Origin of the sequence: Mesorhizobium sp. WSM3626 (assembly GCF_000513935.1) — a bacterium.
GTDB classification, from domain to species: domain Bacteria; phylum Pseudomonadota; class Alphaproteobacteria; order Rhizobiales; family Rhizobiaceae; genus Mesorhizobium; species Mesorhizobium salmacidum.
Map to the genome: position 1 here is coordinate 1 of NZ_AZUY01000033.1, position 57,671 is coordinate 57,671.

46 protein-coding genes (1 of these 46 running past the window's edge) are annotated in these 57,671 nt (G+C 64.3%); 15 read left to right on the forward strand and 31 right to left on the reverse strand.

Going from position 1 to position 57,671, the window contains the following annotated elements; all coding sequences use genetic code 11:
* Window positions 1-1,354: 1,354 nt before the first annotated feature.
* Window positions 1,355-2,311 carry an IS481 family transposase gene (locus M653_RS0121005; RefSeq protein WP_027145109.1) on the reverse strand — a complete coding sequence of 319 codons (957 nt, stop codon included), beginning with the start codon at window positions 2,309-2,311 and terminating at the stop codon, window positions 1,355-1,357.
* Between the two features lie 691 nt (window positions 2,312-3,002).
* Between M653_RS0121005 and M653_RS0121015 the strand changes: the two genes are divergently transcribed.
* Window positions 3,003-3,329, forward strand: coding sequence for a low affinity iron permease family protein (locus M653_RS0121015; protein WP_027145111.1), 327 nt, complete (start codon window positions 3,003-3,005; stop codon window positions 3,327-3,329).
* Between the two features lie 138 nt (window positions 3,330-3,467).
* On the opposite strand, the gene recQ is transcribed toward M653_RS0121015, so the two are convergent.
* Complete coding sequence (recQ, locus tag M653_RS0121020) at window positions 3,468-5,303, reverse strand: DNA helicase RecQ (RefSeq protein ID WP_027145112.1); 1,836 nt, start codon at window positions 5,301-5,303, stop codon at window positions 3,468-3,470.
* Between the two features lie 232 nt (window positions 5,304-5,535).
* On the opposite strand from recQ, the gene M653_RS0121025 reads away from it, so the two are divergent.
* A complete protein-coding gene (locus M653_RS0121025) occupies window positions 5,536-6,957 on the forward strand; it encodes a coniferyl aldehyde dehydrogenase (RefSeq protein WP_027145113.1) in 1,422 nt (473 codons plus the stop codon).
* A gap of 246 nt (window positions 6,958-7,203) precedes the next feature.
* Here the strand turns inward: M653_RS0121025 and M653_RS0121030 are convergent, their stop codons facing one another.
* From M653_RS0121030 to uxaC, 8 genes are all read right to left on the reverse strand, one after another.
* Window positions 7,204-7,542 carry a cupin domain-containing protein gene (locus M653_RS0121030; RefSeq protein WP_027145114.1) on the reverse strand — a complete coding sequence of 113 codons (339 nt, stop codon included), beginning with the start codon at window positions 7,540-7,542 and terminating at the stop codon, window positions 7,204-7,206.
* A 10-nt stretch (window positions 7,543-7,552) separates the two neighbouring features.
* Entirely contained in the window at window positions 7,553-8,317 is a 765-nt protein-coding gene (kduD, locus tag M653_RS0121035; protein WP_027145115.1) for a 2-dehydro-3-deoxy-D-gluconate 5-dehydrogenase KduD, read from the reverse strand.
* Window positions 8,314-9,165, reverse strand: coding sequence for a 5-dehydro-4-deoxy-D-glucuronate isomerase (gene kduI / locus M653_RS0121040; protein WP_027145116.1), 852 nt, complete (start codon window positions 9,163-9,165; stop codon window positions 8,314-8,316). The genes kduD and kduI overlap by 4 nt, the downstream gene beginning before the upstream one ends.
* Window positions 9,166-9,187: 22 nt before the next feature.
* On the reverse strand, window positions 9,188-9,958 hold the full coding sequence (locus tag M653_RS0121045; protein ID WP_027145117.1) for a FadR/GntR family transcriptional regulator: 771 nt from the start codon (window positions 9,956-9,958) through the stop codon (window positions 9,188-9,190).
* Between the two features lie 11 nt (window positions 9,959-9,969).
* A complete protein-coding gene (locus tag M653_RS0121050) occupies window positions 9,970-11,250 on the reverse strand; it encodes a TRAP transporter large permease (protein ID WP_027145118.1) in 1,281 nt (426 codons plus the stop codon).
* Window positions 11,251-11,253: 3 nt separating this feature from the next.
* Window positions 11,254-11,778, reverse strand: a complete 525-nt coding sequence (locus tag M653_RS01000000133140; protein ID WP_032935732.1) for a TRAP transporter small permease — start codon at window positions 11,776-11,778, stop codon at window positions 11,254-11,256.
* Window positions 11,779-11,840: 62 nt separating this feature from the next.
* Window positions 11,841-12,818, reverse strand: coding sequence for a TRAP transporter substrate-binding protein (locus tag M653_RS0121060; protein ID WP_027145119.1), 978 nt, complete (start codon window positions 12,816-12,818; stop codon window positions 11,841-11,843).
* A 34-nt stretch (window positions 12,819-12,852) separates the two neighbouring features.
* On the reverse strand, window positions 12,853-14,265 hold the full coding sequence (gene uxaC, locus M653_RS0121065; RefSeq protein ID WP_032935727.1) for a glucuronate isomerase: 1,413 nt from the start codon (window positions 14,263-14,265) through the stop codon (window positions 12,853-12,855).
* A 203-nt stretch (window positions 14,266-14,468) separates the two neighbouring features.
* Here uxaC and M653_RS0121070 point away from each other — a divergent pair, with 203 nt between their 5' ends.
* Window positions 14,469-15,977, forward strand: a complete 1,509-nt coding sequence (locus tag M653_RS0121070; RefSeq protein WP_027145121.1) for a mannitol dehydrogenase family protein — start codon at window positions 14,469-14,471, stop codon at window positions 15,975-15,977.
* 145 nt (window positions 15,978-16,122) lie between these two features.
* Here M653_RS0121070 and M653_RS0121075 read toward each other — a convergent pair whose 3' ends face one another.
* The 8 genes from M653_RS0121075 to M653_RS0121110 all read right to left on the reverse strand — a co-directional run bounded on the left by M653_RS0121075 (window position 16,123) and on the right by M653_RS0121110 (window position 24,958).
* Window positions 16,123-16,530, reverse strand: a complete 408-nt coding sequence (locus tag M653_RS0121075; RefSeq protein WP_027145122.1) for a F0F1 ATP synthase subunit epsilon — start codon at window positions 16,528-16,530, stop codon at window positions 16,123-16,125.
* Window positions 16,531-16,632: 102 nt separating this feature from the next.
* Window positions 16,633-18,213 (reverse strand): F0F1 ATP synthase subunit beta, encoded by a 1,581-nt coding sequence (gene atpD / locus M653_RS0121080; RefSeq protein WP_027145123.1) that lies wholly within the window; start codon window positions 18,211-18,213, stop codon window positions 16,633-16,635.
* A 69-nt stretch (window positions 18,214-18,282) separates the two neighbouring features.
* Window positions 18,283-19,170, reverse strand: coding sequence for a F0F1 ATP synthase subunit gamma (locus M653_RS0121085; protein WP_027145124.1), 888 nt, complete (start codon window positions 19,168-19,170; stop codon window positions 18,283-18,285).
* Window positions 19,171-19,201: 31 nt separating this feature from the next.
* Complete coding sequence (gene atpA, locus M653_RS0121090; RefSeq protein ID WP_027145125.1) at window positions 19,202-20,731, reverse strand: F0F1 ATP synthase subunit alpha; 1,530 nt, start codon at window positions 20,729-20,731, stop codon at window positions 19,202-19,204.
* Complete coding sequence (locus tag M653_RS0121095; RefSeq protein ID WP_027145126.1) at window positions 20,731-21,291, reverse strand: F0F1 ATP synthase subunit delta; 561 nt, start codon at window positions 21,289-21,291, stop codon at window positions 20,731-20,733. The genes atpA and M653_RS0121095 overlap by 1 nt, the downstream gene beginning before the upstream one ends.
* A 246-nt stretch (window positions 21,292-21,537) precedes the next feature.
* Window positions 21,538-21,933, reverse strand: a complete 396-nt coding sequence (locus tag M653_RS0121100; RefSeq protein WP_027145127.1) for a DUF4345 family protein — start codon at window positions 21,931-21,933, stop codon at window positions 21,538-21,540.
* Between the two features lie 95 nt (window positions 21,934-22,028).
* Complete coding sequence (locus tag M653_RS0121105) at window positions 22,029-22,724, reverse strand: aspartate/glutamate racemase family protein (protein WP_027145128.1); 696 nt, start codon at window positions 22,722-22,724, stop codon at window positions 22,029-22,031.
* A gap of 50 nt (window positions 22,725-22,774) precedes the next feature.
* Window positions 22,775-24,958, reverse strand: a complete 2,184-nt coding sequence (locus M653_RS0121110; RefSeq protein ID WP_027145129.1) for a primosomal protein N' — start codon at window positions 24,956-24,958, stop codon at window positions 22,775-22,777.
* 91 nt (window positions 24,959-25,049) lie between these two features.
* Between M653_RS0121110 and fsa the strand changes: the two genes are divergently transcribed.
* Window positions 25,050-25,706, forward strand: a complete 657-nt coding sequence (fsa, locus tag M653_RS0121115) for a fructose-6-phosphate aldolase (RefSeq protein ID WP_027145130.1) — start codon at window positions 25,050-25,052, stop codon at window positions 25,704-25,706.
* Window positions 25,707-25,785: 79 nt separating this feature from the next.
* Here the strand turns inward: fsa and M653_RS0121120 are convergent, their stop codons facing one another.
* From M653_RS0121120 to leuS, 4 genes are all read right to left on the reverse strand, one after another.
* A complete protein-coding gene (locus tag M653_RS0121120) occupies window positions 25,786-28,332 on the reverse strand; it encodes a DNA translocase FtsK (protein WP_027145131.1) in 2,547 nt (848 codons plus the stop codon).
* 63 nt (window positions 28,333-28,395) lie between these two features.
* Window positions 28,396-28,527, reverse strand: a complete 132-nt coding sequence (locus M653_RS1000000138120) for a hypothetical protein (protein WP_280940112.1) — start codon at window positions 28,525-28,527, stop codon at window positions 28,396-28,398.
* Window positions 28,528-28,585: 58 nt separating this feature from the next.
* Window positions 28,586-29,164, reverse strand: a complete 579-nt coding sequence (gene lptE, locus M653_RS0121130) for an LPS assembly lipoprotein LptE (protein WP_027145132.1) — start codon at window positions 29,162-29,164, stop codon at window positions 28,586-28,588.
* Entirely contained in the window at window positions 29,151-31,775 is a 2,625-nt protein-coding gene (leuS, locus tag M653_RS0121135) for a leucine--tRNA ligase (protein WP_027145133.1), read from the reverse strand. Before leuS ends, lptE begins: the two co-directional genes overlap by 14 nt.
* A gap of 153 nt (window positions 31,776-31,928) precedes the next feature.
* On the opposite strand from leuS, the gene M653_RS0121140 reads away from it, so the two are divergent.
* Together M653_RS0121140 and M653_RS0121145 are read left to right on the forward strand one after the other, a co-directional pair.
* Entirely contained in the window at window positions 31,929-32,591 is a 663-nt protein-coding gene (locus tag M653_RS0121140) for a YggS family pyridoxal phosphate-dependent enzyme (protein WP_027145134.1), read from the forward strand.
* Window positions 32,592-32,691: 100 nt separating this feature from the next.
* On the forward strand, window positions 32,692-33,741 hold the full coding sequence (locus M653_RS0121145; protein ID WP_027145135.1) for an aldo/keto reductase: 1,050 nt from the start codon (window positions 32,692-32,694) through the stop codon (window positions 33,739-33,741).
* 59 nt (window positions 33,742-33,800) lie between these two features.
* Here the strand turns inward: M653_RS0121145 and M653_RS0121150 are convergent, their stop codons facing one another.
* Entirely contained in the window at window positions 33,801-34,706 is a 906-nt protein-coding gene (locus tag M653_RS0121150) for a LysR family transcriptional regulator (RefSeq protein ID WP_027145136.1), read from the reverse strand.
* 122 nt (window positions 34,707-34,828) lie between these two features.
* Here M653_RS0121150 and M653_RS0121155 point away from each other — a divergent pair, with 122 nt between their 5' ends.
* Complete coding sequence (locus tag M653_RS0121155; protein WP_027145137.1) at window positions 34,829-36,010, forward strand: MFS transporter; 1,182 nt, start codon at window positions 34,829-34,831, stop codon at window positions 36,008-36,010.
* Window positions 36,011-36,065: 55 nt separating this feature from the next.
* Entirely contained in the window at window positions 36,066-37,100 is a 1,035-nt protein-coding gene (locus tag M653_RS0121160) for an aldo/keto reductase (protein ID WP_027145138.1), read from the forward strand.
* A 235-nt stretch (window positions 37,101-37,335) separates the two neighbouring features.
* Here M653_RS0121160 and M653_RS0121165 read toward each other — a convergent pair whose 3' ends face one another.
* Window positions 37,336-37,608 (reverse strand): aspartate-semialdehyde dehydrogenase, encoded by a 273-nt coding sequence (locus M653_RS0121165; protein ID WP_027145139.1) that lies wholly within the window; start codon window positions 37,606-37,608, stop codon window positions 37,336-37,338.
* Window positions 37,609-37,914: 306 nt separating this feature from the next.
* Between M653_RS0121165 and acs the strand changes: the two genes are divergently transcribed.
* Together acs and M653_RS0121175 are read left to right on the forward strand one after the other, a co-directional pair.
* A complete protein-coding gene (gene acs / locus M653_RS0121170; RefSeq protein ID WP_027145140.1) occupies window positions 37,915-39,870 on the forward strand; it encodes an acetate--CoA ligase in 1,956 nt (651 codons plus the stop codon).
* Window positions 39,870-40,616, forward strand: a complete 747-nt coding sequence (locus M653_RS0121175; RefSeq protein WP_027145141.1) for an MOSC domain-containing protein — start codon at window positions 39,870-39,872, stop codon at window positions 40,614-40,616. The genes acs and M653_RS0121175 overlap by 1 nt, the downstream gene beginning before the upstream one ends.
* Before the next feature lie 15 nt (window positions 40,617-40,631).
* Here M653_RS0121175 and M653_RS0121180 read toward each other — a convergent pair whose 3' ends face one another.
* The 3 genes from M653_RS0121180 to M653_RS0121190 all read right to left on the reverse strand — a co-directional run bounded on the left by M653_RS0121180 (window position 40,632) and on the right by M653_RS0121190 (window position 44,857).
* Window positions 40,632-41,900: a cyclopropane-fatty-acyl-phospholipid synthase family protein gene (locus M653_RS0121180; RefSeq protein ID WP_027145142.1), complete on the reverse strand. Its 1,269-nt coding sequence runs from the start codon at window positions 41,898-41,900 to the stop codon at window positions 40,632-40,634.
* 362 nt (window positions 41,901-42,262) lie between these two features.
* Window positions 42,263-43,624 carry a pilus assembly protein gene (locus M653_RS0121185; RefSeq protein WP_027145143.1) on the reverse strand — a complete coding sequence of 454 codons (1,362 nt, stop codon included), beginning with the start codon at window positions 43,622-43,624 and terminating at the stop codon, window positions 42,263-42,265.
* Window positions 43,625-43,987: 363 nt separating this feature from the next.
* Window positions 43,988-44,857 carry a transglutaminase family protein gene (locus M653_RS0121190; RefSeq protein ID WP_027145144.1) on the reverse strand — a complete coding sequence of 290 codons (870 nt, stop codon included), beginning with the start codon at window positions 44,855-44,857 and terminating at the stop codon, window positions 43,988-43,990.
* Between the two features lie 172 nt (window positions 44,858-45,029).
* On the opposite strand from M653_RS0121190, the gene M653_RS0121195 reads away from it, so the two are divergent.
* Entirely contained in the window at window positions 45,030-45,695 is a 666-nt protein-coding gene (locus M653_RS0121195) for an HAD-IA family hydrolase (protein ID WP_027145145.1), read from the forward strand.
* A gap of 157 nt (window positions 45,696-45,852) precedes the next feature.
* Here the strand turns inward: M653_RS0121195 and M653_RS0121200 are convergent, their stop codons facing one another.
* Window positions 45,853-46,074 (reverse strand): DUF1674 domain-containing protein, encoded by a 222-nt coding sequence (locus M653_RS0121200; protein WP_027145146.1) that lies wholly within the window; start codon window positions 46,072-46,074, stop codon window positions 45,853-45,855.
* Between the two features lie 105 nt (window positions 46,075-46,179).
* Here M653_RS0121200 and htpX point away from each other — a divergent pair, with 105 nt between their 5' ends.
* The 3 genes from htpX to M653_RS0121215 all read left to right on the forward strand — a co-directional run bounded on the left by htpX (window position 46,180) and on the right by M653_RS0121215 (window position 50,453).
* Window positions 46,180-47,199: a zinc metalloprotease HtpX gene (htpX, locus tag M653_RS0121205; protein WP_027145147.1), complete on the forward strand. Its 1,020-nt coding sequence runs from the start codon at window positions 46,180-46,182 to the stop codon at window positions 47,197-47,199.
* A complete protein-coding gene (locus M653_RS0121210; RefSeq protein ID WP_027145148.1) occupies window positions 47,196-48,587 on the forward strand; it encodes an RsmB/NOP family class I SAM-dependent RNA methyltransferase in 1,392 nt (463 codons plus the stop codon). Before htpX ends, M653_RS0121210 begins: the two co-directional genes overlap by 4 nt.
* A 141-nt stretch (window positions 48,588-48,728) precedes the next feature.
* Window positions 48,729-50,453, forward strand: a complete 1,725-nt coding sequence (locus tag M653_RS0121215) for a heparinase II/III family protein (protein WP_027145149.1) — start codon at window positions 48,729-48,731, stop codon at window positions 50,451-50,453.
* 21 nt (window positions 50,454-50,474) lie between these two features.
* Here the strand turns inward: M653_RS0121215 and M653_RS0121220 are convergent, their stop codons facing one another.
* A complete protein-coding gene (locus M653_RS0121220) occupies window positions 50,475-50,783 on the reverse strand; it encodes an antibiotic biosynthesis monooxygenase (RefSeq protein WP_027145150.1) in 309 nt (102 codons plus the stop codon).
* Window positions 50,784-50,932: 149 nt separating this feature from the next.
* On the opposite strand from M653_RS0121220, the gene purH reads away from it, so the two are divergent.
* Window positions 50,933-52,549 carry a bifunctional phosphoribosylaminoimidazolecarboxamide formyltransferase/IMP cyclohydrolase gene (gene purH, locus M653_RS0121225; RefSeq protein WP_027145151.1) on the forward strand — a complete coding sequence of 539 codons (1,617 nt, stop codon included), beginning with the start codon at window positions 50,933-50,935 and terminating at the stop codon, window positions 52,547-52,549.
* A 48-nt stretch (window positions 52,550-52,597) separates the two neighbouring features.
* Here the strand turns inward: purH and M653_RS0121230 are convergent, their stop codons facing one another.
* Both M653_RS0121230 and M653_RS0121235 read right to left on the reverse strand, forming a co-directional pair.
* Window positions 52,598-53,974 (reverse strand): MFS transporter, encoded by a 1,377-nt coding sequence (locus M653_RS0121230; protein ID WP_027145152.1) that lies wholly within the window; start codon window positions 53,972-53,974, stop codon window positions 52,598-52,600.
* Window positions 53,975-54,059: 85 nt separating this feature from the next.
* Window positions 54,060-57,671: the 3' portion of an NAD-glutamate dehydrogenase gene (locus tag M653_RS0121235; protein WP_027145153.1), read on the reverse strand. Its footprint extends 1,176 nt past the window's final position; the window shows 3,612 of its 4,788 coding nt (coding positions 1,177-4,788); its start codon lies off the right edge, out of view; the stop codon is at window positions 54,060-54,062.

The following is a 57,671-nucleotide window of genomic DNA, read 5'->3' on the forward strand; positions in this document are numbered from 1 at the left end:
GGGCCAATTCCTCCTTTGCGGCGTCGCGTTCCCGCCGAGCAGTTGCAAGATCACTCGCCAGCGCGTTTGCTCTTTCGCGTTCCTGTGCGAGGGCCTCGCCAGCCTGCCTTNCAGCAACTTCAGCAAGCTGGCTGCCCTGAATGGCGCCGGCCCGCGTTGTTNCTGCCAGCTTCGNGCTCGCCTCCAGCGCTTCGATGGACTGACGNGCCCCGGCGATATCACGCTCCAGGAGCCCGATTTTCCGCCGCTCCCCTTCAATCGTCTGCCTGGCCTCGGCCAGAGACCTTTCCGCGGTATCGCGTGCCGCAACNGCCTCGGCATTCAGGCGCGCCTGCGCCANGTCGCGCGCAAGCCCCTCGGCTTTTTGCCGCTGCGCTTCAAGGACAGGTTGCGGCTGGTTCATCGGGTCGGGGACCGCGCGCGACGGCGCACTTGCGTTTTCTGTAACGCGCCGCGTGGCAGCCAGTTCCTGGCGAGCCGCCGCTGATTCGCGGGGCAGATTTTCCTCATGCGCACTGCCGGTTTTGAGTGGATCGATATCCTTGTGCAGCGCGAGGAAGCGCTGTTCATTGGCGCGTTCGCGTTCAGCCTGGTCATGCTCCCCCTTAGCCCGGACTTGCGAGGCAAGCGCTTCGGCGCGAGTTGCCTCGCTTTCCCTCCGAGCGGCGGTCAGACCACGCCTCGACGCGTCGACCCAAGACCGCTCCCACCCCAGGGCTTGTTCCGCCGGAGCAGATGCCGACGGTACGCCCTCCGGCGGCGCGATTTGGGTAGGAGCGACAGGAGGTTTCGTTGCTGGCGGAGCGAGGGCGATTGCTGCACATCCAAGCAACATCATGAGGCAAAACGGAATGAGGCGCAGCGGGGCGGCTCTCGACTGTTTGCGGTCGTCCTGCTGTTGACGGTCGTCATGAAACAAGGCAGCGATCGTGTATACTCGGTCAGGACAGTGGCCGAGGGGCGCGGAAGCCGAGTCGGATCTCCGCCCGTGATCCATTGCGAATCCTCCATGGCGTCGACCGCGCAGGTGAGATGCTGCGGCGTCAGTCGGCGTAAACCCGAGCGCCCCGCGGTAACACGCCAGGCGAACCGTTAGGCAGATCATCAAGCTACCAAAGGCAGGTCGGGGTCGTAAGCTACCGAATTAGGGTAGGGGACTTCTGAATCTTCTCAAAACTGTCGGCACAGGTCCCCTAAAGTACTAGCCCGGATATCTCACACAATATCCCGAAGGTCTTTCGGCTGAGATTTGCAGGCATCTGAGCTGCGGGCAAGGACCATCGCCGCGAGGAGCAGGCCCCCTTGACGATCCAATGTGCTCGACCATGAACTAATCGCGCTATTGAGTTGTGCCTTAGGTGTGGAGCCTCAACAGGTTGTCCTTGGTCAGGCCCAGGCGACTGATTGGTGGTTTGGACTTTAGGCTTCCGTGCGGACGGTGCCAATTGTACCGATGCAGCCATATGGGCAACCCGGCGGCGCGAAGGTCGGAGTTCGCATAAGCCACGGCATATGCCCACTCCCTGAGTGCGGTCTGGATGAACCGCTCGGCCTTGCCGTTAGTCTTGGGGGTATAGGGCTTGGTCCTGACATGCTTGAGGCCGAGATCGCGGCAAGCCTTGGCGAAAGCCTTTGATCTGTAGCAGGAGCCGTTGTCGGTCATGACGCGCGTTACGGTGACGCCGAGGCTTGCATAATAGGCGACCGCCGCCTTGAGGAAGGCGACGGCGCTTTCCTTCTTCTCGTCGGGCAGGATTTGCGAGAAGGCGATGCGAGAGGCGTCGTCGATGCAGACATGGACGAACTCCCAGCCGGCGCCGGGCGATTTGCCCTTTTGCGGATCACCGGTGATGCGGTGCCCGACCTGGCTGAAGCGGCCGAGCTTCTTGATGTCGATGTGGATCATCTCGCCGGGGTGCTCGCGCTCGTAGCGCCGGATCGGTTCGGCAGGTTCAATGTCCTTCAGCCGCGACAGCCCGGCGCGCTTCAGCACCCGACTGACAGTGGCGGACGACACACCCACCTCCATGGCGATGTGCTTGCCGGTCAGCCGCCTTCGGCGCAATGCCACGATGCGCTCGGCCACCACCTGTTCGGTCATGCCCGGCATGGCATGGGGCCGGGATGAGCGGTCGACCATGCCAGCCCGTCCCTCCGCCTTGTAGCGCTCGACCCAACGCGCCACGATCTTCGCTGACACACCATATCTCCGCGCCGCATCGGCTTTGGAAAGACGGCCTTCAATAATCGACAGCGCCATCTCCTCTCGACGCAGCGGCGTCAGTCTCCTCGGTTCGGTCCGAATGGACAACCTCCCGAAAGCTCACACTAGGGCAGACCACGAAATAGCCAGATGGGCCGGGCTTTGAATTTCGATCTAGTTCTGAACAGGCGGAGGACAAAGCATCTCCATCACCTGAAATCGGCGGGAATTTTGCTAGGCGATCAAATTGCAACCGGCGCACATCATGCGCGCGGCGGGATGCGACCGGCTTTTCGCGCATCGGAAAATAAGACGGCGATGCTGAGGAACCAAAGCGTGTTCCTCAAGTTCGATATCGGTTTCCATGGAGATCGAATTCCACCATGCAAGGTCGAGGGCCAATCAAAGCAGCACTTCGAGCGCAGGCCGATGAGGTACGCGTCAACATTGGCGTCCTCCAGCGGGAGCTGGCTACCAACCGCAAAACCATAGTTGGCGCATTGCGTTTGGGGTACGAGATAAAGTCGAGGAAAGCTTTTCTGGCGCGTCTGGAAAGGGTGTTGGCGCAGTACTCGCCGGGCTGCCTGCTTGACGACACCGCAGTGCTGGGCCGCTCGGAGAAAAGCTCGCAACCGCAAGGCTCCCATTGCAGCCTCTGACGCTTTCAGACTTTCGAAATGACAGCCAACGGAGACGGAGACCGGGCCTAACGGGTCTTCCCGGCCGATAAATGTGCTGCACGGCAGCCTCGCCGACGCCCCGCGCGGGGACACTGCGTTACCATCGAAAGTTCCTGCTCATGGCAAATCACCCGATTACCCGCGTACTCACCTCGATCGGCACGTGGACCTCTCGTCCGGCAGCATTCCTGGTGCTGCTGGCCTATGCGGTCGTCTGGATAGTTTTCGATCGGCAAAGCTTGAACTGGCATGGAGCGGCCACGCTCCTCACCTGGGCGATGACGCTGTTCATTCAGCGGGCGGAGCATCGCGACACCCAGGCCATTCATGCCAAGTTGGACGAAATGTTGAGATCAAATAGTTCGGCTTCGACCATCACCCGCATTGATGATGAAGAGCCCGAAGAAATCGAAAAACATCGCAATCGCAAGCAGCAGGGCGACTGACAGCGCACGGCGGGGATTTCGCAAGAACGCAGATTGACTTGTTCAACCAGGATCTTGGGCGATCCCGGCAGATCACCCTGAGGCCTCGGCTGTCATTGCTCATTTGGAGCAGCCGTCGGGGCTCTCGCGATCAAGCCTTCAGCCAGCCTGATGCCCCGCAATCACGCTCAGAAAAACCTCGCCAAACTCCTTGAGTTTCGCCCCTCCCACGCCGTTCACCTCGGCGAAGGCGTCCAGATCGCGGGGGCGGCGGTCGGCCATGTCGATCAGCGTGCGGTCGGAAAACACCACATAGGCCGGCACCTGGCGCTCCTTGGCGAGCCGCAGCCGCAACGCCTTGAGCACCGCCAGCAGCGAGGCGTCCACGCCATCGGCGCCGGCGGCGGAGCCTTCCCCGGAACGCTTCCTGCCACGCGCGAGAGGATCCCGCGTCTCGACGCGATACTGGAATGCAACCTCGCCGCGGCCGAGCGCGCGGCCGCTTTCGGAGATGGCGAGACCACCATGACCCTCGGGATCCGGCATCAGGAACCCGCCCGCAACCAGTTGCCGGATCAGCGACAGCCACACTGTCTTCCTGTGCGCGGCGCCGGTGCCAAAGCTGCTTAGCGTCTGATGGCCTCTCGCCAGCATCTTCTCGGTCTCGTGGCCAAGCAGGATGTCGATGACATGGGCCGCGCCGAAGCGCTCGCCGCTCTGCGCGACCGCCGCAAGGATTTTCCGCGCCTCGGCACTGCCATCGGCGCGCGGCGCCTGATCGAGGCAGTTGTCGCAATTGCCGCAGGCTTGAGCCTCTTCGCCGAAATAGCCGAGCAGCACCTGGCGCCGGCACTGCGCCGTTTCGCAATAGCCGATCAGCGTGTCGAGCCGGCGGTGCGACCGTCTCTTGTGCTCGGGTGAGGCGTCCTCGTCGTCGATGAACAGCCGTCGCATGCGGATGTCGCCAAGACCGTAAAGCATATGCGCCTCGGCCTCGCGTCCGTCGCGGCCGGCGCGCCCGATTTCCTGGTAATAAGCCTCCAGGCTGCCCGGCATATCGGTGTGGAAGACATAGGCGACGTCGGGTTTGTCGATGCCCATGCCGAAGGCGATGGTCGCCACCATGACGACGCCGGACAAGGTCATGAAGGCGTTTTGATTGGCCTCACGCAGCTCCTTGCTCATGCCGGCGTGATAGGCAAGCGCTCTGACGCCGTTCTTCTCGAGGAAGGCTGCCATCTCCTCGGTCTTCTTGCGCGACAGGCAATAGATGATGCCGCTCTTGCCCGCATGGCGCTCTATGAAGCCGAGCAGCTGGCGCTTGCTGTCCCGCTTGGGCGCGATGGCCAGCTTGATGTTGGGCCGATCGAAACCCAGCACCAGCGTTTCGACCCGCTCGGCGAACAGCCGGGCGGCGATGTCGCTGCGCGTGCTCTCGTCGGCCGTCGCCGTCACCGCGATGATCGGCACATTGGTGAAGATGCCGCGCAACCGCGACAGGTCTTCATATTCGGGCCGGAATGCCGGGCCCCATTGCGAGATGCAATGCGCCTCGTCGATGGCGATCAGGCTGACGTCGAGCCTGGAAAGCGCCTCGAGCATGCGCTCGGTCATCAATCGCTCCGGCGCCAGATAGAGCAACCGTGTCTGGCCCGATGCCACGCGGCGCCACGCCGCGACATTGGCCTCGCGGTCGAGGGAGGAATTGATCGTATCGGCGGCGACGCCGGCAAGCCGCAGCGCCGCGACCTGGTCCTGCATCAGCGCCACGAGCGGCGAGACGACGACAGTGAGCCCGCCCAGGACCAGCGCAGGAACCTGGTAGCAGAGCGATTTTCCGGCCCCCGTCGGCATGACGGCCAGCACATGGCGCCCGCCGAGCAGTGCGTCCATGACGTCGGCCTGGCCGGGCCGGAAATCGTCGAAGCCGAACACGTCCTTCAGGACGCGTCGCTTGGGATCCTCGGCCCGAATGCTCGTCGCCTGTGCCTGCATCAGGCTGCCGCCTGGCTGGGAGCGATTTTTCGCGGATTGGAGAGGATGTGGGAACCGGTCAAGAGACTCTCCGTGTGATCCCCTGGAGTAGCGCAGCCGTCACCGGGCCGCAACAGGGCGGCTCGTTCTCTACCCCCGGTGTGAGATCGCCCTTCCCCAGCGGTATCCGCACCCCTGCTGGATTCCTCGGCCCCGCAATGTAAGCTCGACCCGACATGCCAGGGAGGGCGCGATGCTGCAGGTGAGACAGGATGTCCTCGGCGAACGGTTCCGGTTGCAGCGTGCCGCCTTCGAGAAGCAGCCCTTTGCCGGCCTTGGCCTTCGTAAGGACCGCCTCAAGCGGCTGCTCGCGTTGACCGAGCGGCACGAGACTGAGATCTGCGCCGCGATCGACGCCGACTTCGGCGGCCGCTCGGCGCACGAGACGCGGCTTGCGGAACTGTTTGTCGTGCGCGCCGGCATTCGCCATGCCCTTGCGCATGTCGGCGGCTGGATGCGGGAGCGTCGTGTCGCCACCACCTTGCCCTTCCTGCCGGGCAAAAACCGCCTCCTGCCGCAGCCGCTTGGGGTGGTCGGCATCGTATCGCCCTGGAATTACCCCTTTCAACTCGCCGTCGCGCCGGTCACGGCCGCACTCGCCGCCGGCAACCGCGTCCTGGTAAAGCCCTCCGAACTGACGCCTGCTTTCTCCGAGCTGCTGGCCAGACTGGCCGGCGAGCACTTCGCCCCGGACGAACTCAGCGTCATCCCCGGCGATGCCGAGATGGGCAAGGCCTTCGTCTCGATGCCGTTCGACCACCTGCTGTTCACCGGTTCGACCGCCGTCGGCCGCCAGGTCGCGATCGCCGCCGCCGCCAGCCTGACCCCGGTCACGCTCGAACTCGGCGGCAAGTCCCCGGCGATCCTCGACGCCTCCTGCGATCTCGACACGGCAACAGCCCGCGTCGCCTATGGCAAGCTGTTGAATGCCGGGCAGACCTGCATCGCGCCGGACTACCTGCTGGTGCCCAAGGGACAGGCGGGCACGGTCGCCGCGAAGCTCGCAATCGCCGTGGCGCGGCTCTACCCCACGCTGCGCGACAACCCCGACTATACCGCCATCATCAGCGACCGGCATTACCAGCGCCTGCGCGCCATGATCGCGGAAGCCCGCGAGGCCGGCGCCGATGTCACCGAGATCAACCCGGCCGGCGAAGACCTCGGCACCGCGGGCCGGAAACTTTTGCCGACCCTGGTCAGCAACGCCGGCCCCGACCTGCGGCTGATGCGCGAGGAGATTTTCGGCCCGGTGCTGCCGATCGTCGAATACACCACGGTCGACGACGCGATCGACTATGTGAACCGGGCCGACCGGCCGCTGGCGCTCTACTGGTTCGGCAACGACAGCACCAACCGCCGGCGCATCCTGCGCGAGACCGTCGCCGGCGGCGTCACCATCAACGACTGCATGCTGCATCTGGTGCAGGAGAACCAACCCTTCGGCGGCGTTGGCGCCAGCGGCATGGGCGCCTATCATGGCGAATGGGGGTTCCGCACCTTCAGCAAGGAGAAGCCGGTCTTCCTGCAGTCGCGCTTGAGTGCGGGAGCCCTTCTGCGGCCGCCCTATGGCAAGACGTTCGAACGGCTTTTCGGGCTGCTCAAGCGCATCACCTGACCAAGGTCGCGCGCATTAAGTTTATATTCACCATGATCCGGCAGGTTTCCGGTCCTGCGGTGATGTTTCGAGTACCGCGGCGCATTGGAGCAATTCCAGGAAAAGTGTGAAACGGTTTTCCGTCCGGAATTACCTCAGACAGAGGCAGAACGTTTTGCCGTTTCTGTGAAACGGGGAGACGCTCTGGCGCCCAGGCAACAAACCCGCGCTTCCCTGGAGGCGCGGGTTTTTCATTGGCCGAGAAGGTCAGACGAGAAAATCGGCGCGGGGCGGCGCAAAACTGTCGACCAGACGCCCGGCCTCCAGCGCCCTGACGCCGTGCACCAGCCCGGAGGGAACGATGAAGCTGCCGCCGGTCTCCAGGATTTCGGTCCGTCCGTCGATGGTCACCTCGAAACGGCCTTCGGCGACATAGCTTGCCTGGACATGCGGGTGCGAATGCAGCACACCGACGCCGCCCTTGTCGAAGCCGAATTCGACCATCATCAGCTCGTCGGTGGATAGGAGCACGCGCCGGCGATTGCCGTCCGGGGTCGGAGTCCAGGCAGCCTCGCCGGCTTGCGCGAAAATCTTCGGCTCGGTCATTGTCATCTCCTCACCGCGCCAGCCAGCCGCCGTCCACCGGCACCACCGCGCCATGCATGTAGTTCGAGGCCGGCGCCAGCAGGAAGACGGCGGCATCGCCAATGTCTCCGGGCTCGCCCCAGCGGCCGGCGGGAATGCGGCCGAGGATGGCCGCACTGCGGTCGGGATCGGCGCGCAGCGCCTGCGTGTTGTTGGTCTCGATATAGCCCGGCGCTATGCCGTTGACGTTGATCCCTTTCGCCGCCCATTCGCAGGCGAGCAGACGGGTGATGCCGAGCACTCCATGCTTTGACGCCGTGTAGGACGCAACGCGGATGCCGCCCTGGAAACTCAGCACCGAGGCGATGTTGACGATCTTGCCCTGGCGTCCCTCGGCAAGGACGCACCGCGCAAAGGCCTGGCAGAGCAGGAAGGCCGTCTTCAAATTGACGTCGATGACATCGTCCCAATCGGTCTCCGTCAGGGCGACGGCATCGGCGCGCCGGATGATCCCGGCATTATTGACCAGTCCGTCGAGCGGCCCGTTTTCGTCCCAGACACGATCGAGCATCGGTCCGGCCGCGCCCGTGTCGGCAAGGTCGGCGGCAACCATCTCTAATTGGCCGCCCAGAGCCGCGACCTTGTTCGCCGTCTCCTCCATCGACGAGCGGCCGACGCCGATCACCGCGCCTCCGGCGCGCGCGATCGAGACGGCGATGCCTTGGCCGATGCCGGTGTTGGCGCCGGTCACCAGGATGCGCTTGCCGGCCAGGCTGAAGGCTGTGAGGTCGCTCACCGCAAGTCGTCCATCGCCACCGGGTCGACATCGGTGTAGTCGACATTGTCGCCGGCCATCGCCCAGATGAAGGCGTAATTGGACGTGCCGGCGCCCGAATGGATCGACCAGCCCGGCGACAGCACCGCCTCTTCGTTGCGCACGACGATGTGGCGTGTCTCGTCCGGCTCGCCCATGAGATGGAAGACGCGCGCCGCCTCGGGCAGGTCGAAATAGAGATAGGCCTCCATGCGCCGGTCATGCACATGACACGGCATGGTGTTCCAGATCGAGCCTGGCGCCAACTGCGTCATGCCGACCACGAGCTGGCAGGTTCTTGTTCCGCCGTCATGGATGAACTGGAAGATCGAGCGCTCGTTGCAGGCCTCCTTGCTGCCGAGATCGAGGCGCTTGGCGTCATCGAGGCGGATCAGCCGGCTGGGATGGACCTGGTGTGCCGGCGCGCTGAGCAGGTAGAATTTAGCCGGCGCGGCCTTGTCGGACGAAGCGAACGACACATCGCTGGAGCCCATGCCGAGATAGAGCATGTCGCGCGCCCGCAGGTCGAAGGACTGGCCGCCGGCTTCGATCAAGCCGGCGCCGCCGATGTTGACGGCGATCATTTCGCGCCGGTCGAGAAAACCTTTGGTGCCGGTCGGCTTGATCGCTTCCAACGGCAATGCCGTCGCCACCGGCATGGCGCCGCCGACGATCATGCGGTCGTAGTGGGTATAGGTCAGGCTGACGCGGCCGGGCTGGAAGAGGTCTTCGATGTGGAAATTATGACGCAGTTCGTCCGTTCCCATGGCGGCGGCGGCGGCCGGGTCGATGGCGAAGCGCGATGTGTAGTCGGTGTGGTTCTGGCTCATCTCTGTCCTGACTTCTGGTGGATCATTCGCCGGCGGCCGCCTTGACCGAACTGGCGTAATAGGCCTGCCGCGCCTGCAGGCGCTCGCGGTAGCGCTGCTGGCTGGCGCCGAGATGGGTGCGCATCGCCTCGCGCGCGGCTTCGGCATGGCCCGCCGTGATCGCATTCAGGATCACCAGATGCTCGCGCTGCAGCCCGCGCTGGTAGCTGTCGGACTGCACCAGTTCGGTCGACCAGGGCGAGGTCACGTCGCACGGAATGGCGCGCCGGCCGAGCACGTCGAGCATTTCGACATAGAACGGATTGTTGGTGGCGCTGGCGATGGCGCGGTGGAAGGCAAGGTCGGCGGGTCCGGTCGGCTGGCTGTCGAGCAGCATCCGCTCGAACTCGAAGAAGGCTTCCTGGATCGCCGCCTCCTGCGCTGCGTTGCGACGGATGGCGGCGAGGCCGGCCGATTCGATTTCGATCGCCAGGCGCACCTCGAGCACGTTGAGCGCGATGGAATCCTTGGCTCCCATGTCGGCTGCAAGCGCGCCGAACATGGTCGAAATATGCTCGGTGACGAAGACGCCGGCGCCCTGCCGCGGCTCGACAAGGCCGTCGGCGGCAAGCTTGGCCAGCGCCTCGCGGATGACGGTGCGGCTGACGCCGAAGGTTTCGGTCAGCTGGCCCTCGGTCGGCAATTTTTGGCCGGGCAGAATCTCGCCCGCCAGCAATTGCTTGCGGATCGCCGTGAGCACGCTTTCAGAAAGCTTGGGTTTTCGTTCGATCTTGAGATCGGGACTGACGGACATGTGGCGATCTCCTAATGGAACAGGCCCGGCAGCCACAATGAGATTTCCGGCACGTAGGTGACAAGCATCAGCACGGCGAAAGCGGCGCCGTAGAATGGCCAGATCGAGCGCATCGCGGTCCAGATCGGAATGCGGCCGATGGCGCAGCTGACAAACAGGACCGCGCCGACCGGTGGCGTGCAAAGCCCGATGCCGAGATTGAGGATGAGGATCACGCCGAAATGCACGGGATCGACGCCATAGGCCATGACCACCGGCAGGAAGATGGGCGTCGTGATGATGATCAGCGGCGACATGTCCATGAAGGTGCCGAGGATGAGCAGCACGATGTTGATCAACAGCAGGATGACCAGCTTGTTGTCGGATACCGACTGCAGAAAGGCGACCAGCGCCGCCGGCACCCTGAGATAGGCGAGCAGCCAGCCGAAGGCCGCCGCGCAGCCGATGATCATCAGCACCATGGCGGTGGTGCGCACCGACGCCGTCGTCGCCGCGACGAAGTCGCCCCAGCTCATCGAGCGGTAGATGATCAGCGTCACCAGGAAGGCATAGACGATGGCGATGCAGGAGCTCTCGGTCGCGGTGAAGATGCCGGACCTGACGCCGCCGAAGATGATGGCGATTAGGATGAGGCCGGGAATGGCGGCGACAAGCAGCTGCATGGCCCGGCCGAAGCCGGCGAAGGGCTCCGTTGGATAGCCGCGGCGGCTGGCAACCCAATAGGCCGTTATCATCAGCGACAGCGCCAGCAGCAGACCCGGCAGCACGCCGGCCGTGAACAGGTCGGCGATCGAGATACGGCCGCCGGCCGAAATCGAATAGATGATCATGTTGTGGGACGGTGGAATGAGAAGCGCGATGATGGCGCCGACCGACGTGATGTTGACGGCGTAGTCGATGCCGTAGCCGCGCGCCTTCATCTGCGGGATCATCAGCCCGCCGACCGCAGACGCATCCGCCACCGCCGAGCCGGAAATGCCGCCGAACATAGTCGACGCAGCGATGTTGACCTGCCCCAGGCCGCCCCGCAAATGGCCGACCAGGGAGCCTGCCAGTGCGACCAGCCGCGCGGCGATGCCGCCGCGCACCATCAGGTCGCCGGCGAAGATGAAGAAGGGGATGGCCATCAGCGAAAAGACGCTGACGCCGGAATTGAGCCGCTGGAACACCACGACCGGCGGCAGCCCGAGCGTGAGGATCGTCGCGAAGCTGGCGACGCCGAGGCAGAACGCGATCGGCGTGCCGATGACCAGCAGGAACACGAAGGTGCCGAAGAGGACCATAAGTGCCATGGTTCAGGGCTCCTCGCCGGTTGCATGGATGTCGGCGTCGACGGGCAGGCCGGCAAAACGCCCGGCCAGCCGTTCCAAGGAAAACAGGCAGACCAGCGCGCCACCCAGGATGACCGGCAGGAAGCTGACGCCGCCCGGCAAAGCGAGCGAAGGCATCACCGTGTTCCAGGTCAGCCTCGCCAGTTGTACGCCATAGACGATCATGCCGGCGCCGAAGGCCAGCACGACAAGATCGGAAATGCTGCGCAGCACCGCCTTGGCCGAGGCAGGCAAGACATAGAGCAGCACGTCGAAGCCGAGATGCGTACGCTCGCGCACGCCGACGGCGGCACCGAGAAAAATGAACCAGCCCATCAGCAGCACCGAGAAGGATTCCGTCCAGCTCGGCGAACGGTTCAGCACGTAGCGCGAGAACACCTGCCAGAAGATGATGATCGTCATCAGCGTCAGGCCGGCGCCGCTGATCCAAAGTGCCAGCCGGGCGAGCCCGGAGAGAACGCGCTCCGCACCCAGCCAGAAGCCTCGCATGGCCGACGCGCCCGAAGCCAGCGCGGGGGCCTCCGCGCTGCTCGGTCCGTTGCCCGTGCCGTTCATTTCTCGGCCTGTATGCGGGCGGCCATATCCTTCAGTTCGGGCGTCGACAGGTACTTGTCGTAGACCGGCTTCATCGCGTCGATCAGCGGCTGCTTGTCGATCTCGCTGATCTTGACGCCCGCGGCCTCGACGATGCCGCGCGACTTCTTCTCCTGCGCGTCCCAGAGTTCGCGCATCTTGACGACGCTGTCCTTGGCTGCCTGGCGCACGATCGCCTGGTCTTCCGGCGACAGCCTGTCCCAGCTTGCCTTCGACATGACCAGCACTTCCGGCACGATCTGGTGTTCGTCCATCGTGTAATGCTTGGCGACTTCGTAGTGCTTGGCGGATTCGAAGCTCGGCCAGTTGTTCTCGGCGCCGTCGATGACGCCGGTCTGCAGCGCCGAATAGACCTCGCCATAGGCCATCGGCGTCGCATTGGCGCCAAGCGCGTTGACCATGTCGACGAACACGTCGGACTGGATGACGCGGAACTTCATGCCTTTCATGTCGGCCATCGAGGTGATGTCCTTCTTGGTGTTGTAGAAGGACCGCGCGCCGGAATCGTAGAAGGCGAGGCCGACAAGGTCGTGCGCCTCGAACGCCTTCAGGATCTGGTCGCCGACAGGGCCGTCCATGACATGGCGCATGTGCTCGACCGAGCGGAATATGTAAGGCAGCGATGGCACCGCGGTCTCCGGCACGATGCCGTTGAACGGTCCCATCGAGACACGGTCGAGGTCGATGACGCCGGCCTGGGTCTGCTCGATCGTGTCCTTCTCCTCGCCGAGTTGCGCCGAGTGATAGACCTCGATCGAATAGCGGCCGGCGGTGCGCTGCTTGATCAGGTCGCCCATGTACTTGACCGCCTCGACGGTCGGGTAGCCGTCCGGATGGGTATCCGAGGATCGCAGCACGGTTTCGGCGTTGGCAATACCGATCAGCAGCGAGCCGAAGGCAAACGCGGCCGCCGTCAATTTCGAAAAATGCAACATGACTTCCTCCCTTTGAAAATCGAAAACGTCCGGCTCAGAGCCGGTACGCATTTTTGGCAAGCGTGTAGGCAAGCTCCTTCGCCAGTTCATGCGCCTCGTCCTCGCGCAGCCGGTGCTCGGCGACGAGACGCGCCAGGAACGCGCAGTCGACGCGGCGCGCCACGTCGTGGCGGGCCGGGATCGACGGGAAGGCGCGGGTGTCGTCGTTGAAGCCGACCGTGTTGTAGAAGCCGGCGGTCTCGGTGGTCATCTCGCGGAAACGGCGCATGCCTTCCGGGCTGTCGTGGAACCACCAGGCCGGCCCGAGCTTCAGCGCCGGGTAGACGCCGGCCAGCGGCGCCAGTTCGCGCGTATAGCCGGCCTCATCCAGCGTGAACAGGATGACGGTGAGGTCACGCTCCAGCCCGACACAGTCGAGCAGCGGCTTCAGCGCAGTCACATAGTCGGTGCGCGTCGGGATGTCGAAACCCTTGTCCCTGCCGAATTTCTGGAAAACACCAGGCGAATGGTTGCGCCAGGAGCCCGGATGGATCTGCAGCACCAGCCCGTCATCCCGGCTCATCTTGGCCATCTCGGTCAGCATCTGGGCGCGAAACAGCTTTCGTTCGCGCTCATCTTCCGAGCCGGCGCGGACCCGGTTGAACAGCTCCTGCGCCGCCGCGTCAGAAAGATTGGCGGTCTCCGCCGTCGGATGGCCATGGTCCGATGAAGTCGCGCCGAAGCTCTTGAAGAAGGCGCGCCGCTGGCGGTGCGCGTCGAGATAGCCGGCCCAGGTCCCGGTGTCGCAGCCGGTGATCTCGCCGAGCCGATCCAGATTGGCCGAAAAGCCTTCGAAATCGGGATCGACGACGGCGTCCGGCCGATAGGCGGTGACGACGCGGCCCTCCCAGCCGCTGTCGCGGATCATCTGGTGCCATCTGAGGTCGTCGAGCGCGCCTTCGGTCGTTGCGATGACCTCGATGTTGAAGCGCTCGAACAGGGCGCGAGGGCGGAAGTTCTCCCACTGCAGTACCGTCGCGATCGTGTCGTAATGGCGATCGGCGGCTGCGGCGCTCAACGGCTCTTCGATGGCGAATAGATGCGCAAGCACATGGTCGAACCACAGCCGGGTCGGCGTGCCACGGAAGAGGTAATAATGTTCGGCAAACAGCCGCCAGATCGCCCGGCCGTCGGTCTCGACGGGCGCACCATCGAGGGTCGGCACGCCGAGAGCCTCCAGCCGTACGCCCTGGCTGAACAGCATGCGAAAAATATAGTGGTCCGGCACGATGAGCAGCTGCGCGGGATCGGGGAACGGCTCGTTCAGCGCGTACCAGCGCGGATCGGTATGCCCGTGCGGGCTGATGATGGGCAGGTCCTTGATGCCGGCATAGAGATCGCGGGCGATCGAGAGCGGACGCGCCTCGGCTGGAAACAGCAAATCCGCATTGATCAGTGCCACGGCCATCCTCCCGGTCCTATCGGTAGGGTTGAGCAGAAATAATGTCAACATACAAAAATTGGATTGTTGTATGATGAGTTTTGAGCAAAGCTGAGCATTGTCGGCGAACGCCGCCGGTGTTACGCCGCCAGTGTTCCGCGGCTTGCGATCCGCCTCCGGATACCAGCCGTGCCATAACCAGCCATTTCACGAGATGAGTGCGCGAACCGATGACAGACCGCCGCCTTTCCAACCGCACGGCGCCAGCATTACCGGCCAAGATCGCCGCGCCTCGATACGATCGCGGTGCCGTTACACCGGGCATCGTGCATCTGGGTGTCGGCGCCTTTCACCGCGCCCATCAGGCCGCCTACATCGATGAATGCCTGGCGGCCGGCGAGACGGGCTGGGGCATAACCGGCGTGTCATTGCGCAGCGCCGATACGCGCGACGCTCTGGCGCCGCAGGATGGGCTTTACACGCTGGCGGTCCGCGGCAGCGGCGGCGAGAAGCTGCATGTCATCGGCTCGATCGGTTCGATGCTGGTGGCGCCGGAAGATCCGGGCGCGGTGCTGGCGGTGCTGACCGATGCGCGCATCCGCATCGTGACGCTGACGATCACCGAGAAAGCCTATCTGCGGGCGGCGGGCGGTGGGCTGGACGCGACGCATCCCGACATCGCCCACGACCTGGCCAATCCGCGAAAGCCGAAGACGGCGCATGGTTTTCTGACTGAGGCGCTCGCCCGCAGGCGGGCCGCCGGCACCCCGCCTTTCACCGTGCTTTGTTGCGACAACCTGCCGGCCAACGGCGCCACCTTGCACAGGCTGCTGATCGAATTCGCCAGATTGCGCGATGCCAATCCCGATTCGGCGGGCGATGCTGGAATCGCCGGCCATATCGCCGGTCACGTCGCATTTCCCTCGAGCATGGTCGACCGCATCGTGCCGGCCACGACCGATGCCGACAGGTCGCGGATATCGGGCGAACTTGGTATCGAGGACGCCTGGCCCGTGATGACGGAACCCTTCAGCCAATGGGTGATCGAGGATGATTTCCCGGCTGGCCGTCCGGCCTGGGAAAAATTCGGCGTCACCATGGTCGGCGATGTCGCCCCCTTCGAGGACATGAAGCTGAGGCTGCTCAACGGCGCGCATTCGGGCATCGCCTATCTCGGCCTGCTCGGCGGCCACGCCACGGTCGATCGCGCCTTCGCCGATCCGGCGATAAGGCAATTCGTCGATGCGCTGTGGAAGGAGGCCGTATCGACATTGCCGGATGATGCCGGCCTCGACACATCAGCCTATACGACCGAGCTCGCCGAGCGTTTTTCGAACACGGCACTTGCCCACCGCACAGCGCAGATCGCCAATGACGGCAGCCAGAAACTGCCGCAGCGCATCATCGCTTCGGCCATCGAGTGCCTCGAAGCCGGCACCGAGCTGGTCCATCTCACGCTGGTGGTGGCAGCATGGATCGCCGCCTGCGCGGCGCGCGGAAAGAGCTTGCCGGAGGGCCATTTCACCGATCCGCTCGATGCTCCGCTGACGGCGCTTTTAGACCAGCAGCTGCCGGCGAACGAAACCGTGACGGCGGTGTTCGATCTGACCGGCTTCGCCCGGGATCACGCCGAACGCCAGACGCTGATCGAACTCGTGGCCGTCCACCTCGTCCACCTGCGGCGGGACGGCACGACTTTGGCCTTTGCTGCGCTCGGCATAGAGGGCGAAGGGCCGTAAGGCGGAGCTGGCACGAATCAGCAGGCGATAGAGGACTTTGACGCCGGTGCTACAGCATCGCCGCCATAGCTGAATTCTCGCCTCTCGAACAAAACAAAAAAAGCGAGGCAAGTGCCCGCTTTTCACTTCGCTTCTGAATTGAAGTTCAGGCCGGCAGGATGGCGCCTTCCAGCGTGGTGAGCTGGCCAAGGAACTGCTCCGCCTTGCTGCGCGCCTGGTCGTCCTTGGCGTCCACGGCGTCTTCCCTGGCTTCCTGGATGCGGCGGGCGAGATCGGCGCGGTCGACATCCTTCACCGCGACGGCCGATTCCGCCAGCAGCGTGCAACCGGCCGGAACGATGTCGGCGAAGCCGCCGAACACGACATAGCGTTCTTCGCTGCCCGAGGCGTTCTTCACCGTGACGACGCCCGGCTTGATCGTGGTCATGACCGGCGCATGATGGGCCATGACGGTCATCTCGCCTTCGGCGCCTGGAATAACGACGGATTCGACCTCGGCGGAAACCAGCAGGCGCTCCGGCGAGACCAGTTCGAACTTGAAAGCTTCAGCCATGATTATCTAGCGAGTAGGGAATAGTGAGTAGCGAGTAGGGGAGAAAACTCGCTCGGCTCACATTTACCCTATTCGCTACTCCCTATTCGCTATTCGCTTGAATTACGCCGCTTCAGCCGCGAGGCGCTGTGCCTTCTCGACTGCTTCGTCGATGCCGCCGACCATGTAGAAGGCGGCTTCCGGCAGGTGGTCATAATCGCCGTTGCAGAGGCCCTTGAAGCCCTTGATGGTGTCGGCGAGGTCGACCAGCTTGCCCGGCGCGCCGGTGAACACTTCGGCGACGAAGAAGGGCTGCGACAGGAAGCGCTCGATCTTGCGGGCGCGAGCCACCGTCTGCTTGTCCTCTTCCGAAAGCTCGTCCATGCCCAGGATGGCGATGATATCCTGCAGCGACTTGTAGCGCTGGAGGATCGACTGCACCTGGCGGGCGACGCCATAGTGCTCGTCGCCGACGACCAGCGGGTCGAGCATGCGCGAGGTCGAGTCCAGTGGATCGACGGCCGGATAAATGCCCTTTTCGGCGATCGAACGGTTCAGCGTCGTCGTCGCGTCAAGGTGAGCGAACGAGGTCGCCGGCGCCGGGTCGGTCAAGTCGTCGGCCGGCACGTAGATCGCCTGCACCGAGGTGATCGAACCCTTGGTGGTGGTGGTGATGCGTTCCTGCAGCGCGCCCATGTCGGTGGCGAGCGTCGGCTGATAGCCCACGGCCGACGGGATACGGCCGAGCAGCGCCGACACTTCAGAACCCGCCTGCGTGAAGCGGAAAATGTTGTCGACGAAGAACAGCACGTCCTGGCCCTGGTCGCGGAAATATTCGGCAACCGTCAGGCCGGTCAGGCCGACGCGGGCGCGCGCGCCCGGCGGCTCGTTCATCTGGCCGTACACCAGCGCCGCCTTCGAGCCTTCGCCGCCGCCCTTCTTGTTGACGCCGGATTCGATGAACTCGTGATAGAGGTCGTTGCCTTCGCGGGTGCGCTCGCCGACGCCGGCGAACACCGAGTAACCACCATGCGCCTTGGCAATGTTGTTGATCAATTCCTGGATCAGCACGGTCTTGCCGACGCCGGCGCCGCCGAACAGGCCGATCTTGCCGCCCTTGGCGTATGGAGCCAACAAGTCGAGCACCTTGATGCCGGTGATCAGGATCTGCGCTTCCGTCGATTGTTCGATATAGGCCGGAGCCGGCTGATGGATCGAGCGCAATTCGACCGCGTCGACCGGGCCTGCTTCGTCGACCGGCTCGCCGATGACATTGATGATGCGGCCGAGCATGCCCGGGCCGACCGGCACGGCGATCGGGCCGCCGGTGTCGCGCACTTCCTGGCCGCGCACCAGACCTTCGGTGGAGTCCATGGCGATGCAGCGCACGGTGTTTTCACCGAGATGCTGGGCAACTTCGAGCACCAGGCGGTTGCCGACATTGTCGGTCTCGAGCGCGTTCAGGATCGGCGGCAGATGCTCGCCGAACTGCACGTCGACGACCGCGCCGATGACCTGGCGGACCTTGCCGACAACGCCGGTGGCCCTGGTGGCCGCGGCCTGGGTCCTGGCAGCGGCGGCCTTGGCCGGCGCTGCTGCTGCCTTGGCCGGGGCCGCCTTTGCCGCCGCTGCCGGAGCCTTGGCCGCCTTCGCCNGGGCTGCTGCCTTCGGGGTTGCCTTCTGCNGGGTCGCTGCTTTCGCCATCGTCTTTACCCTTTTCGTCCTTTGTTTCTCACGCGGTCCGGTTCGCGGGCCATGACCNGCGGACCGCGCCTAGAGCGCCTCGGCGCCCGAAATGATTTCGATCAGTTCCTTGGTGATCTGTGCCTGCCGCTGGCGGTTGTAGGTGATCGACAGTTTGTTGATCATCTCACCGGCGTTGCGCGTCGCATTGTCCATGGCGCTCATCTTGGCGCCCATTTCGCCCGCCGCGTTTTCCAGCAGCGCGCGGAAAACCTGCACCGCGATGTTGCGCGGGATGAGGTCGGACAGGATTTCGCCCGGCTCCGGCTCATACTCGTAGACGGCATTGGCGCCATCCGTCGACTCGGACCGGGCCGAAGAGGCGGACGCTGCCGGAATGATCTGCTGCGCGGTCGGAACCTGGCTGATCACCGACTTGAACTGCGAATAGAACAGCGTGCAGACGTCGAAGGCGCCCTCGTTGAACAGGTGGATGACCTTGCGGGCGATCGCATCGGCATTGACGAAGCCGAGCGTCTTTACCTCACGCAGATCGACGCGCTCGATGATCATCGCGGCATAGTCGCGGCGCAGTATGTCGAAACCCTTCTTGCCGACGCAGATGATCTTGACCTGCTTGCCATCGGCCAGCAGCCGGCGGATATGGTCGCGGGCATGACGGGCGATCTGCGAATTGAAGCCGCCGCACAGGCCACGCTCGGCTGTGCAGACGACGAGCAGATGCACATCATCCTTGCCGGTTCCCGCCATCAGCGCCGGGGCATCGCCACCGCCACCGACAGCCTGGGTGATGTTGGCCAGGACGGAACCCATGCGCTCCGAATAGGGACGCGCCGCTTCCGCCGCCTCTTGCGCACGGCGCAGCTTCGCCGCGGCGACCATCTGCATCGCCTTGGTGATCTTCTGCGTCGCCTTGACCGAGGCGATACGGTTACGAAGGTCTTTTAATGAAGGCATGCTTCAAACCTGATCCCGTCTTGCACTTCGCTCAGGCGAAGGTCTTGGCGAAGGCGTCGATCTCGGCCTTCAGCTTGGCGCGCAGATCGTCTGACAGCGCCTTTTCCTTGCGGATGGCGTCGAGGACGTCCTTGCCGGCCGAACGCATGTGGCTGAGCAGGCCGTGCTCGAACTTGCCGACCTGGTTGACCGGCAGCTTGTCGAGATAGCCGTTGACACCGGCGAAGATCACCGCGACCTGCTCTTCCGTCTTCAGCGGCGAGAACTGCGGCTGCTTCAGAAGTTCGGTCAGGCGCGAGCCGCGGTTGAGCAGGCGCTGCGTGGCGGCATCGAGATCCGAGCCGAACTGCGCGAAAGCCGCCATTTCGCGGTACTGCGCGAGCTCGCCCTTGATCGAGCCGGCAACCTGCTTCATCGCCTTGATCTGCGCCGAGGAACCGACGCGCGACACCGACAGGCCGACGTTGACGGCCGGACGGATGCCCTGGAAGAACAGGTTGGTTTCGAGGAATATCTGGCCGTCGGTGATCGAGATCACGTTGGTCGGGATGTAGGCCGACACGTCGTTGGCCTGCGTCTCGATGACCGGCAGGGCGGTCAGCGAGCCGCCTCCCAGGTCGTCGTTGAGCTTGGCGGCGCGCTCGAGCAGGCGCGAGTGCAGGTAGAAGACGTCGCCCGGATAGGCTTCGCGGCCCGGCGGACGGCGCAGCAACAGCGACATCTGGCGATAGGCTACGGCCTGCTTCGACAGATCGTCATAGCTGATCAGCGCATGCATGCCGTTGTCGCGGAAATATTCGCCCATGGTGCAGGCCGTGAACGGCGCCAGGAACTGCATTGGCGCCGGATCGGACGCGGTGGCGGCGACGATGATCGAATATTCGAGCGCGCCGCGCTCTTCCAGCACCTTGACGAACTGCGCGACGGTCGAGCGCTTCTGGCCGACGGCGACGTAGACGCAGTAGAGCTTTTCCTTCTCAGGACCGTTGTCATGCACCGACTTCTGGTTGAGCATCGTGTCGAGGATGATGGCGGTCTTGCCGGTCTGGCGATCGCCGATGACCAGCTCGCGCTGGCCGCGGCCGACCGGGATCAGCGCATCGATGGCCTTGAGGCCGGTCGACATCGGCTCGTTCACCGACTTGCGCGGGATGATGCCGGGCGCCTTGACGTCGACGCGCTTGCGCTCGATCGCCTTGATCGGGCCTTTGCCGTCGATCGGGTTGCCGAGCGCGTCGACGACGCGGCCGAGCAGGCCGGGGCCGACAGGCGCGTCGACGATGGCGCCGGTGCGCTTGACGGTGTCGCCTTCCTTGATGTCGCGGTCGGCGCCGAAGATGACGACGCCGACATTGTCGGCTTCGAGATTGAGCGCCATGCCGCGGATGCCGCCGGGGAATTCGACCATTTCGCCGGCCTGGACATTGTCGAGACCGTAAACGCGGGCGATACCGTCACCGACGGACAGCACCTGTCCGACTTCGGAGACCTCGGCCTCCTTGCCGAAATTCTTGATCTGGTCTTTCAGAATTGCGGAAATTTCCGCGGCGCGGATGTCCATCAGCCGACCTCTTTCAGTGCAAGCTTGAGCGAATTGAGTTTGGTTTTGAGCGACGTATCGATCTGGCGCGAGCCCATCTTGACCACCAGTCCGCCAAGCAGCGACGGGTCGACGGTGACGGAAATGGCCACGTCCTTGCCGGCAACGCTCTTCAGCGCCGCCTTGAGTTCGGCCTGCTGGGCCGCGGTCAGCTCATGCGCCGACGTCACTTCGGCGGCAGCCTCGCCACGGTGCTCAGCGGCGATCTGGCGGAATGCCTTGATCATGCCGGGCACCGCGAACAGGCGGCGGTTCTTGGCGACGACGCGCAGGAAATTGCCAGTCAGGCCGGTGATGCCGGCTTTGTCGGCGATCGCCGCGATGGCCTTGGCCTGGTCCTCGCTGGAGAATACCGGGCTGTTTATCAGCCGGGTGAGGTCCGCGCTGCCCGCCAGCATGGCCTCGAAACCGTTCAGGTCGGCCTCGACCTTGGCCACCGAATTTGACTGCGATGCCAGTTCGAACAGCGAACCGGCATAACGCTCTGCGACACCTGAGATTGGCGATGACGATTGGGCCACGGACCGTCTTTTCTCTTGTCTGACAGGCCGCAGATTGTTGGCGCGAGCAAAAACTCTGGCTAAATCTTTGACCTTACTGCATTTTTCCAAGCACGGAGGCGCGGCTTCCGCTATCCCCGGCCGAAAGTCGATTGCCGTCTAGCACAGGCATTTTAAGACCGCAATGCGTCGTTCCGCATGGTTTTCAGGCACTATTGTCGCATCCGGCGAAAGACTCGGGTCCTGCGCGCCGGAATACCCTTGGATTCAGGGCACAAAGCCGAAGGCAAAGGCGAGCGGCAAGGCCGCGAGCGCCAGTTCCGCCACGATGGAAACCCAGTTGAAAGGTGTATTGGCGCCATCCGACATCATCGACAGCAGCCGGCCAAAGGCGGTGAACAGCCAGGAGAAGCCGAGCGCCATGTAGACCAGCGGCTGCGCGAGCAGGATGCAGCACAAGCCGACCCCTAGATAGAAGCCCGACATGCGGCCTCGGCCTTCGGCGATCGCCGCCGCCTTCTCGGGTTTGGCCTGCAGGCGCAGGATCCGGAACGCCAGGCCCGGCGCCAGGAAGAACAGAAGGCCGAGCAGCACGGTGAAGACCGCACTCGACCAGGCCAGCCATTCGCCCTGGCTCGTCGGCCATGGAAGCGCAAAGTCCATCGTGTCCCCTCGAAAAGTCTGCTTTGAAATCGCGGGCATTCTAGCGAAGGAAAAATGCCGCGCCAGATGGCTCCAGGCACTTTAGGAGACGCGCATCAACCGAGCGCGAATTCCACCGCCGCCTCGGCATGGATGCGCGTCGTGTCGAAAACCGGAATGTCGAAATCGCCCTGGCCGATCAGCATGGTGATCTCGGTGCAGCCCATGATCAGGCTGTCGGCGGCCTCTTCGCGGCGAAGGCGGTTTGCCTCGGCGACATAGGCGGCCTTCGAAGCTTCGGAGACAACGCCCTGGCAGAGTTCCTCGTAGATGACGCGATGGACCATGTCGCGCCCGGCGTCATCGGGCACCACTGGCGAGAGGCCATATTTGTCGGCAAGCCGGCCCTTGTAGAAGTCCTGCTCCATGGTGAACCGCGTCGCCAGCAGCGCCGGGCGCCGCAAACCGGCCTGCCTGATCGCGGCCGCGGTGGCATCGGCAATATGGATCAGCGGGATCGACACGGACGCCTGCACCTGGTCGGCCAGCTTATGCATGGTGTTGGTGCACAAAAGCAGGCCTTGCGCGCCGCCGGCCTCGAGCTTGCGCGCGGCATCGGTCAGCAGCGCGCCGGCGCCGTCCCAATCGCCATGATGCTGCCGCTCCGCGATCTCGGAAAAATCGAACGACCAGAGCAGCAGCTTCGCCGAATGCAGCCCACCCAGCCGCTCGCGCACGATCTCGTTGAGCAGGCGATAGTAGATCGCGGTCGATTCCCAGCTCATGCCGCCGAGCAGGCCAAGGGTCTTCATGTGGTCTTTCCGTTTCTCTCGCCGAGACAACTGTAGCTGAAACTGCGTCCCTACAAAAAACTCTGGGGGTCGATGTCGACCTGCACCCGGACCGAGCCGCGCTGCTTCGGTCCGTTGGCGAGCATTGCCCTGATAAAACCCTGCATGTCGGCGCGCCGTTCGCCCTGGATCAGCAGGCGGAAGCGGTGGCGGCCGCCGAGCAGCGACAGCGGGGCTTCCGCCGGCCCGAGCACGAACAGGTCCGACGCTTCAGGTGCCGCGCGGCGCAGGCCGCGTGCATGGCCTTCCGCTTCCGCCCGCGTCACCGCGCTGACGATGACGCCGGCCAACCGGCCGAAGGGCGGCAAGGCAGCGCGCTCGCGCTCCGAAATCTCGCGCTGGTAGAAAGACTCGGCATCGCCTGAGACGATCGCCCGCATCACCGGATGGTCGGGCTGGAAGGTCTGCAGCAGGCCAAGGCTCTTCTTGCCGGTGCGGCCGGCACGGCCGGTCACCTGGCTGAGCAACTGGAAGGTGCGCTCGGCGGCCCGCGGATCGCCATTGGCAAGGCCGAGATCGGCGTCGACGACGCCGACCAGCGTCATGTTCGGGAAATTGTGGCCCTTGGCGACCAGTTGCGTGCCGATGACGATATCGGCCTCGCCATTGGCGATTGCCTCCAGCTCCAGCCGCAATCGTCGTACACCGCCCATGATGTCCGACGACAGCACGATGGTGCGCGCGTCCGGGAAATGCGTCACGACCTCCTCGGCGATGCGTTCGACCCCCGGCCCACAAGCCACCAGATGGTCGAGCGTGCCGCATTCCGGGCAGGCTTCGGGACGGCGCTCGTTGTGACCGCAGTGATGACACACCAACTGGCCGCGAAAGCGGTGTTCGACCAGCCAGGCCGAGCACACCGGACAGCCGAAGCGATGGCCGCAGACCCGGCACAGCGTCAGCGGCGCGTAGCCGCGCCGGTTGAGGAACAGCAGCGACTGCTCCTTCTTCTCCAGCGTCCGGCGCATATGGTCGATCAGTACCGGCGACAGAAATCCGCCACGGGCGGGCGGCGCGCGGCGCATGTCGATCGACTTGAGATCGGGAAGTGCCGCCTCGGCGAAGCGGGCGGAAAGCACAGCCCTGGCATAACGGCCCTGGCTGGCATTGACCCGGCTCTCGACCGACGGCGTCGCCGATGCCAAGACCACGGGGAAGCCGCCTATATGGCCGCGCACGACAGCCATGTCTCGCGCATTGTAGAAGACGCGGTCTTCCTGCTTGTAGGCGGGGTCGTGCTCTTCGTCGACCACGATCAGGCCAAGCTCGCGAAACGGCAGGAACAGCGCCGAGCGCGCGCCGGCGACGACGCGCACGCCGCCTTCCGCCACTTGCCGCCAGACCTTTTCACGCATTCGCGGTGGCAAATCCGAATGCCATTCGCCCGGCTTGGCGCCGAAACGTTGCTGGAAGCGTTCGAGAAAGGCATGCGTCAACGCGATTTCCGGCAGCAGGATAAGCACCTGCTTGCCCTGCTCGAGCGCGGCCGCCACCGCCTCGAAATAAACCTCCGTCTTGCCCGAACCGGTGACGCCGTCGAGCAACGCGACATTGAACTCGCCGGCCGCGACATTGGCGAGCAGCATCGACGCGGCCCCGTTCTGGTCCGGCATCAATTCGGGAACGGCATAGCTGGGATCAGGCGCGGCCACCACCGGGCGCGGCGGGATCATCACCGTCTCGAACACGCCTTGCGCTTTCAGCCCCTCGATCACCGTCGACGACACGCCCGCGGCGTGCGCGAGGCCGGATCGCGTCCAGGCAAGGCCACCTTCGGCCGTCTCCAGCACGCGTGCCCTGGCATCGGTCATCCGGTCGGGCACGAGCAGGGTGCGCTGAAGCCCTTCGATCCACGGTTCGGGATCAAAGGCCTCCGGCGCCCTGAGCAGCATGCGCGCCACCATGCCCGGCGGCGACAGCGTGTACTGTGCCACCCAGTCGACGAAGCGGCGCATGGCGCGGTCGATCGGCGGACAGTCGAAAACCTGCTCGATCGGGCGCAATTTCCTGGCATCGACCTGCTCGACAACGCCGTCCCAGACAATGCCGGCGACCTGGCGCGGCCCAAGCGGCACGCGCACGATCGAACCCGGCACCACGCGCATGCCGGCAGGCACGGCATAGGTGTAGGGGCGTTCGGCCGGCATCGGCACCAGCACCGGCGCGGCCGCGACAAAGGGCGAATCTTCGATCATGAGGCGTGACCTTGCCCTGACTTTGGTCTAGATCAAAGAGCAACGCTGAACGTGCCTTCCCAAGCACGACGAAATCGTCAGGAGACCCGCCATGAAATTTTTTGCCGACACCGCCGATATCAAAGAGATCAAGGAACTGAACGATCTGGGACTGCTCGATGGCGTCACCACCAATCCCTCGCTGATCCTGAAATCGGGCGGCAAGATCATCGAGGTCACCAAGCAGATCTGCGACATCGTCGAAGGCCCGGTCTCGGCCGAGGTCGTGGCGACCGAGTTCAAGCAGATGATGGCCGAGGCCGAGGTGTTGGCCAAGATCGCGCCCAATATTGCCATCAAGGTGCCGCTGACGCTGGACGGCCTGAAGGCCTGCAAGACGATCCGCACCGAGATGAACCGCATGGTCAACGTCACGCTGTGCTTCTCGGCCACCCAGGCGCTACTCGCGGCCAAGGCCGGCGCGTCCTTCATCTCGCCCTTTGTCGGCCGCATCGACGACACCGGCTCGGACGGCATGGAACTGATCCAGGAGATCCGTCAGATCTACGACAACTACGATTTCCAGACCGAGATCCTGACCGCTTCCGTGCGCACGGTGAACCACGTCAAGCAGGCGGCTCTCATCGGCGCCGACGTCATCACCGCGCCGCCGGCGACGCTGAAGGCGCTGGTCAACCACCCGCTGACCGACAAGGGCCTGGCCGCCTTCCTCGCCGACTGGGCCAAGACCGGCCAGAAGATCGGCTGAGCGGTTCCTCACCAGATACGAAGAAAGGCCGGGCAACCGGCCTTTTTCATGCGCTGCGGATCAAGAGCTGACCGCCCGGTCAGTCCGTGCCGTCGTCGGGGGGCGCGATAGGCGACGGGCGCTTGCCCGCCATGATCTCGCGCTTGCCGACATGGTTGGGTGCGCCGACCAGACCCTCCTTCTCCATGCGTTCGACCAGTGAAGCCGCGCGGTTGTAGCCGATGCCGAGGCGGCGCTGGATGTAGGACGTCGAACATTTCTTGTCGCGCAACACCACCTTGACCGCCTCGTCATAGCTGGAATCGCCATCCTCGGCGGCAACGGCTCCCTTGTCGAAGACCGGACCCTGGTCGCCCTCCTCTTCCTCTTCATCCTCGTCGGCCGTCACGGTTTCCAGATATTCGGGACGGCCCTGCGCCTTCAGATGCGCCACGACATGCTCGACCTCGGCGTCGGAAACAAAGGGGCCGTGCACACGGGCAATGCGCCCGCCGCCCATCATGTGCAGCATGTCGCCCTGGCCGAGCAGCTGCTCGGCGCCCTGCTCGCCCAGGATGGTGCGGCTGTCGATCTTGGAGGTGACCTGAAAGGAGATGCGGGTCGGGAAATTGGCCTTGATCGTGCCGGTGATGACATCGACCGAAGGCCGCTGCGTTGCCATGATCAGGTGGATGCCGGCGGCGCGCGCCATCTGCGCCAGGCGCTGGATGGCGCCTTCGATCTCCTTGCCGGCAACCATCATGAGGTCGGCCATCTCGTCGACGATGACGACGATGTAGGGCATCGGCGCGAGATCGATTTCCTGCTGTTCGAACAGCGGCTCGCCGGTGCCCTTCTCGAAGCCGGCCTGCACGGTCATGACGACCGTCTCGCCCTTGTCGCGGGCTTGGGCGGCGCGCTCATTGTAGCCGTCGATGTTGCGCACGCCGAGCCGCGCCATCTTGCGATAGCGATCCTCCATCTCGCGCACCGCCCATTTGAGCGCGGTAACGGCCTTCTTGGGATCCGTGACGACGGGGGTCAGAAGGTGCGGGATACCGTCATAGACGGAGAGCTCAAGCATTTTCGGGTCGACCATGATCAGCCGGCATTCTTCCGGCTTCAGCCGGTAGAGCAGCGACAGGATCATGGTGTTGATGGCGACCGACTTGCCGGAGCCGGTGGTGCCGGCGACGAGCAGGTGCGGCATTTTCGCCAGCTCGGCAATGACAGGTTCGCCGCCGATCGTCTTGCCAAGGCAAAGCGCCAGCTTGCAGCTGGTCTTGCGGAAGCCCTGCGATTCGATCAGTTCGCGGAAATAGACGGTTTCGCGGGTCTCGTTCGGCAGCTCGATACCGATGACATTGCGGCCGGGCACGACGGCGACGCGCGCCGAGACCGCCGACATGGAGCGGGCGATATCGTCGGCGAGGCCAATGACGCGCGACGACTTGACACCCGGCGCCGGCTCGAACTCGTAGAGGGTAACGACCGGGCCAGGGCGAACGTGGATGATCTCGCCGCGAACGCCGAAATCCTCCAGCACGCTTTCCAGGAGATCGGCATTCTGCTCGAGCCGCTCCTGCGACATGTAGAAGCCCTGCCCTTCCGGCGGCTGCTGCAGCAGTTCCTCCGAGGGGAGCTCGTAGCTTTCGCCCGTCACCGGCCGCGCAACCTTGCCAGCCATGGGCAGCGACGGCCCTCGCGCGGTGGCAACGGTTTCCTCCACGCGCCGCACAAGTGGGGCGGCGCTGCTTGCGGCAGATGCGACCACTGCCGTCGTCCGACCCTGCCGGACAGCCCTGCCCGCCGGAACGGGCGGCTCGACCAAGGCCTTGTTGGAGTTGGCCGGAAAGACGTCCGGCAGCGCGGACGAGGCCTGGCCCGGAAGGCATTCGATGACACGGAACAAGGTGGTGACATCGGCCACGGCGGACGCGGAGATGTCGGCCCGCGCCGCGGCGACCGGCACTGCCGCGACCGGTACACGCGAAACCGGGCCGACTGAGCGGGGCGGCGACGTCACGTCAACCAGAAGCGGAGCCAAGCCCTCGAAGAAGGCGTGATCCGAAAGATAGGGCCGCCGGGCTTTTTCAGCGGTGGCTGTTCTGACCGGCGCGCCATTCACGACAACGGGCGCCGGGCGCGTGGCCGCTCGTGCCGTTGCGGGCATCTTCGGAGCCGCCGGCTGAACACCTTGCAACGTCTCGCCGCCGCGCGCCGGCTGAGCGGACGCGGCCGGTGACGGTCCGCGATGCATGACGGCGCCAGGCCCGACCTGCTGCGTCGGGGGCGCCTGCGGACCGCCCTGCGCGGCAACCTCGTCATGCGGCTGGCGATGCTTGGGTTCATAGTCCGGCGTGCGTGTAAAACGCACATTGGGCGCAAGGAAAAAATACTCTTGCCAGGCGGGGCTTTCGGTGTCGCCCTGCGGGAAAGCATTGTCCGCCGCGGGTTTCCCGTTCGGCCCGACGGAGGGTCTGCGGTCGTCGCCAGGATCGGCTACCCGCCCGGAACAGCCCGCATGGGAAGCACCGGACTGGCGGACATCCACCTTGCCGCGCGGGCCGCCGGAGAGCTCCCTTTCGGGGTCATCGGGCGAAGCTGCGTGCAACGAATTGACCCGAGAAAAACGCCTGGCTTCCATGCTCAAGACTCACTGTGGACGTCTGCTGAGCAATAGGGAGCGAGTGGTTAACAGTTGCTTCCGTCAGCGCTGTTGGAGCGAGCGAAAAATATCTTTCGCGGCGATGCCGAACGATACGGATTCGAGCGCTGGATCGTATTCGAGGATCATCCACATATGCGGGCCGAGCATGTGCAAGCGCCGGCCCTTGGCCATCGGGAAACGGCCGGGGGCATCAGGATCGAGAGGACGTCTTCGTGAACGAAGAGTGGCGCTAGCTGGCTGCCTTGCCGTGTCGGGCCAGATCCTGCGCGATTGACAGTTGCAGGGCCTCGGCCAGTTCGCGCGCGGCACGGTTCTCGGCGTCGATCTGCGCCCGGTACGAGGCAAATTCCTGACGCGGCCTGTCGAAGGACGAGGTGATCGCCCGCCTGCCGACCGCGATCACCGCGCCGGTTTTCGCATCGGTCAGCGTGTAGCCGGCGGTCAGCGTCACAGAACCGGCGGTCGGCTCGTCTTGATCGGTTCCAACCTGGACGAGTGCCGAGGATTCAACGGCTTCGGTCACGCCGAGATCGAGCGAATAAAGCGCCGAAGCCGGTTCGCCGGCGCCGCGCCCGAACCCGAAGATCAGATTGTTGCGCACCTGCTGGGCATAACGCGTCCGGACCGGCTTGACGGCGATCGACGCCAGCTCGGCATTGGCTGTGGAGCCGGTCGACAGCGGCGCGCTCGAATAGAGCGGCCGCACCTGACAGGCCGAGACGAGCGCAAGCGAGCCGACAAGACCGGCAAGCGCCATGCGGCGCAGCAAACGGCTCAGCTCTGTCTTTTCCCGATCAGGCAACGACATTGACGATCCTCTGCGGCACGATGATCACCTTGCGCGGAGCCTTGCCTTCAAGTGCCTTCTGCACGAAGTCGAGAGCCAAGACCGCTTTTTCGACCGCACCTTGGTCCGCGTCGCGGGCAATTGTCAAATCCCCCCGCTTCTTGCCGTTGACCTGTACCGGATAGGTGACTTCATTGTCGACGACCAGCGCCGGATCGAAGACCGGCCACGGCCGTTCGGCCACCAGATCGCTGCCGCCCAGCGTCTCCCAGCACTCTTCGGCAAGGTGCGGCATCACAGGCGCGATCAGGTGCACCATGATCTCGACGGCCTCGCGGCAGGCGTTTTTCAGCGCCGGATCGGCCTTGTCTTCCGCCACCTCGTTGAGCGGGGTGGTCAGCGCGTTGGCCAGTTCATAGATGCGGGCGATGGCACGGTTGAAGGCGAGCTTCTCGATGTCTTCGCCGACCGCCTTCAGGATCTTGTGCGCGGCCTTGGAAACCGCTCCGGCCTCGCCATCATTGGCCGCCTTGGGTGCGATGCCAGCCAGCGTCTCGGCCGCCGTCGACACCAGCCGCCAGATGCGCTGCATGAAGCGATGCGCGCCGGCGGCACCGTCGTCGGTCCACTCGACATCGCGTTCGGGCGGTGAATCCGACAGCATGAACCAGCGCGCCGTGTCGGCGCCGTAGCCATCGGTGATGTCTTCCGGGCTCACCGTGTTCTTTTTCGACTTCGACATCTTCTCGAGCGGGCCGATGGTGACCGCCTCGCCCGTGGCGATGTCAATGGCGCGGCGCTTGCCGTCGACTTCCTCCAGACGCACTTCGGTCGGCGCCAGCCAGCGGCCATTCGATGCCGAGCCGACACGGTAGGTTTCGTGCACCACCATGCCTTGCGTGAACAGGCCCTTGAACGGCTCGGCCAGGTCGACATGGCCGGTCTCACGCATGGCGCGGGTGAAGAAGCGCGAATAGAGCAGATGCAGGATCGCATGCTCGATGCCGCCAATATACTGATCGACCGCCAGCCACTCGTTCGCTGCCCTGGGATCGGTCGGATCATGCGCCCAGGGCGCCGTGAAGCGGGCGAAGTACCAGGAGGAATCGACGAACGTGTCCATGGTGTCGGTTTCGCGCCGCGCGTCCTTGCCGCATTGCGGGCACTTCACATGCCGCCATGTCGGGTGACGGTCGAGCGGATTGCCCGGCCGGTCGAAATCGACGTCGTCCGGCAGCTTGACCGGTAGGTCGGCCTTCGGCACCGGCACCACGCCGCAATCCTCGCAATGGATCATCGGGATCGGGCAGCCCCAGTAGCGCTGGCGCGAAATGCCCCAGTCGCGCAGGCGGAAATTCACCTTGCGCTCGGCCATCGGCCGGTTGCCGATCGTCTTCTGTTCCAGCAGGTTCGCGACCTCGTCGAAAGCCCGGTCCGGCTTCATGCCGTCGAGGAAGCGCGAATTGATCATCGCGCCATCGTCGACATAGGCCTCGTCGATGATCTGGAAAGCCGACGGCTTCTCGCCGTCCGGCATCACCACCGGCACCACTGGCAAGCCGTATTTGTTGGCGAAGTCGAGGTCGCGCTGGTCATGCGCCGGGCAGCCGAAGATGGCGCCGGTGCCGTATTCCATCAGCACGAAATTGGCGACATAGACCGGCAGCGTCCAAGTATCGTCGAAGGGATGGACGACGCGGATACCGGTGTCGAAGCCCTTCTTCTCGGCCGTCTCGAGAGCCGCCACCGAAGTGCCCATATGGCGCACTTCATCGATGAACTTCGCCAGCGCCGGATTGATCTCCGCGGCCTTCTTGGCCAGCGGGTGATCGGCGGCGATCGCCATGAACGAGGCGCCGAAAATGGTGTCGGGCCGCGTCGTGTAGACTTCCAGCTCATGCTCGCCGGCAATTTCCGAGGCCAGCGGCCAGCGGATCAGCAAGCCTTCCGAACGGCCGATCCAGTTCTGCTGCATCAGCTTCACTTTTTCGGGCCATTCGTCGAGGCCGTCCAATGAATCCAGCAGGTCCTGCGCGAAGTCGGTGATCTTGAAGAACCATTGCGTCAGCTCGCGCTGTTCGACCAGCGCGCCGGAGCGCCAGCCGCGCCCGTCGATGACCTGCTCGTTGGCGAGCACCGTCATGTCCTCCGGGTCCCAGTTGACTTTGGAAGATTTGCGCGTCACCAGCCCCTTCGCGACCAAGTCGAGGAACAGCATCTGCTGGCGGTGGTAATAATCAACGTCGCAGGTGGCGAATTCGCGCGCCCAGTCCAGCGACAGGCCCATCACCTTGAGCTGCTCGCGCATGGTGGCGATGTTCTGGTAGGTCCACTCCTTGGGATGGACCTTGTTCTGCATGGCCGCGTTCTCGGCCGGCATGCCGAAGGCGTCCCAGCCCATCGGATGCAGCACGTTGAAGCCCTTGGCCCGCTTGTAGCGCGCCACCACGTCGCCCATCGTATAATTGCGGGTATGGCCGATATGGATGCGCCCCGACGGATAGGGGAACATCTCCAGCACGTAGTATTTCGGGCGCGGATCGTCATTGTGCGCTTCGAAAAGCTTCTTTTCGGCCCAGACCTTCTGCCATTTGGGTTCTGACGCGCGCGGATTGTATCGTTCGGTTGCCATGGGATGTTTTTCACTTAAAAGCATGCGAACTGCGGGCAAGAGCCCGGCAGTTCACGAAATGTGGTCCGGGTGTTCACCATGGTTTGCCAAACCCGTCAACCATATGGGCGTCGCGGCTGATAAAAACGCGAGTCAAAACAGCGGGATTTGCATATGGGCGACACCGTTCAGCAGTTTTTCGCGGTCAAGGCAAGGATCGCCGCCGCCGAGCAGGAGGCCGGCCGTGAAGCTGGCGCGGTGACGCTGGTGGCGGTCTCCAAGACCTTCGACGCCGTCGATATCCAGCCGGTGATCGAGGCCGGCCAACGCGTCTTCGGCGAGAATCGCGTCCAGGAAGCACAAGGCAAATGGCCAGCGCTGAAGAAGGCTTTCCCCGATATCGAACTGCACCTGATCGGCCCGCTGCAGTCGAACAAGGCCAAGGAGGCGGTGGCGCTGTTCGACGTCATCGAGACCATAGACCGCGACAAGATCGCCGCCGAGCTCGCCAAGGAAGTTGCCAGGCAAGGCCGTGCGCCAAAGCTCTATGTCCAGGTGAATACCGGTTCCGAACCGCAGAAAGCCGGCATCGAACCGCGCGAGGCGGTCGCCTTCGTCAAGCGCTGCCGGGAAGTTCATGGCCTCGCCATCGAAGGCCTTATGTGTATTCCGCCGGCGGACGAGAATCCCGGCCCGCATTTCGCACTGCTGGAAAAAATGGCGAGAGAGGCCGGCGTCGCCAAACTGTCGATGGGCATGTCCGGCGACTACGAGACCGCGATCGCCTTCGGTGCCACCAGCGTCCGCGTGGGTTCGGCGATCTTCGGCAACCGGTAGTCGCTTAGGCCAGCCCGGCTAGTTCATTGCCCCAGCGCTTGAAACGAAACGTACCGTTCCTATTTGTCCCGATGTCATCACATCCTCTTGGAGCATCACCATGCGTTATAATCAGCTTGGAAATACCGGGCTTTTCGTCTCCGAACTTTGCCTCGGCACCATGACCTTCGGCGCCGCCGGCCAGAACGCCCAATGGGGCCTGATCGCCAGCCTCGACCAGAAGGGCGTCAACGAAATCGTCGGCCGCTCGATCGCCGCCGGCGTCAACTTCTTCGACACGGCCGACGTCTATTCCGTCGGCGAGTCCGAACGCCTTCTCGGCCAGTCGCTTAGGGATCTCGGTGTTGCCAGGTCGAACGTGGTCATCGCCACCAAGGTCCATGCCGCCATGGGCGACGGGCCGAACCAGCGCGGCTCCTCGCGCGGCCACATCATGGATTCGGTCGATACCAGCCTCGAACGGCTGCAACTCGACCACATCGATCTCTATCAGTTGCACGGCACCGACGCGGTGACGCCGATCGACGAGACGCTGCGGGCACTCGATGATCTCGTCTCTAGCGGCAAGGTCCGCTATGTCGGCGTGTCCAACTGGCAGGCCTGGCGCATCGCCAAGGCGCTCGGCATCGCCGACCGCAAGGGCTTTGCCCGCTTCGAGACCATCCAGTCCTATTATTCGATCGCCGGCCGCGACCTCGAGCGCGAGATCGTGCCGCTGATCAACGAGGAGAAGCTCGGCCTGATGGTGTGGTCGCCGATGGCCGGCGGGCTGCTGTCCGGCAAATACGGCCCCGGCGCGCCGGGCAACGGCGAGGGCCGCCGTGCGTCCTTCAACTTCCCGCCGGTCAACGAGGACCGCGCCTGGGCAGCGGTCGCCGTCATGCGCGAGGTCGCCAAAAAACATGATGTCAGCGTCGCCACCGTGGCGCTCGGCTATGTCCTGGCCAAGCCTTTCGTCATGAGTGTGATCATCGGCGCCAGCCGCATGGGCCAGCTCGAGCAGAACCTCGCCGCCACCAGCCTCAAGCTCGATGCCGACGATCTCGCCAGGCTGGACGAAGTGAGCGCCTTGCCGGCCGAGTATCCCGGCTGGATGGTCGAACGCCAAGGCGCCGGCCGTCGTCCGGCGCCTTTCGTCCCGAAGGCATAGCCCTACCGCTGGCAAGCCAGCCTTTTCGACGCCGCGTGTCCATGGACGCGCGGCTTCGACTACAGCCGGACGGTCTCTGCGAGAAAGTCGAGAAAGGCCCGCACACGTGCAGGCAGGTGTTTGCCCTGGCCGACATAGACGGCATGCGTCGGCTCTTCGTCGCCGGGGTTGAAGTCTTCCAGCAGCGGCACCAGCCGGCCGGCGGCAATGTCGGGCTCGACATGCCAGCGCGCCAGCCGCGCAATGCCCGCCCCTGATAGGGTAGACAGCCGCATCGCCTCACCGTCGCTCACCGTGGCAGTGCCTGCGATCGGGACCATGACCGGTGCGCCGGCCGCGTCGATGAACGGCCAGCCGTCGATGTATCGGACGAAACCGAAGGCAAGCATGTTGTGACGACCGAGATCGCCGGGCGTCAGCGGCGTGCCGCGCGCTTCGATATAGGCAGGCGCGGCAACCACCACCATCCGGCTCTGGCCGAGCTTCCGCGCCACCAGTCGTGACTCGCGAAGCGGCCCGGCGCGGATCGCGACATCGGCGCGCTCTTCCAACAGGTTGATCACGCTGTCGGTCAGCACAGCCTCGACGAAAATCTCCGGATACCGTTCCAGAAAGCGCGGCAGCAGTGCCATTAGCCGGTGTTGGCCAAACGGCACATAGGCATTGACCCTCAGCCGCCCGCGCGGCGCCGCACCCGCCGCCGCTTCCCGCTCGGCGGCATCGAGGTCAGCCAGGACGCGCACGCCGCTGTCGTAGAAGGCCGTCCCTTCCGGCGTGAGCTGGAGCTTGCGCGTCGAGCGGCTGACAAGCCGCGCGCCAAGCCGTGTTTCGAGCCGCGCGATCAGCTTGCTCACCGCCGACGGTGTCATGCGCAGCCGCCGCGCCGCGGCCGAGAAGCTCCCCGCTTCGACGACGCGTACGAAGACTTCGATCTCGCCGGAGCGGTTGATATCGGGCCTGGCCACCTGTGAATCTATTTCACAGGAAATATGCCTTGGGCAAGTCTGGTTCACAACATGGCGGATCACGATCTTCCGGGCCGGGGCGCGGACTGGGCGTCCTTTGCTGACAGATGGGACCGACCGCCATGCCTCTTGCTCTCTATGCCCTCGCTGCCGGTGCCTTTGGCATCGGTGTCACCGAATTCGTCATCATGGGCCTGCTCATAGATGTCAGTAAGGATCTTGGTGTGTCGATCTCGGCCGCTGGCCAATTGATCTCGGGTTACGCGCTCGGTGTTGTCATCGGCGCACCCCTGTTGACCATCGCTACAGGCAACTGGCCGCGCAAAACCGTGCTGCTGGCGCTGATGGCGATCTTCACGATTGGCAACCTCGCCTGTGCGCTGGCGCCAGATTATTGGACGCTGATGGGTGCCCGTATCATCACCGCCTTTGCCCATGGCACTTTCTTCGGCGTCGGCTCGGTGGTCGCCACCGGTCTGGTCGCGCCCAACAGAAAGGCTTCGGCGATCGCGCTGATGTTCACTGGGCTCACCATCGCCAACGTCCTCGGCGTGCCCTTCGGCACCTGGCTCGGCCAGGCCTTCGGCTGGCGCGCGACTTTCTGGGCGGTGACCGCGGTAGGCCTCGCGGCCTTCGCCGTCATCCTGGCCCTGGTGCCGCGCGGCCACGCAGCGCTCGAGAAGAGCGATTTGCGCGCCGATCTCGCCGTGCTGCGCCGCACGCCCGTCCTGCTCGGCCTCGCCACGACGGTGCTCGGCTATGCCGGCGTCTTCGCCGTCTTCACCTACATCGCCCCGTTGCTCACCGAGATCAGCGGCTTCAGGGAAGCGGCCGTGTCGCCGATCCTGCTCGTCTTCGGCGGTGGCCTCATCGCCGGCAATCTCGCCGGCGGCAAGATCGCCGATCGCTGGCTAGTGCCGGCGGTGCTCGGCAGCCTCGTGGTGCTGGCGCTGGTGCTTGCCACGATGAGCTTCGCCATCCACAGCCAGATCATGGCCGTGATCTATGTCGGCCTGCTCGGCGCGGCCGCCTTCGCCACCGTGGCGCCGCTGCAGATGTGGGTGCTGGAGAAGGCGCAAGGCGCCGGCCAAAGCCTGGCCTCATCGTTCAACATCGCCGCCTTCAATCTCGGCAATGCGGCCGGCGCCTGGCTTGGCGGCACGGTCATCGCCCATGGCCTTGGGCTGGGTTCGCTCACCTGGGTCGCCGCCCTGCTGCCGCTGGCGGCACTCGCCGTGGCCGGACTGGCGCTTCGCCTCGATCGTGGCACCACATCAGGCGCGCCTGCCACCGTCCGGTCGTGACATCAGCCGACACCCGAATCGCCTCACCTCTTCACAAACCACCAGGAGCAAGAAAATGGACTATCGACGTCTCGGCGCATCGGGCCTGAAAGTCCCGGCGCTCTCATTCGGCGCCGGAACTTTCGGCGGTTCCGGCCCTCTGTTCGGTGCCTGGGGCAACAGCGATGCCAGCGAAGCGCGGCGCCTCATCGACATCTGCCTCGAGACCGGCGTCAATTTGTTCGACACCGCCGACGTCTATTCGAACGGCGCCTCGGAGGAGGTGCTCGGCGAAGCGATCAAGGGCCGCCGCGACGCGGTGCTGATCTCGACCAAGACCGCACTGCCGATGGGCGACGGGCCGGCCGACTATGGCTCATCGCGCTCGCGGCTGATCAAATCGGTCGACGCCGCGCTGAAGCGCCTCGGCACCGATTATATCGACCTGCTGCAGCTGCACGCCTTCGATGCCGGGACGCCGATCGAGGAAGTTCTGTCGACGCTGGACGGCCTCGTTCGCTCCGGCAAGCTGCGCTATGTCGGCGTCTCCAACTTCTCCGGCTGGCAAGTGATGAAGTCGCTCGGCTTGGCGGAGAAGCACGGCTACCCACGCTATGTCGCGCATCAGGTCTACTATTCGCTGCTCGGCCGCGACTATGAATGGGAGCTGATGCCGCTCGGCCTCGACCAGGGCCTCGGCGCACTGGTGTGGAGCCCGCTCGGCTGGGGCCGCCTAACCGGTAAGATCCGCCGCGGCCAGCCCTTGCCGGAAAAGAGCCGGCTGCACGAGACCGCGAGCTTCGGCCCGCCGGTCGAGGATGAGCATCTCTATCGGGTCATGGATGCGCTCGACGCCGTGGCTGAGGAAATCGGCAAGACGGTTCCGCAGATCGCGATCAACTGGTTGCTGCAACGCCCGACCGTCTCCTCCATCATCATCGGCGCCCGAAATGAAGAGCAGTTGCGCCAGAACCTCGGCGCCGTCGGCTGGACGCTAACGCCGGAGCAGATGAAAAAGCTCGACGCAGCAAGCGAAGTCACCGCACCCTACCCCTATTTCCCCTATCGGCGTCAGGAAGGCTTTGCCCGGCTGAACCCGCCGGCGGTTTGATTGAGGCCGCTAACAAGGTAGGCCGAGGGACAGCACCCCCCTTTGGCCTGCCGGCCATCTCCCCCTCGTGGGGGGAGATCGGATGCCGCGATGGCTTTCGCCAATGTCGAACGTTGACAGAGCGGCGGCATCACCGAACCAGCCAATCTCCCCACTTGAGGGGGAGATGTCCGGCAGGACAGAGGGGGGCGCCGTAGAGTGCCTACCTCAACAGCCATCGTCGCGTTGCCGGCGTTCAGTGCAGCACGAACTCGCCATCCACCTTGCGCCATTCGTTCGGCGCGATCAGCTTCTGGTGCGTGTAGCTGACCGAATGCAGGGGCCCGTGGAGCTTGGCCTTCCAGAATTCGATGAACCTGATCAGCACCGGAAATGTCGGAGCGATGTCGTAGTCCTGCCAGACGAAGCTCTGCAGGAGATGCGGGTGGTCGGGAAAATGATAAAGAATCTTGGCCGTGGTCAGGCCGTAGCCTTTGAGCATCAGGTCCATTTCAAGATGGTCGCGCATTGCGGTCCCCAAGGTTGATTCTCCTGTCCTCCCAAGCACCAATTGTGCGCGCCGTTACTTAACTGTCTATTGATTTTTCTTGATCGCAGAACGAACTTTTCCCACAAAAACATGCAGTTAGCAGCGAACCGCGCCGAGTGCTGACAGCCTCGGAAAGCGCCCCTGCGGCATCCCGCCACGCGAATCCAACGTCTAATGTTGCCGTCGCGGCGGAACTGGTAATAATGCCGCCGAATTCGCGGCTACGTGGCCGCGATCCCGCGGGCGTTTCAAGCCCGCGGATTGGTTCGGGAGGAAAGCCAAGAAATGTCCGAGGTTCATGTCCATCGCGTCCAGCCGGCGTGGAAGAAGAACGCGCTGATCGACAATGACACTTACCTCAAATGGTATGCCGACAGCGTGAAGAACCCGGACAAGTTCTGGGGCAAGCACGGCAAGCGGATCGACTGGTTCAAGCCCTTCTCCAAGGTCAAGAACACCTCCTTCGACGGCAAGGTCTCGATCAAGTGGTTCGAGGATGGCCAGACCAACGTCTCGTATAATTGCATCGACCGCCACCTGAAGAAGCGCGGCGACCAGACCGCCATCATCTGGGAAGGCGACAACCCCTACGACGACAGGAAGGTCACCTACAACCAGCTCTACGAGCATGTCTGCCGGCTTGCCAATGTGATGAAGAAGCACGGCGTCAAGAAAGGCGACCGTGTCACCATCTACATGCCGATGATCCCGGAGGCGGCTTACGCGATGCTGGCCTGCACGCGTATCGGCGCCATCCATTCGGTGGTCTTCGGCGGCTTTTCGCCGGATGCCTTGGCCGGCCGCATCGTCGACTGCGAATCGACCTTCGTCATCACTGCCGACGAGGGTCTGCGTGGAGGAAAACCCATTCCTCTGAAGGAGAACACCGACAAGGCGATCGACGTTGCCGCCAAGCACCATGTCAAGGTCAAGACTGTCGTGGTCGTGCGCCGCACGGGCGGCAAGATCGGCTGGGCGCCGGGGCGCGATGTCTGGTATCACGACGAAGTCGCGACGGTGAAGCCTGAGTGCAAGCCGGAGAAGATGAAGGCCGAGGATCCGCTGTTCATCCTCTACACGTCGGGCTCGACCGGCAAGCCGAAAGGCGTGCTGCACACCACCGCCGGCTATCTCGTCTATGTGTCGATGACGCACCAATACGTCTTCGACTGTCATGACGGCGACATCTACTGGTGCACCGCCGATGTCGGCTGGGTGACCGGCCACAGCTACATCGTCTATGGACCGCTCGCCAACGGCGCCACCACGCTGATGTTCGAGGGCGTGCCGAACTACCCCTCGCAGTCGCGCTTCTGGGAAGTCATCGACAAGCACAAGGTCAACATCTTCTACACCGCCCCGACAGCGCTGCGCGCGCTGATGGGCGCCGGCGACGCGCATGTCACCAAGACGTCGCGAAAATCGCTGCGCGTGCTGGGCTCGGTCGGCGAGCCGATCAACCCGGAAGCCTGGGAGTGGTATTTCAACGTCGTCGGCGACGGCAAGGTGCCGATCGTCGACACATGGTGGCAGACCGAGACCGGCGGCATCCTGATTACGCCGCTGCCGGGCGCTACCGACCTCAAGGCAGGCTCGGCGACACGGCCTTTCTTCGGCGTCCAGCCGCAACTGGTCGACAGCGAGGGCAAGGTGGTGGACGGTGCGGCCGACGGCAACCTCTGCATCACCGATTCCTGGCCGGGCCAGATGCGCACCGTCTATGGCGATCACGACCGTTTCGTGCAGACCTATTTCTCCGCCTACAAGGGAAAATATTTCACGGGTGACGGCTGCCGCCGCGATGCGGACGGCTACTACTGGATCACCGGCCGTGTCGACGACGTCATCAACGTCTCCGGCCACCGCATGGGCACGGCCGAGGTCGAATCGGCTCTGGTCAGCCATGACAAGGTTTCCGAGGCCGCCGTGGTCGGCTATCCCCATGACATCAAGGGCCAGGGCATCTATTGCTATGTCACGCTGATGGCCGGCGAGCAGCCGAGCGAGGAGTTGCGCAAGGAACTCGTCGCCCATGTCCGCAAGGAGATCGGCGCCATCGCCACGCCCGACAAGATCCAGTTCGCGCCCGGCCTGCCCAAGACGCGTTCGGGCAAGATCATGCGCCGCATCCTGCGCAAGATCGCCGAGGACGATTTTTCCGCACTCGGCGACACCTCGACGCTTGCCGATCCGGCCGTGGTCGACGATCTCATCGCCAACCGGCAGAACAAGAAGGGCTGATGCGGGAAGACGCGGCATTGGGCACCGTCACCCAGTTGTGGCGCTATCCGGCGAGTTCGCTCGCCGGCGAGCGCCAGGACGCCATCCTGGTCGGCACCGACAGCATCGAGGGCGACCGTATGTTCGGCCTCGTCGACATCTCGGACAACGAGATCGCCCGGCCCGACCGTGACGCCAAATGGCACAAGGTGCCGCGCATCCGCACCCGGCTGAGCCGCGGCGGCGAATTGGAAATCGCCATCCCCGATGGCGACTGGCTAGCCGCACCCAGCGCCGAATGCGACCGCGCCGTGTCGGCCTATCTCGGCTTCGGCGCCTCGATCCGGCCGTTCCGCAGGGAGAATGCGGCAAGCTATGCCGGTCCGCTGACCGCGGAACGCTATCGCAAGGCGCCGATCCATCTCCTGACCACGGCATCCCTGGCGCGGCTGAAGGCACTGCATCCGGAAGGGGCCGCCGATCCGCGCCGCTTCCGCCCCAACATCGTCGTCGACATGGCTCCGGTCGAGGGCTCCTTTCCCGAAACGGAATGGATCGGCCGCAAGCTCGCCATCGGCGACCTCGTCTTGACCATCTCCGAGCCATGCCGCCGCTGCGGCTTCACCATCATCGCCCAGGACGGTTTCGACAATGATCCGGGAATCCTGCGCAATCTGGTCCGCCACAACGCCCACAATCTCGGCGTCTATTGCACCGTCGACCAGCCTGGCCGTGTCGAGATCGGTGCGCCGACGCGGTTTGTCTGACCTGCCGACCCAAGCCTACCGATAAAGATCCGCCCGCGTCGGTGGCAGGCCGCTCGGGCCTCGCGCGCGTTTGGTGGCGACGGTCTGGAATATCTGCGCCGAGGCGCGTTCGAACGTAATGGAGCAGCCGCTCAGGTAAAGCAGCCACAGCCGCGCCTTGGCTTCGCCGACCTCGGCGATTGCCTCGCCGAACCGCGCCTGCAGACGCTCGGCCCACAGCCTGCAGGTGCGGGCATAGTGCTCGCGCAAATTCTCGACATCGTAGACGAGGAAGCCGTGCGCTTCGAGATTGCCTAGCGTCATGCCGATCGTGTCGAGTTCGCCACCCGGGAAGATGTATTTGATCAGCGCCTTGTATTCCGGCCCCTTGCGCAGGGTCTTCTTGATGTCGCCCTTGCTGCGCCTTGTGATGGCGTGATGCAGATAGATGCCGCCCGGTTTCAGCAGCCGGTGGACAGCGGAGAAGTAGGCCGCATGGTTTGCCAGGCCCAGATGCTCGAACATACCGATGGACGATATCTTGTCGAAGGTGCCGGTGAGCTCTGCGTAGGACTTTATCTCGATGGTGATCTTGTCCTCCAGACCCTCGGCGCGAATGCGCTCGCGGGCTAGCGAGGTCTGGGCCTGCGACAGCGAGACGCCGTGTCCGACGACACCATAATTTTTCGCGGCGTGTATCAGCATCGCGCCCCAGCCGCAGCCGATGTCGAGCAATCTTTCACCCGGTTTCAGCCGAAGCTTGCGGCAGATATGGTCGAGCTTGTCGACCTGCGCCTCGTCGATGCCGTTTGCGAAATCCTGGAAATACCCGCAGCTATAGACCATGCGCTCGTCGAGAAAGAGCCCGTAGAAGGCATTCGAGATATCATAGTGATGCTGGATCGCCTCCTTGCTGGAGCCGCTAACGAACGGGTTGCGACCAGCGAGATCAACCCGCGACGCCATCTGCTTTCTCGAAAACAGTACCGCCGGCAAGTCACGCAGAAGCGCCCGTTTCGGCAATGTCTTCAGCTTCGACCGCAGCTTGCCCGTCGAAGGCAGGGCGTAGAAATCGAACAGCGATCCATCCTCGATGTCGACTGCCTTGGAAATCCACATCTCGATAAGGGTCGACAGGGACGGTCGGCGAACGATCTGCCAGACAATGTCGTGGTCGTTGATGACCAGCACGGGGCCGGTGGCTGGGCCGATCCGCTCGCCGGTCCACAGCCTGACCGCGAAGGCAGGCTTCACCGCCTCGACTACCGTTCGAACGATGCGCGCAGCTCTTTCGGTGGCGTCCATACCCTTCCCCCGGTCGATGGCTCAATCTTGTCCGTTCGGGACCTGGATCGCAAGCCCAAGCATGCGGCGCCATCTTCCGGCAAGGATGCCTTTTTCAGCATGGCACTTGTCATTTGCTGCAACGCACCCCATCATGAGGGTGTGTTCAACAAATCGAAAGGAGGTGATCCGATGTCGAGTGATTTCGTTTTCCAGAACGTGGCCTCAGCGGATTGCACTTTCGGGAAGCAGTCTTCCCGTTAAGGCGCGAGATGCGCGGCGGGTGACGTGAACGTCACCGCCATTGAGCCGCGCCATGGACGGAAACACGGAAGGCCGCCGGCTTCGAAAGAAGCGGCGGCCTTTTCCGTTTGGGATGGGTCCTACTTCGTCAAAGCAAGGGTTTCGATGTTGCGGGCGATTGTCTGAAAGGCCGAATCCAATTCGGCGCCGTCGGCGGCCTGGTAGAAGTGCTTGACCGAACCGGTATCGGGGCTGGCACAATTCTGGAGCGTCGAAGCGGCATTCGTCTCATCGAGTTTGAAGCCGATCGTGAAGATCTCTATGCCTTTGTCGCGCATGGCGGCGCAGAGTTTTGTCGCGGCCGTGCGGGTCGTTTCCTTGCCGGCATCGTTATAGACTCCGCCAACGCTGGTCGCGTCGAAATAGGACAGGTTGAATTCGCCGTCTGTCATAAGGATCGCGTACTTGCCAACTTTCTTGGGATCGAGTTTGGCTGGCCGCTGAGAGGCATTGAGCACGCTGCCCCAGCTTTCCGATAGCATATACCAGGTCCATTGAACGCCGATGTGGCCAGCGGTGCCTCCCGAGGCGACAAGATTCTTGATGACATTCTTGAGAGTGGCGACGTCAGCCGTCAAAGGGACGAGCGCGGCGGCCGGGCAAGCCGCAGTGTTTGTGTTGGCGGCAAAGCTCGACAACAGATAGTCGCGGTTGACCATGCTGGAGCCAGGACCCGCGTCCGAATATTGATCGGTCCCCTTGCGTTCGGTGGCGCAATTGTCCGGGCGCGGGGATGCCGAAGCAGGTTGAGCGCTCGCATTGCCGGGCGCCTGCTTGCGCTGACTGGCATTGGCCTCCACATAGACGCTGCTGGCCGCAAGTTGGCCGGTATTGACCGAATTGGCGTAGGGCACGATGGAGAGGCGAACGCGCGGCTTGTTCGGGTCCTGAGTGCCCAGGAAGCTGTCCACCGCATTGGCGGCCGCGGTTCTCAGGTCCTTGATTTTCTGACCGGCCATCGATCCGGTTACATCGAGCATCATCGCCACTTCGATGGTCTTGTCCGAATAGAGCGATGTTGTCGAAGCAGTGACCCGCCTCGCATCGTCCGTGCCGAAAATCGGGAAGAACAGGGCAACATCGACGTGGGCGTCCACCTGGACCGTTTTTGCAATCTTGTCGACGATCAGCCGGTCAAGAATGACTTGACCGGCCTGCAGAATTCCGGCGGTAGCGTTGGCGTCGAGAAAGGCCTGCACGGATTTGTTTGCGTCGGCCTCCTTGATGGCGCCGGTGGTCAGGTCACGTGCGGTCGATGTCACCGCCGCGTCGATGACGCCCTGCAGGCTCGATTTGGCATTGTAGAGCTGGGTGACATTGACCGAGAAGCCCGCGACCAGCGCCAAGACCGAGGCAGCAAAGCCGAACAGGACCGCGAAATTTCCACCGCGATCTCTGGCGAACCCGCCGACCGCGTGAACAAGACCCCCGTAATTCCGCATCCAACCGCCTCCGCTTACCTCGGCCTCGTCGCCGCGGACAGGGCAATGCAGGATTCCAGCCGGATGACGCCACCTCTGGCCGCAACACTTTCGGTCAGACATCAAACCGTTGTTTTTGTTTGCTTTCGACCTTCGTGAAGGTGAATGACTGGTAAACGAAAAACCACGATCGTCGCCGCGTTTACCAGGCGCTTACCATGTCGAGACGAGGCAATCGCCGAAGCGTGGCGGCGTCCTGTTGCGGCACAGGCCTTCTGTGCCGAAGCGGACCAACTGTCCCAGGGCTGCGAGGCATGTCGAGGCACAAACTACCCAGCGTGTTGATATTCAGGTCAGGCCGGCCTCACCTGAATATCAATATAGCTAGGCCAGCACCTGCGCGCTGACTGTCCTGTCGATACCGTGGTGGGGTGGATTGAACAGCCTGCCTTCCTGTTCGTAGGTCCATACCTTGAACAAGGTGAGCCGGTGCGGGCCGAAACTGTGCAGCAAGGGAACGTCGGTGGCGTCGCGGCCGCGCGCGATGACGACGCGACCGATCCTGGGCTGGTTGTGGCGCGGATCGAACGTGTACCACTTGCCGTCGAGGAACGCTTCCATCCAGGCCGAGAAATCCATCGGCGCCGGATCGGCCGGCACGCCGATGTCGCCGAGATAGCCGTTCACGTAGCGCGCCGGAATGTTCATGCAACGGCAAAGCGTAATCGCCAGATGGGCGAAGTCGCGGCACACTCCGACGCGTTCCTCGTGCGCCTGCGCGGCGGTGCGGGTCGAACGCGCATAGCCATAGCCGAAGGACAGGCGGTTGTGGACATAGTCGACAATCGCCTGCACCCGCGCCCAACCGGACGGAAGATGGCCGAAAAGCTGCCAGGCGAGATTGCTCAGATGATCTGTCTCGCAATAGCGGCTGCCCAGGAGATAGAAGAGTACCTCGTCGGGTAACTCGGCGACCGGCATTTCCCGGGCCAGCGTGTTGACCTCGTCCGTCTCGCCACTGTCCTCAACAACCGCGTCGTAGAGGATGCGAAAGCCGCCGGCAGGCGCGGTAAAACGGCGGCAGGCATTGCCATGCAGGTCGTGATAGAGCCTGGTCGGCACCGATGGCGAGATGAGCACACGCGTCTGCCGCTTGATGTCGGCCCGCCTGTCCTTGTGGATTTCGAGCAGAGAAATCACCGGGGTTGCCTCGGCGCATTCAATCGCGATCTCGTAGCCGAGGCGTATCAGCATGGGCGTCGTCCCCTGGTTCGCGTGATGGGAATTGTACGGTTTCAAACGTTGCAAGGTGACGGTGGTTCCCTGGATCGCGACCCAAAAGCGCTCTCGCGCCTTTTCATGTCGGCACCTTGGCGTTACGGTTGCGTCCTCCCTCGACACCCTCCCCCGGACTTCAAGGAAAATCATGTTTGCTGGCAAAAAATTCGCCGCCTTCCTCTTCGATATGGACGGCACGCTCATCAATTCCATCGCCTCGGCGGAGCGGGTCTGGGGCGACTGGGCGCTGCGCCACGGCCTCGACGTCGCGGCCTTCCTGCCGACAATTCATGGCGTGCGCGCGATCGAGACCATCACCGCCCTTGCACTCCCGGGTGTCGACCCGAGACACGAAGCCGATTTACTGCTGAAGGCCGAGGCCGACGATCTCGAGGGCATCCTCCAGATCTCCGGTGCCGTGGCGTTTCTCAACACGCTGCCGCCGGAGCGCTGGGCGATCGTAACCTCGGCGCCACGCTCATTGGCGCTTGCACGCATGAAGGTCGCCGGCATCCCTGTCCCTGGGGTCCTCGTCGCGGCGGAGGATGTTTCCCGTGGCAAGCCGGCGCCCGACTGTTTCCAGCTCGGCGCAAGACGGCTTGGCTTCGACGCGCGTGACTGCCTGGTGTTCGAGGATGCCCCGGCTGGCATCGCGGCGGCGGAGGCGGCGGGAGCGTCGGTCATGGTGATCAACGCCACGCACCAGCATCCCCTGGCAACACAGCATGCCACGATCGCCGGTTACGACGAAATCGACATCACCGTCGACGAACGCGGCTGGGTTGCGCTCGAGCCCCAGCGCAACGCAGCTTAGAGTGCAGCGCGGCCTGGAGTGTGCCGAGATTCAGGTCAGGCCGAGTCGGAAAACGGAAGCTGCCGAGAACCGGAGCGGAGCGTACTGAGGTACGTGAGCAACGGAAGCGCAGGCAGCTTCCGTTTGCAGGCCGGTCTGACCTGAATATCAACACACTCTAGAAGTCGCTGGTCAGGCCTTTGACCTCCCAGTCGCCATAGCGGCCGGGTTCCTTGCCGCCGCGGCCGCCGATTTCCCGGGGCAGTGCTGCTTCCTTGCGGCGGTAGTCTTGCCGCCTTGCCTCGGCTTCCTGCAGCGCGCGGCGGGCGGCGGGCGTCAGCTCTTTTGGCGGCTCGCCGTCATCCGTGCCGGCCGGCGTTTTACTGGTTTCATCGTTCATGCGATATCTCGAGCGGATTGAAACAGGAACAGGCGTTTCCCATCATATAGCGATGACGTCACGAGGATCGACCCTTTTTCACCACCATCCGGACAGGAGCAGACGATGAACACAATTCGCACCGCCATGCTTCTCGCCGCCATGACTGCGCTGTTCATGGGCGTCGGCTTCCTGATCGGCGGTTCGGGCGGCATGATGATCGCCTTGCTGGTCGCCGCCGGCACCAATTTGTTCAGCTACTGGAACGCCGACAAGATGGTGCTGTCGATGAACCGCGCCGTCGAGGTCGACGAGAAGAACGCGCCGGAATATTACGCCATCGTCCAGGCACTGGCCAAACAGGCCGGGCTGCCGATGCCGAAAACCTATCTGATCGACAATCCGCAGCCGAATGCCTTTGCCACCGGCCGCAATCCGCAAAACGCGGCCGTCGCCGCCTCCACCGGCCTGCTGCAGCGGCTGACCCATGAAGAGGTCGCCGCCGTGATGGCGCATGAGCTCGCCCACGTCCAGCACCGCGACACGCTGACCATGACCATCGTCGCCACCTTTGCCGGTGCCATCTCGATGCTCGGCAATTTCGCCTTTTTCCTTGGCGGCAACCGCGACAACAACCCGTTCGGCTTTGTCGGCGTGCTGGCGGCGATGATCGTCGCGCCCTTCGCGGCCATGATCGTGCAGATGGCGGTCAGCCGCACCCGCGAATATGAGGCCGACCGGCGCGGCGCCGAAATCTGTGGACACCCGCTATGGCTGGCCTCCGCGCTTGACAAGATCGCCCGCGGGGCCGAACGCATTCCCAACCCCGATGCCGAGCGCAATCCCGCGATGGCGCATCTCTTCATCATCAACCCCCTGCATGGCGAGCGCATGGACAGTCTGTTCTCCACCCATCCGAGCACCGACAACCGCATCGCCGCCCTGCAGGCAATGGCGCGGCAGATGGGCGATGGCGCGCCGCGAACCGCGCAGCGCCAGGCACCGACGCCACCGCAAATGGACGAGCCGCAAGCGGCTGGACCGTGGGGCAAGCCCGCCGAACCGGAACAGCCGGCTGAACCGGCCAGCCCGAAATCCAATCCGTGGGGTCGCAACCCGACCGGGCCCAAGGGCCGGTGGTCGTGAGCGTGGCGGGCAGAGCACCTCGACGCACGGTTTCAGGCGATCAGGAACACAATGTCGGCGGCGAGTTCGTTGCCGGTCTCGCCGCGCGCAAGGCTGCGGCGCGGCTGCTGGCCGCAGTCATCGACGCCCGCACGCCGCTAGACGGCCTGACCGATCACGAGAACGGCCACCCGCAATACAGAGCACTCGACTTGCGCGACCGTGGCCTGGTGCGCGCCATACTGGTAACCGCGCTGCGCTACCGCATGACGATATCGGGACTGCTGGCGCGGCGCCTGGAAAAGTCGCTGCCGCCCAACGCGACCGCCTTGTCGCACATACTGCATGTGGCGGCAGCCCAGATCCTGTTCCTCGACATTCCCGACAGCGCCGCGGTCGACCTCGCCGTGACCCACGCCAAGTCCGACCCCCGCACGCAGCGTTTTTCCGGCCTGGTCAACGGCGTGCTGCGCACGCTGGCGCGAGCCAAGGAAGCGGAGCTTCCGGCCGCGCTTGCCGCCACAGACGAAGCGCCAAAATGGTTTTCCGACCGGCTGAAGGCCGCCTATGGCGCCGCGAAGGCCCGCCAGATCCTGGCTGCCCATCGCCACGAGGCGCCGGTCGATTTCTCGGTCAAGGCCGATGCCGAACTCTGGGCCGAGAAGCTCGGCGGCATTGTCCTGCCCACGGGAACGGTTCGGGTGGAGAAGCTAGCCTGCGCCGTCACGGAATTGCCGGGCTTCGCGGAGGGGGCATGGTGGGTCCAGGATGCGGCGGCCAGCCTTCCCGCCCGGCTGTTCGGCGATGTCGCCGGCCTGCGCGTCGCAGACCTTTGCGCAGCGCCCGGCGGCAAGACCGCGCAGCTCATTCTCGCTGGCGCCAGGGTCACAGCGGTAGACACCTCGAAGAACCGCTTGGCGCGGCTGGCGCAGAATCTCGGCCGCCTCGGCCTCTCCGCCGACATCGTCCAGGCCGATCTGCTCAAATACGAGCCCAGCGAATTGTTCGACGCCGTGCTGCTCGATGCGCCATGTTCCTCGACGGGCACGGTGCGGCGACATCCGGACGTGCCGTGGACCAAGACGGCGGCGGACGTCGAAAAACTCGCCGACCTGCAACGCAGGCTGCTCGCCCGCGCCGTTACGCTGGTCAGGCCCGGCGGCCGGATCGTCTTTTCCAATTGTTCGCTCGACCCGCTCGAAGGCGAAGAACTGCATCGTTCCTTTCTCAAGGACACGGCTGCGGTCATTGACGATCCGCTGCGGCAAGGCGAGATCGCCGGCATCGATTCGTTCCTGACGCCGCAAGGCACACTGCGCACCACACCCGCCGATCTTGACATCGGCGCGCCGGAGCGCTCCGGGCTGGACGGCTTCTTCGCCGCGCGCATGCGTCGAACCTCGGCCTAACCACTGGGATTTGCAGATTTTTTTTAGGAAGGAACCGGTCCAAAGGCAGGGGACCCGGCGCCGTCCTATGGAATTCGCCTTCGCATAAGTTCTTGAATCATATAAGCTTGTGCTTGGGATAGAGGACGATCAGGAGGGGTTTTGGCACTGGCTGCCAGCAACACGACGCGTCTGTGGACGCTGGTCGCGAAGGAGTTCTGGCGCAAGACGCGCCGGCGCCTGCGTGCCAGCCCGGTCTATCGCTGGCGCTATTCCGGCCGCACGCCCGAACGTGTCCTGATCGCGCCGCCGGACCTGCGCCTCGCCGACCCGCAGATCGCACTCGAGATCTATTACGGCCGCTATCCCCTGTCTGGCCATCTGGTCGAGACCGGCGGCAAATCCCCTTTCCAGATCAATATCCCCAATCACGGGTGGCAGAAGACGCTGCATGGCTTCCGCTGGCTGCGCCACATGCGTGCCGCCGGCACGGAGCTCGCCGCGGCAAACGCCCGCGCGCTCGTCTCCGACTGGATCGCCATGCATGGCAACCATATTTCAGGCATCGCCTGGGAGCCAGGCACGACGGCCAAACGCATCATCGCCTGGCTGCAGCATTCCTCCGTCGTGCTGCAGGGCGCCGAGTTCCCCTTTTACCGCGCTTTCCTGAAATCGCTGGCCATGCAGATCCGCTATCTCAGGTCGATGGCGCGCGAAATGCCCGACGGCAAGGACCGGCTGCGCGCCCGTATCGCGCTGGCCTTCGCGGCACTGTCCCTGCCGGCGCCGGCTTCCGCGCTGCGCGGCGCCACCCGCAACCTTGCCGGGGAACTCAATCGCCAGATCCTTGCCGACGGCGGCCATATCTCGCGCAATCCAATGGCGGTGCTGGAAATCCTCGCCGACCTCCTGCCGCTGCGCCAGACCTACGCCAACCAGGCCGAAGCGCCGCCGCAGGCGCTGATCGGCGCCATCGACCGCATGCTGCCGGCGCTGCGCTTCTTCCGTCATCAGGATGGCAGCCTCGCCCGCTTCAACGGCATGGGCGCCACAATCCATGACCGCATCGCCACCATCCTGCGCCATGACGACACCGCCGGCTCCCCGCTGCTGCATGCACCGCATTCGGGCTATGAACGGCTGGCGATCGGCGGCACCACCGTGATCGCCGATACCGGCCTGCCGCCGCCGGTCGACGTGTCCAATGCAGCCCATGCCGGCTGCCTCGCCTTCGAACTGTCGTCGGGCCGCCAGCACTATATCGTCAATGCCGGCATCGACACCTACGGCGCCGCGGAGTTCCGGCCACTGGCCCGCGCCACCGCAGCGCATTCGACAGCCACCATCAACGACACGTCTTCGGCGCGTTTCACCCACGCGCTGCGGGTCAACGACCAGTTGGGTTCACCATTGATCGGCGGCCCGCAGCAAGTGCAGTGCAAGCGCATCGACCAGAAGGGCGTCCACGGCTTCATCGCCCGTCATGACGGCTATCTGCAGCGTTTCGGCTTCCTGCACGAACGTGAGCTGAAACTGTCTTCGGACGGCAATGTGCTGGCGGGCCGGGACCGGTTCCAGCGGCCCGGCAACGCCGCGATCCGCAACAGCGGCCGCGATTTCATCACGGTGCGCTTTCACGTCCATCCGGACATCAATCTGCTGCAGGACGAACAGGAGCGGCTGGTGCTGACCGCCGACCAAGCCGACACTTGGGTGTTCACCTCGGGCGAAGTCATGCCCGAGGTGGAGGAATCGATCTATTTCGCCGGTCTGGGCGGGCCGCGCCGCAGCCGCCAGATCGTGCTCGCCTTCAAGGCGTCCGAAATTGCCGAAGTCCATTGGCAGCTGACGCGAACAAAGATCGCCGGTTATCCCGAAAACAACTGAACCGCCGCCAAACCAGTCGGCTCAAGCCTGATGCGGGATACCGAAGGCGTCATAGGTGCTGAGCGATGGCGGACCGGCGAAGGCGAAGCGGATCTTGTCGACCATCGCCGCCGCCTCGCCGCTTCGGTCATAGCGCTCGGCATCCTCTGCCGTGCTCCAAACGGTGATTGCCATGAACGTGTCGCGCGCCTGGTGCTGCTGCAGCAGCACGGCGCTGATATTGCCCTCGGCAGCGCGGATGGCGGGGATCGCCTCGGCCTCGTAGACGTCCCGCAACCGCTCCGTCGTGTCCGGCAACGCCCTGAACCGGCCAATACGCACGAATGCCATAGGTTTTCCTCCATCGCGAGCAGATGAGCCTATACTGGATGCCCTCAATTTCATATGAAACCGTCGAATGACGCGCGACGCTTGATTTCCGGGCCTCATATGCTACGGCGCGGGCATCCATCACACCAGCCGTGAAAGGCCGCCAGCCAATGGCCGTCGCCGCCAAGAATATTCCCGTCCCGGACCTCGTTCCCGTCCGCCGTGCCTTGCTCTCCGTCTTCGACAAGACCGGGCTGATCGATTTCGCCAGGGCACTGGCCGCTGCCGGTGTCGAGCTCGTCTCCACCGGCGGCACGGCAAAAGCGATCGCCGAAGCCGGCATGGCGGTGCGCGATGTCTCCGAGCTCACCGGTTTTCCCGAGATCATGGACGGCCGCGTCAAGACGCTGCACCCATCCGTGCACGGCGCGCTGCTTGGCGTGCGCGACGATCCAGAGCATGCATTGGCGATGCGCAAATACGGCATCGAGCCGATCGATCTCGTCGTCTCCAACCTTTATCCGTTCGAGGAAGTCCGCCGCTCCGGCGGCGACTACGCGGCGATCGTCGAGAATATCGACATTGGCGGCCCGGCGATGATCCGCGCCTCGGCCAAGAACCATGCCTATGTGGCCATTGTCACCGATCCCGGCGACTACGCCGCGGTGCTCAACGCGCTGGAGATGAACATCGGCTCGCTGTCGCTGGATTTCCGCAAGAAGCTGGCGGCCAAGGCCTTCGCCCGCACCGCCACCTATGACGCGGCGATCTCGGGCTGGTTCGCCGAGGCGCTGGAGATCGAGCATCCGACCTGGCGCGCCTTCGGCGGCAGGCTTGCCGAGGTCATGCGCTACGGCGAAAACCCGCATCAGGATGCCGGCTTCTACGTCAATGGCGACAAGCGGCCGGGCGTCGCCACGGCGCGGCAGCTGCAGGGCAAGCAGCTGTCCTACAACAACATCAACGACACCGATGCCGCCTTCGAACTGGCCGGCGAGTTCGATCCGAACCGCTCGGCCGCCGTCGCCATCATCAAGCACGCCAATCCGTGCGGCGTGGCCGAAAGTACGTCGCTGAAAGCGGCCTACGCCAAGGCGCTCGCCTGCGACCCGGTCTCGGCCTTCGGCGGCATCGTCGCCTTGAACCGCACCCTTGACGCCGAGGCGGCCGAGGAAATCGTGAAAACCTTCACCGAGGTGATCATCGCCCCCGACGCCACCGACGAGGCCGCGGCAATCATAGCTGCCAAGAAGAATTTGCGCCTGCTGGTCACCAGCGGCCTGCCCGACCCGCGCACGGCAGGCACGACGGTCAAGTCGGTTTCCGGTGGCCTGCTCGTCCAGGGCCGCGACAATGCCGTGGTCGACGACCTCGAATTGAAGGTGGTGACCAAGCGCGCGCCGACGCCCAGTGAAATGGCCGATCTGAAATTCGCCTTCCGCGTCGCCAAGCACGTCAAGTCGAACGCCATCGTCTATGCCAAGGACGGTGCCACCGTCGGCATCGGCGCCGGCCAGATGAGCCGGGTCGATTCCTCACGCATCGCCGCGCGCAAGGCGGTCGACGCGGCGGAGACGGCAGGCATGGCGGAGCCGTTGACCAAGGGCTCGGTGGTCGCTTCGGACGCCTTCTTTCCCTTCGCCGACGGCCTGCTGTCGGCCATCGAAGCCGGTGCCACCGCCGTGATCCAGCCGGGCGGTTCGATGCGCGACGACGACGTCATCGCCGCCGCCGACGAACACGGCATCGCCATGGTGTTCACAGGCGTGCGGCATTTCCGGCATTGAGGAGCTTCTTCCCTTCTCCCCTTATTGTGGGAGAAGGAAGAGGCGCTGCTATTCAACTGGCCGATCCGCCGGATACGGCGTGCGAACCAGGATCGCCATGCCGATGGCCAGGAACAGGATAATCGCCGCCATGCCGAGCCGCGCCGAGCCGCTGGTTGCGGTAATCGTCGCCACCATAAACGGCGCCAGGAAACTGGTTGCCCGCCCGGCCAGCGCATAGATGCCGAAATAGCGGCCGGATTCGGCTGCGGTCACGCTGCGCGCCATGTAGGAGCGCGACGACGCCTGCACCGGCCCGAAAGCCAGGCCGATCAGCAGGCCGTACATGATGTAGGCCTTTTCGGCCGCCGTGCCGAACAGGCCTCCCGAGTCGGCGGTCGAAAGCTGGATCAGGCCAAGCAGCGTGAAGCCCGGGCCGGTCGAGACGACGCCGATGGTGGCGATGGACAGCATGACCAGCGAAATCATCACCACCGCCTTGGAACCCAGGCCGGTGTCGAGCCGCGCCGCGATCCAGCAACCGAAGATGGCGACGACGTTGAGGATGATGCCGAACATGCCGATCTCGGTGATCGACCATTGGAACATGCCCGCCGCGAAGGTGCCGCCCAGCGCCAGCAGCGCATTGACGCCATCCTGATAGATCATGCGGGCGACGAGGAAGCGGAAGATGCCGCCACGCTTGCGCACCTCGGCCAGCGTCGATTTCAGCTCCGACAGGCCTTCGCGCACCGCCGGCCCGATCGGGATGCCCTTGATGGCGTCGGGCGTGAAGAAGAACATCGGCAGGATGAACAGGAAATACCATCCGGCCGACAGCGGCCCGGTGGCGCGGGCATCCTCGCCCAGCTGCGGGTCAAGACTGAACAATGGGGTGATGCCGATGATCGTCTTGCCGGTTTCCGGCGAGCCGGCCAGGCAGGTGACGACGAAGATCAGTGCGATCATGCCCCCGAGATAACCGAGGCCCCAGGCCACGTTGGAGATGCGGCCGATCTCGCTCTTCGGCACCAGGCGCGGCATCATGGAATCGTTGAAGACGGTGGAAAACTCCGCCGCCACCGACGCCAGCGAGAACAGCGCCACGATCAGGAACAGGTTCGAGCCGGGCGCGGCGAACCAGAGCAAGGTGAGACTGGTAACCTTGATCGCGGCGAAGAAGGCGATCCATGGCTTGCGCGGTCCGGTCTGGTCGGCGATCGAACCGAGGATCGGCGACAGCACCGCGATGACCAGCCCGGCAGCGGCGATGCCATAGCCCCAGACGGCTTGGCCGGTGGTGGGATCGCCCGCCATGCGCGAAACGAAATAGGGGCCGAAAATGAAGGTGGTGACGACCGTGAAGAACGGCTGCGCCGCCCAATCGAAGAACATCCACCCCCAGATGCCGCGCCCGGACGCCCGCTGGATCGTCTCTACCGCCATAGTGATTCCCCCGGCACCCGCTCCGCCCATTTCGGGCGCCATGTCTGCATGTTTCGAATGTTCATGCAAATGGACAAGCGCTGGCTCACATTCCCGTCAGATCGCTCATCAGGCCCGACGCAACCGACAGCCGCGACACGGTGATGTCGCCGCCTTCCGTCAGCGCCTGTAGCCGATCGCGGATGCGCGCCACCCTCTCGCCGCCGGCTTCGAGCCAGGCCGCCACCGGATCGGCCGCCTTGGACTGGCCGGCGAGGGCGGCGACCGCGATGCCGCGCCGTGCCGCGCCAATCGTGTCGGTGGCGCGGGACAGAGCGAGTTGATCATAATACTCCGAAGGCGTGATCGAGCGCGCCGCATCCTCGACGCGCGGGATGCGGAAGGCATCGCTGACGGCGAAGAACGCCCTGGCGGCCGCGACAATATCGGCACCGGCGGTGCGCGCCGTCAGGGCGATGTCGGGGATGAGCTCCGCCGCCTCGCTCATCGCCAGCTGCTCGGCCAGCTTCTCCGGAGCGCCAGCCTTGAACAGCCCGTGCCGCTTCTCCTCGATCCGCTCGCGGGAAAAAGCCGGCAGCAGCGATACCAGTTTGGGCTCCAGCGCCTTGCGCGCATCCTGCAGTTCGGCGATGCGCTGGCCGAGCGGTGCCGTGCCGGCATCGTTCTTCAGATACCAGCCGCTGCTCATATAGATGAGCCGGCTCACCATCTGATAGAGATCGAGCTGCACCTGGCCGTCGATCTGGTTGTCGAGCGCGTCGATCTCGCGATAGAGCGCCGGCAGCGCAAAGCCATCGCGCACCACGGCGAAGGTGCGCACCACATCGGCGGCGCTGCGCCCCGTCGCTTCCTGCAGCCGGTTGACGAAGGACGGCCCGCCGCGATTGACCAGGTCGTTGGCCACGACACGGGCGATGATCTCGCGGCGCAGCCGATGACCGTGGATCTCGGAAGCGTATTTCTTCGCCATCCGGTCCGGGAAATAACCCATCAGGTCGCGGTCGAAATGCGCATCGTCCGGCACGTCGCTGGCGACGATGTCGGAAAACAGCACGATCTTGGCATAGGCGAGCAGAACGCCAAGCTCGGCCCGGGTCAGCGGCTCGCCGCGTGCCTCGCGTTCGGCAAGGGCTACCGGCGACGGCAACGTCTCGACCACACGATCGAGCAGGCCGCGCGCCTCCAGCGCCGTCATGAAGCGGCTTTGATGCGCGATGTCGGCGAGGCCGCGCTTGCGGGCGATCGAAAGCGCCAGCGTCTGCTGGTAGTTGTTGGACAGCACCAGGCCGCCGACCTCGTCGGTCATCTCGGCCAGCAGCTTGTTGCGCGCCGGACGCGTCAGCGATCCCTTGCGCATCGCGGACGCCAGCGCGATCTTGATGTTGACCTCGACGTCGGAGCAGTTGACGCCGCCCGAATTGTCGATGGCGTCGGAATTGCAGCGGCCGCCATTCATGCCGAACTCGATGCGTGCGCGCTGCGTCACACCGAGATTGGCGCCCTCGCCGATCACCTTGGCGCGCACGTCGAGCGCGGTGATGCGGACGGCATCGTTGGCGCGGTCGCCGACCTCGGCATTCGTTTCGGTCGACGCCCTGAGATACGTGCCGATGCCGCCGAACCACAACAGGTCGACCGGCGCCTTGAGGATGGCGGTCATGATCTCGACCGGCGTGGCGGTCGTCTTGGCGAGGCCGATCGCGACCGCCGCGGCCACCGGCAAGGTGATCGACTTCTGGTTGCGCGAGACGATGACGCCGCCTTCCGACAGCTTGGTCTTGTCATAGTCCTGCCAGCTCGAACGCGGCAACGCGAACATGCGCTCGCGCTCCGCCATCGAGGCCGCCATGTCAGGATCCGGATCGATGAAGATGTCGCGATGGTCGAAGGCGGCGATCAGCCGCGTTTTCGGCGACAACAGCATGCCGTTGCCGAACACGTCGCCCGACATGTCACCGACACCGACAACAGAGAACGGCGAGGTTTGGACATCGCGGTTCATCTCGCGGAAATGCCGCTTGACCGCTTCCCAGGCGCCCTTGGCGGTGATGCCCATCTTCTTGTGGTCGTAGCCGGCCGAACCGCCGCTGGCGAAGGCATCGTCGAGCCAGAAGCCGTGCTTCTCGGAGATGGCGTTGGCGGTGTCGGAGAAGGTCGCCGTGCCCTTGTCGGCGGCGACGACGAAATAAGGATCGTCCTGGTCGCGGCGCACCACGCCGGCCGGCGGAATGACGCCGTCCAGGCCGATATTGTCGGTGATCGACAGCAGGCTGGAGACAAAGTTCTTGTAAGCCGAGGTGCCGGCCTCGAAAATGGCGTCGCGGCCGGCGCTCATCGGCAGCTTCTTGGGATAGAAGCCGCCCTTGGCGCCGACCGGCACGATGACGGCATTCTTGACCTGTTGCGCCTTGACCAGGCCGAGCACTTCGGTGCGGTAGTCCTGGGCGCGGTCCGACCAGCGCAAGCCGCCACGCGCCACCGGGCCGAAGCGCAGATGCAGGCCTTCGACCTCGGAGCCGTAGACGAAGATTTCCCGCCACGGCCGCGGCGCCGGCAATCCCTCGACCGCCTGCGATTCGAGCTTGATCGCCAGCGACTGGCCCTTCTTTTTCGTATCGGCAACGAAATGATTGGTGCGCAGCGAGGCTTCGATCAGATTTAAATAGCGGCGGATGATGGTGTCGTCGTCGATGTTGGGCACATCTTCAAGCGCATCCCTGATCTTGGCCTTGAGGTGCTTGGCCGCCACCACGCCTTCCGTTTCCGCCGCCGGGCCGAGCCGCGCGATGAACAGGTCATGCAGGCCGCGCGCGATCTCGGGATAGCGGTTGAGCGCCGCGGCAATGAAATCCTGGCTCTGCGGAATGCCGACCTGCTGCAAATAGCGGCCATAGGCGCGCAGGATCGTGATCTCGCCCGACCACAGGCCGGCGGTCTGGGCAAGGCCATTATAGCCATCATTATCGACATCGCCGCGCCATACCGACAGGAAAGCGTCCTCGAACAGCGCGCCGCCGTCGGCGAGGTCGATCGGCTTGCCGTAGCTGTTCTCCAGCTCCATGTCGTGGATGAAGACCAAGCCCGACTGGTCGTCGCCGACCTCGAAGGTGCGCTCACTGATGACACGGAAGCCGATGTTCTCCAGCACCGGAACGCGCCGCGACAACACCACCGGGCTGTCATGGTGATAGATCTTCAGCGCCGCCTGGTGCGGCTTCTGCTCGGCATGGCGGTAGTAGTCGATGGCGATCGGATTGCCGGCGCTGATCTTGGCGATACGTCCGGCGTCGGCCAGCGCCACCGCCGCACTGAACGTATCCCGGTAGCTCTCCGGCAGCCGCGCGGCGATCGCTTTCAACGCCGGGTCGCTGCCGCTGGCTTCGGCCGCATCGGCAAGCGCATCTTCCCAGGTGCGCACAATGTCGCGGATCGCCGCCTCAATCGTCGCCTGCTCGACCTTCGGCGTCTTGCCGCCGGAGCGGCCGATGATGAAGTGAACGCGCGCCAGCCCGCCTTCGGGGAAGGCCGGGTAGTAGGCCGACAGCCGGCCCTCGAACACGGTTTTCAGATAGGCGCCGATCTTCTCGCGCACGACGCTGTCGTAGCGGTCGCGCGGCACGAAGACGAGGATCGAGACGAAGCGGTCGAACTGGTCGGCGCGCACCAGCGCTCGCACGCGCGGCCGTTCGACCAGGCC

What these genes read in the sequence shown, in the direction of transcription:
- M653_RS0121015 (WP_027145111.1), top strand. Translation starts at nt 3,003, where the DNA reads ATGGCAAATCACCCGATTACCCGCGTACTCACCTCGATCGGCACGTGG.
- recQ (WP_027145112.1), bottom strand. Translation starts at nt 5,303, where the DNA reads ATGCAGGCACAGGCGACGAGCATTCGGGCCGAGGATCCCAAGCGACGC.
- M653_RS0121025 (WP_027145113.1), top strand. Translation starts at nt 5,536, where the DNA reads ATGCTGCAGGTGAGACAGGATGTCCTCGGCGAACGGTTCCGGTTGCAG.
- M653_RS0121030 (WP_027145114.1), bottom strand. Translation starts at nt 7,542, where the DNA reads ATGACCGAGCCGAAGATTTTCGCGCAAGCCGGCGAGGCTGCCTGGACT.
- kduI (WP_027145116.1), bottom strand. Translation starts at nt 9,165, where the DNA reads ATGAGCCAGAACCACACCGACTACACATCGCGCTTCGCCATCGACCCG.
- M653_RS0121045 (WP_027145117.1), bottom strand. Translation starts at nt 9,958, where the DNA reads ATGTCCGTCAGTCCCGATCTCAAGATCGAACGAAAACCCAAGCTTTCT.
- M653_RS0121050 (WP_027145118.1), bottom strand. Translation starts at nt 11,250, where the DNA reads ATGGCACTTATGGTCCTCTTCGGCACCTTCGTGTTCCTGCTGGTCATC.
- M653_RS01000000133140 (WP_032935732.1), bottom strand. Translation starts at nt 11,778, where the DNA reads ATGCGAGGCTTCTGGCTGGGTGCGGAGCGCGTTCTCTCCGGGCTCGCC.
- M653_RS0121060 (WP_027145119.1), bottom strand. Translation starts at nt 12,818, where the DNA reads ATGTTGCATTTTTCGAAATTGACGGCGGCCGCGTTTGCCTTCGGCTCG.
- uxaC (WP_032935727.1), bottom strand. Translation starts at nt 14,265, where the DNA reads ATGGCCGTGGCACTGATCAATGCGGATTTGCTGTTTCCAGCCGAGGCG.
- M653_RS0121070 (WP_027145121.1), top strand. Translation starts at nt 14,469, where the DNA reads ATGACAGACCGCCGCCTTTCCAACCGCACGGCGCCAGCATTACCGGCC.
- M653_RS0121075 (WP_027145122.1), bottom strand. Translation starts at nt 16,530, where the DNA reads ATGGCTGAAGCTTTCAAGTTCGAACTGGTCTCGCCGGAGCGCCTGCTG.
- M653_RS0121085 (WP_027145124.1), bottom strand. Translation starts at nt 19,170, where the DNA reads ATGCCTTCATTAAAAGACCTTCGTAACCGTATCGCCTCGGTCAAGGCG.
- atpA (WP_027145125.1), bottom strand. Translation starts at nt 20,731, where the DNA reads ATGGACATCCGCGCCGCGGAAATTTCCGCAATTCTGAAAGACCAGATC.
- M653_RS0121100 (WP_027145127.1), bottom strand. Translation starts at nt 21,933, where the DNA reads ATGGACTTTGCGCTTCCATGGCCGACGAGCCAGGGCGAATGGCTGGCC.
- M653_RS0121105 (WP_027145128.1), bottom strand. Translation starts at nt 22,724, where the DNA reads ATGAAGACCCTTGGCCTGCTCGGCGGCATGAGCTGGGAATCGACCGCG.
- M653_RS0121110 (WP_027145129.1), bottom strand. Translation starts at nt 24,958, where the DNA reads ATGATCGAAGATTCGCCCTTTGTCGCGGCCGCGCCGGTGCTGGTGCCG.
- fsa (WP_027145130.1), top strand. Translation starts at nt 25,050, where the DNA reads ATGAAATTTTTTGCCGACACCGCCGATATCAAAGAGATCAAGGAACTG.
- M653_RS0121120 (WP_027145131.1), bottom strand. Translation starts at nt 28,332, where the DNA reads ATGGAAGCCAGGCGTTTTTCTCGGGTCAATTCGTTGCACGCAGCTTCG.
- M653_RS1000000138120 (WP_280940112.1), bottom strand. Translation starts at nt 28,527, where the DNA reads ATGGCCAAGGGCCGGCGCTTGCACATGCTCGGCCCGCATATGTGGATG.
- lptE (WP_027145132.1), bottom strand. Translation starts at nt 29,164, where the DNA reads ATGTCGTTGCCTGATCGGGAAAAGACAGAGCTGAGCCGTTTGCTGCGC.
- leuS (WP_027145133.1), bottom strand. Translation starts at nt 31,775, where the DNA reads ATGGCAACCGAACGATACAATCCGCGCGCGTCAGAACCCAAATGGCAG.
- M653_RS0121140 (WP_027145134.1), top strand. Translation starts at nt 31,929, where the DNA reads ATGGGCGACACCGTTCAGCAGTTTTTCGCGGTCAAGGCAAGGATCGCC.
- M653_RS0121145 (WP_027145135.1), top strand. Translation starts at nt 32,692, where the DNA reads ATGCGTTATAATCAGCTTGGAAATACCGGGCTTTTCGTCTCCGAACTT.
- M653_RS0121155 (WP_027145137.1), top strand. Translation starts at nt 34,829, where the DNA reads ATGCCTCTTGCTCTCTATGCCCTCGCTGCCGGTGCCTTTGGCATCGGT.
- M653_RS0121160 (WP_027145138.1), top strand. Translation starts at nt 36,066, where the DNA reads ATGGACTATCGACGTCTCGGCGCATCGGGCCTGAAAGTCCCGGCGCTC.
- M653_RS0121165 (WP_027145139.1), bottom strand. Translation starts at nt 37,608, where the DNA reads ATGCGCGACCATCTTGAAATGGACCTGATGCTCAAAGGCTACGGCCTG.
- acs (WP_027145140.1), top strand. Translation starts at nt 37,915, where the DNA reads ATGTCCGAGGTTCATGTCCATCGCGTCCAGCCGGCGTGGAAGAAGAAC.
- M653_RS0121175 (WP_027145141.1), top strand. Translation starts at nt 39,870, where the DNA reads ATGCGGGAAGACGCGGCATTGGGCACCGTCACCCAGTTGTGGCGCTAT.
- M653_RS0121180 (WP_027145142.1), bottom strand. Translation starts at nt 41,900, where the DNA reads ATGGACGCCACCGAAAGAGCTGCGCGCATCGTTCGAACGGTAGTCGAG.
- M653_RS0121185 (WP_027145143.1), bottom strand. Translation starts at nt 43,624, where the DNA reads ATGCGGAATTACGGGGGTCTTGTTCACGCGGTCGGCGGGTTCGCCAGA.
- M653_RS0121190 (WP_027145144.1), bottom strand. Translation starts at nt 44,857, where the DNA reads ATGCTGATACGCCTCGGCTACGAGATCGCGATTGAATGCGCCGAGGCA.
- M653_RS0121195 (WP_027145145.1), top strand. Translation starts at nt 45,030, where the DNA reads ATGTTTGCTGGCAAAAAATTCGCCGCCTTCCTCTTCGATATGGACGGC.
- M653_RS0121200 (WP_027145146.1), bottom strand. Translation starts at nt 46,074, where the DNA reads ATGAACGATGAAACCAGTAAAACGCCGGCCGGCACGGATGACGGCGAG.
- htpX (WP_027145147.1), top strand. Translation starts at nt 46,180, where the DNA reads ATGAACACAATTCGCACCGCCATGCTTCTCGCCGCCATGACTGCGCTG.
- M653_RS0121220 (WP_027145150.1), bottom strand. Translation starts at nt 50,783, where the DNA reads ATGGCATTCGTGCGTATTGGCCGGTTCAGGGCGTTGCCGGACACGACG.
- purH (WP_027145151.1), top strand. Translation starts at nt 50,933, where the DNA reads ATGGCCGTCGCCGCCAAGAATATTCCCGTCCCGGACCTCGTTCCCGTC.
- M653_RS0121230 (WP_027145152.1), bottom strand. Translation starts at nt 53,974, where the DNA reads ATGGCGGTAGAGACGATCCAGCGGGCGTCCGGGCGCGGCATCTGGGGG.